51 protein-coding genes (2 of these 51 cut by a window edge) are annotated in these 56,532 nt (G+C 68.0%); 28 read left to right on the top strand and 23 right to left on the bottom strand.

Features of this window, described 5'->3' with window-relative positions; genetic code table 11:
• From alr to ABNQ39_RS29615, 3 genes are all read right to left on the bottom strand, one after another.
• Positions 1-369, bottom strand: the 5' end (the start) of a protein-coding gene (gene alr / locus ABNQ39_RS29625) for an alanine racemase (protein WP_376965645.1). 750 nt of this gene lie to the left of the window's left edge; 369 of the gene's 1,119 nt are visible here — the first part of the coding sequence; it begins with the start codon at positions 367-369; its stop codon lies beyond the left edge, outside the window.
• A 5-nt stretch (positions 370-374) separates the two neighbouring features.
• Positions 375-1,880 carry a replicative DNA helicase gene (locus tag ABNQ39_RS29620; RefSeq protein WP_109049942.1) on the bottom strand — a complete coding sequence of 502 codons (1,506 nt, stop codon included), beginning with the start codon at positions 1,878-1,880 and terminating at the stop codon, positions 375-377.
• Positions 1,881-2,042: 162 nt separating this feature from the next.
• On the bottom strand, positions 2,043-2,627 hold the full coding sequence (locus ABNQ39_RS29615) for a TIGR00730 family Rossman fold protein (RefSeq protein ID WP_376965643.1): 585 nt from the start codon (positions 2,625-2,627) through the stop codon (positions 2,043-2,045).
• A gap of 145 nt (positions 2,628-2,772) precedes the next feature.
• On the opposite strand from ABNQ39_RS29615, the gene ABNQ39_RS29610 reads away from it, so the two are divergent.
• The 3 genes from ABNQ39_RS29610 (at position 2,773) to ABNQ39_RS29600 (ending at position 5,453) form a co-directional block, all read left to right on the top strand.
• Entirely contained in the window at positions 2,773-3,258 is a 486-nt protein-coding gene (locus ABNQ39_RS29610; protein ID WP_109049944.1) for a c-type cytochrome, read from the top strand.
• A 3-nt stretch (positions 3,259-3,261) separates the two neighbouring features.
• Complete coding sequence (locus tag ABNQ39_RS29605) at positions 3,262-4,170, top strand: c-type cytochrome (protein WP_376965641.1); 909 nt, start codon at positions 3,262-3,264, stop codon at positions 4,168-4,170.
• A gap of 260 nt (positions 4,171-4,430) precedes the next feature.
• On the top strand, positions 4,431-5,453 hold the full coding sequence (locus ABNQ39_RS29600; RefSeq protein ID WP_376965639.1) for a LysM peptidoglycan-binding domain-containing protein: 1,023 nt from the start codon (positions 4,431-4,433) through the stop codon (positions 5,451-5,453).
• A 21-nt stretch (positions 5,454-5,474) separates the two neighbouring features.
• Here the strand turns inward: ABNQ39_RS29600 and ABNQ39_RS29595 are convergent, their stop codons facing one another.
• On the bottom strand, positions 5,475-5,882 hold the full coding sequence (locus ABNQ39_RS29595) for a hypothetical protein (protein WP_376965637.1): 408 nt from the start codon (positions 5,880-5,882) through the stop codon (positions 5,475-5,477).
• Between the two features lie 106 nt (positions 5,883-5,988).
• The gene (corA, locus tag ABNQ39_RS29590; protein ID WP_376965635.1) at positions 5,989-7,014 is read right to left on the bottom strand and encodes a magnesium/cobalt transporter CorA; all 1,026 of its coding nucleotides are present in this window, start codon (positions 7,012-7,014) and stop codon (positions 5,989-5,991) included.
• A gap of 150 nt (positions 7,015-7,164) precedes the next feature.
• Here corA and ABNQ39_RS29585 point away from each other — a divergent pair, with 150 nt between their 5' ends.
• Positions 7,165-7,704 (top strand): hypothetical protein, encoded by a 540-nt coding sequence (locus tag ABNQ39_RS29585; protein ID WP_376965633.1) that lies wholly within the window; start codon positions 7,165-7,167, stop codon positions 7,702-7,704.
• Positions 7,705-7,825: 121 nt separating this feature from the next.
• The gene (locus tag ABNQ39_RS29580) at positions 7,826-8,737 is read left to right on the top strand and encodes a ribose-phosphate diphosphokinase (protein ID WP_376965631.1); all 912 of its coding nucleotides are present in this window, start codon (positions 7,826-7,828) and stop codon (positions 8,735-8,737) included.
• A 51-nt stretch (positions 8,738-8,788) separates the two neighbouring features.
• Here ABNQ39_RS29580 and ABNQ39_RS29575 read toward each other — a convergent pair whose 3' ends face one another.
• The gene (locus ABNQ39_RS29575; protein ID WP_376965629.1) at positions 8,789-9,193 is read right to left on the bottom strand and encodes a hypothetical protein; all 405 of its coding nucleotides are present in this window, start codon (positions 9,191-9,193) and stop codon (positions 8,789-8,791) included.
• 443 nt (positions 9,194-9,636) lie between these two features.
• Between ABNQ39_RS29575 and ABNQ39_RS29570 the strand changes: the two genes are divergently transcribed.
• Both ABNQ39_RS29570 and ABNQ39_RS29565 read left to right on the top strand, forming a co-directional pair.
• A complete protein-coding gene (locus ABNQ39_RS29570; protein ID WP_376965627.1) occupies positions 9,637-10,143 on the top strand; it encodes a hypothetical protein in 507 nt (168 codons plus the stop codon).
• Entirely contained in the window at positions 10,143-12,959 is a 2,817-nt protein-coding gene (locus ABNQ39_RS29565) for a bifunctional diguanylate cyclase/phosphodiesterase (protein ID WP_376965625.1), read from the top strand. The genes ABNQ39_RS29570 and ABNQ39_RS29565 overlap by 1 nt, the downstream gene beginning before the upstream one ends.
• A 12-nt stretch (positions 12,960-12,971) precedes the next feature.
• On the opposite strand, the gene ABNQ39_RS29560 is transcribed toward ABNQ39_RS29565, so the two are convergent.
• On the bottom strand, positions 12,972-13,604 hold the full coding sequence (locus ABNQ39_RS29560) for a 3'-5' exonuclease (RefSeq protein ID WP_376965623.1): 633 nt from the start codon (positions 13,602-13,604) through the stop codon (positions 12,972-12,974).
• A gap of 136 nt (positions 13,605-13,740) precedes the next feature.
• Between ABNQ39_RS29560 and ABNQ39_RS29555 the strand changes: the two genes are divergently transcribed.
• Positions 13,741-14,109 carry a DUF427 domain-containing protein gene (locus ABNQ39_RS29555; RefSeq protein ID WP_376965621.1) on the top strand — a complete coding sequence of 123 codons (369 nt, stop codon included), beginning with the start codon at positions 13,741-13,743 and terminating at the stop codon, positions 14,107-14,109.
• A 28-nt stretch (positions 14,110-14,137) separates the two neighbouring features.
• Positions 14,138-14,413, top strand: a complete 276-nt coding sequence (locus ABNQ39_RS29550) for an EAL domain-containing protein (RefSeq protein WP_376965619.1) — start codon at positions 14,138-14,140, stop codon at positions 14,411-14,413.
• A 99-nt stretch (positions 14,414-14,512) separates the two neighbouring features.
• On the opposite strand, the gene ABNQ39_RS29545 is transcribed toward ABNQ39_RS29550, so the two are convergent.
• Together ABNQ39_RS29545 and catB are read right to left on the bottom strand one after the other, a co-directional pair.
• Positions 14,513-15,373, bottom strand: a complete 861-nt coding sequence (locus ABNQ39_RS29545) for a hypothetical protein (RefSeq protein ID WP_376965617.1) — start codon at positions 15,371-15,373, stop codon at positions 14,513-14,515.
• 596 nt (positions 15,374-15,969) lie between these two features.
• Positions 15,970-16,605, bottom strand: coding sequence for a type B chloramphenicol O-acetyltransferase (gene catB, locus ABNQ39_RS29540; protein ID WP_376965741.1), 636 nt, complete (start codon positions 16,603-16,605; stop codon positions 15,970-15,972).
• 425 nt (positions 16,606-17,030) lie between these two features.
• On the opposite strand from catB, the gene ABNQ39_RS29535 reads away from it, so the two are divergent.
• On the top strand, positions 17,031-17,207 hold the full coding sequence (locus ABNQ39_RS29535) for a hypothetical protein (protein WP_376965615.1): 177 nt from the start codon (positions 17,031-17,033) through the stop codon (positions 17,205-17,207).
• A gap of 80 nt (positions 17,208-17,287) precedes the next feature.
• On the opposite strand, the gene ABNQ39_RS29530 is transcribed toward ABNQ39_RS29535, so the two are convergent.
• Positions 17,288-18,616, bottom strand: coding sequence for an acetylornithine deacetylase/succinyl-diaminopimelate desuccinylase family protein (locus ABNQ39_RS29530; protein WP_376965613.1), 1,329 nt, complete (start codon positions 18,614-18,616; stop codon positions 17,288-17,290).
• A gap of 159 nt (positions 18,617-18,775) precedes the next feature.
• Here ABNQ39_RS29530 and ABNQ39_RS29525 point away from each other — a divergent pair, with 159 nt between their 5' ends.
• The 3 genes from ABNQ39_RS29525 (at position 18,776) to ABNQ39_RS29515 (ending at position 21,238) form a co-directional block, all read left to right on the top strand.
• Positions 18,776-19,615, top strand: a complete 840-nt coding sequence (locus ABNQ39_RS29525) for a 2-keto-4-pentenoate hydratase (RefSeq protein ID WP_376965611.1) — start codon at positions 18,776-18,778, stop codon at positions 19,613-19,615.
• Positions 19,616-19,760: 145 nt separating this feature from the next.
• Positions 19,761-20,720, top strand: a complete 960-nt coding sequence (locus tag ABNQ39_RS29520; RefSeq protein WP_376965609.1) for a DMT family transporter — start codon at positions 19,761-19,763, stop codon at positions 20,718-20,720.
• 68 nt (positions 20,721-20,788) lie between these two features.
• Positions 20,789-21,238 carry a DoxX family protein gene (locus tag ABNQ39_RS29515; protein WP_376965607.1) on the top strand — a complete coding sequence of 150 codons (450 nt, stop codon included), beginning with the start codon at positions 20,789-20,791 and terminating at the stop codon, positions 21,236-21,238.
• A 2-nt stretch (positions 21,239-21,240) separates the two neighbouring features.
• Here ABNQ39_RS29515 and ABNQ39_RS29510 read toward each other — a convergent pair whose 3' ends face one another.
• Positions 21,241-21,756: an adenine phosphoribosyltransferase gene (locus ABNQ39_RS29510; RefSeq protein WP_376965605.1), complete on the bottom strand. Its 516-nt coding sequence runs from the start codon at positions 21,754-21,756 to the stop codon at positions 21,241-21,243.
• 265 nt (positions 21,757-22,021) lie between these two features.
• Here ABNQ39_RS29510 and ABNQ39_RS29505 point away from each other — a divergent pair, with 265 nt between their 5' ends.
• From ABNQ39_RS29505 to ABNQ39_RS29460, 10 genes are all read left to right on the top strand, one after another.
• On the top strand, positions 22,022-23,173 hold the full coding sequence (locus tag ABNQ39_RS29505) for an ABC transporter permease (protein WP_376965603.1): 1,152 nt from the start codon (positions 22,022-22,024) through the stop codon (positions 23,171-23,173).
• Positions 23,173-23,994, top strand: coding sequence for an ABC transporter ATP-binding protein (locus ABNQ39_RS29500; protein WP_376965601.1), 822 nt, complete (start codon positions 23,173-23,175; stop codon positions 23,992-23,994). The genes ABNQ39_RS29505 and ABNQ39_RS29500 overlap by 1 nt, the downstream gene beginning before the upstream one ends.
• Positions 23,995-24,003: 9 nt before the next feature.
• Positions 24,004-24,963 (top strand): MlaD family protein, encoded by a 960-nt coding sequence (locus tag ABNQ39_RS29495; protein WP_376965599.1) that lies wholly within the window; start codon positions 24,004-24,006, stop codon positions 24,961-24,963.
• Between the two features lie 41 nt (positions 24,964-25,004).
• On the top strand, positions 25,005-25,616 hold the full coding sequence (locus ABNQ39_RS29490) for an ABC-type transport auxiliary lipoprotein family protein (RefSeq protein ID WP_376965597.1): 612 nt from the start codon (positions 25,005-25,007) through the stop codon (positions 25,614-25,616).
• 114 nt (positions 25,617-25,730) lie between these two features.
• Positions 25,731-26,495 (top strand): DUF6969 family protein, encoded by a 765-nt coding sequence (locus ABNQ39_RS29485; RefSeq protein WP_376965595.1) that lies wholly within the window; start codon positions 25,731-25,733, stop codon positions 26,493-26,495.
• Between the two features lie 162 nt (positions 26,496-26,657).
• Entirely contained in the window at positions 26,658-27,794 is a 1,137-nt protein-coding gene (locus tag ABNQ39_RS29480) for a DUF2336 domain-containing protein (RefSeq protein ID WP_376965593.1), read from the top strand.
• Entirely contained in the window at positions 27,791-29,128 is a 1,338-nt protein-coding gene (locus ABNQ39_RS29475; protein WP_376965591.1) for a PAS domain-containing sensor histidine kinase, read from the top strand. Before ABNQ39_RS29480 ends, ABNQ39_RS29475 begins: the two co-directional genes overlap by 4 nt.
• A 28-nt stretch (positions 29,129-29,156) precedes the next feature.
• Positions 29,157-30,353, top strand: a complete 1,197-nt coding sequence (locus ABNQ39_RS29470; RefSeq protein ID WP_376965589.1) for a GNAT family N-acetyltransferase — start codon at positions 29,157-29,159, stop codon at positions 30,351-30,353.
• A gap of 66 nt (positions 30,354-30,419) precedes the next feature.
• Complete coding sequence (gene ade, locus ABNQ39_RS29465) at positions 30,420-32,129, top strand: adenine deaminase (protein ID WP_376965587.1); 1,710 nt, start codon at positions 30,420-30,422, stop codon at positions 32,127-32,129.
• Between the two features lie 323 nt (positions 32,130-32,452).
• The gene (locus ABNQ39_RS29460; protein ID WP_376965585.1) at positions 32,453-34,108 is read left to right on the top strand and encodes a CocE/NonD family hydrolase; all 1,656 of its coding nucleotides are present in this window, start codon (positions 32,453-32,455) and stop codon (positions 34,106-34,108) included.
• On the opposite strand, the gene ABNQ39_RS29455 is transcribed toward ABNQ39_RS29460, so the two are convergent.
• On the bottom strand, positions 34,105-34,857 hold the full coding sequence (locus tag ABNQ39_RS29455; RefSeq protein WP_376965583.1) for a Fic family protein: 753 nt from the start codon (positions 34,855-34,857) through the stop codon (positions 34,105-34,107). The genes ABNQ39_RS29460 and ABNQ39_RS29455 overlap by 4 nt on opposite strands.
• A 208-nt stretch (positions 34,858-35,065) precedes the next feature.
• Here ABNQ39_RS29455 and ABNQ39_RS29450 point away from each other — a divergent pair, with 208 nt between their 5' ends.
• Positions 35,066-35,470: a bacteriohemerythrin gene (locus tag ABNQ39_RS29450; RefSeq protein WP_376965581.1), complete on the top strand. Its 405-nt coding sequence runs from the start codon at positions 35,066-35,068 to the stop codon at positions 35,468-35,470.
• Positions 35,471-35,511: 41 nt separating this feature from the next.
• On the opposite strand, the gene ABNQ39_RS29445 is transcribed toward ABNQ39_RS29450, so the two are convergent.
• From ABNQ39_RS29445 to ABNQ39_RS29425, 5 genes are all read right to left on the bottom strand, one after another.
• The gene (locus ABNQ39_RS29445) at positions 35,512-37,239 is read right to left on the bottom strand and encodes a tetratricopeptide repeat protein (protein ID WP_376965579.1); all 1,728 of its coding nucleotides are present in this window, start codon (positions 37,237-37,239) and stop codon (positions 35,512-35,514) included.
• A 92-nt stretch (positions 37,240-37,331) separates the two neighbouring features.
• Complete coding sequence (locus ABNQ39_RS29440) at positions 37,332-38,348, bottom strand: aminoglycoside phosphotransferase family protein (protein ID WP_376965577.1); 1,017 nt, start codon at positions 38,346-38,348, stop codon at positions 37,332-37,334.
• Positions 38,345-38,881 carry a molybdenum cofactor biosynthesis protein B gene (gene moaB / locus ABNQ39_RS29435; RefSeq protein WP_376965575.1) on the bottom strand — a complete coding sequence of 179 codons (537 nt, stop codon included), beginning with the start codon at positions 38,879-38,881 and terminating at the stop codon, positions 38,345-38,347. Before moaB ends, ABNQ39_RS29440 begins: the two co-directional genes overlap by 4 nt.
• Before the next feature lie 52 nt (positions 38,882-38,933).
• Positions 38,934-41,204, bottom strand: coding sequence for a transglycosylase SLT domain-containing protein (locus tag ABNQ39_RS29430; protein ID WP_376965573.1), 2,271 nt, complete (start codon positions 41,202-41,204; stop codon positions 38,934-38,936).
• Between the two features lie 228 nt (positions 41,205-41,432).
• The gene (locus tag ABNQ39_RS29425) at positions 41,433-42,323 is read right to left on the bottom strand and encodes a uracil-DNA glycosylase (RefSeq protein ID WP_376965571.1); all 891 of its coding nucleotides are present in this window, start codon (positions 42,321-42,323) and stop codon (positions 41,433-41,435) included.
• Positions 42,324-42,475: 152 nt separating this feature from the next.
• Between ABNQ39_RS29425 and ABNQ39_RS29420 the strand changes: the two genes are divergently transcribed.
• Both ABNQ39_RS29420 and ABNQ39_RS29415 read left to right on the top strand, forming a co-directional pair.
• The gene (locus ABNQ39_RS29420) at positions 42,476-44,125 is read left to right on the top strand and encodes an electron transfer flavoprotein-ubiquinone oxidoreductase (protein ID WP_376965569.1); all 1,650 of its coding nucleotides are present in this window, start codon (positions 42,476-42,478) and stop codon (positions 44,123-44,125) included.
• 169 nt (positions 44,126-44,294) lie between these two features.
• A complete protein-coding gene (locus ABNQ39_RS29415) occupies positions 44,295-45,089 on the top strand; it encodes a zinc-ribbon domain-containing protein (protein WP_376965567.1) in 795 nt (264 codons plus the stop codon).
• Between the two features lie 21 nt (positions 45,090-45,110).
• On the opposite strand, the gene ABNQ39_RS29410 is transcribed toward ABNQ39_RS29415, so the two are convergent.
• Positions 45,111-46,640 carry a sigma 54-interacting transcriptional regulator gene (locus ABNQ39_RS29410; protein WP_376965565.1) on the bottom strand — a complete coding sequence of 510 codons (1,530 nt, stop codon included), beginning with the start codon at positions 46,638-46,640 and terminating at the stop codon, positions 45,111-45,113.
• A gap of 260 nt (positions 46,641-46,900) precedes the next feature.
• Here ABNQ39_RS29410 and ABNQ39_RS29405 point away from each other — a divergent pair, with 260 nt between their 5' ends.
• The gene (locus tag ABNQ39_RS29405) at positions 46,901-48,202 is read left to right on the top strand and encodes a D-amino acid dehydrogenase (RefSeq protein ID WP_376965563.1); all 1,302 of its coding nucleotides are present in this window, start codon (positions 46,901-46,903) and stop codon (positions 48,200-48,202) included.
• Between the two features lie 211 nt (positions 48,203-48,413).
• Here ABNQ39_RS29405 and ABNQ39_RS29400 read toward each other — a convergent pair whose 3' ends face one another.
• The 5 genes from ABNQ39_RS29400 to ABNQ39_RS29380 form a co-directional block, all read right to left on the bottom strand.
• The gene (locus ABNQ39_RS29400; RefSeq protein WP_376965561.1) at positions 48,414-49,076 is read right to left on the bottom strand and encodes a LutC/YkgG family protein; all 663 of its coding nucleotides are present in this window, start codon (positions 49,074-49,076) and stop codon (positions 48,414-48,416) included.
• A complete protein-coding gene (locus ABNQ39_RS29395; RefSeq protein ID WP_376965559.1) occupies positions 49,069-50,493 on the bottom strand; it encodes a LutB/LldF family L-lactate oxidation iron-sulfur protein in 1,425 nt (474 codons plus the stop codon). The genes ABNQ39_RS29400 and ABNQ39_RS29395 overlap by 8 nt, the downstream gene beginning before the upstream one ends.
• Entirely contained in the window at positions 50,483-51,232 is a 750-nt protein-coding gene (locus ABNQ39_RS29390) for a (Fe-S)-binding protein (RefSeq protein ID WP_376965557.1), read from the bottom strand. Before ABNQ39_RS29390 ends, ABNQ39_RS29395 begins: the two co-directional genes overlap by 11 nt.
• Before the next feature lie 40 nt (positions 51,233-51,272).
• Positions 51,273-54,134, bottom strand: a complete 2,862-nt coding sequence (locus ABNQ39_RS29385; protein ID WP_376965555.1) for an FAD-binding and (Fe-S)-binding domain-containing protein — start codon at positions 54,132-54,134, stop codon at positions 51,273-51,275.
• A 79-nt stretch (positions 54,135-54,213) separates the two neighbouring features.
• Entirely contained in the window at positions 54,214-55,890 is a 1,677-nt protein-coding gene (locus ABNQ39_RS29380; RefSeq protein ID WP_376965553.1) for an L-lactate permease, read from the bottom strand.
• 477 nt (positions 55,891-56,367) lie between these two features.
• On the opposite strand from ABNQ39_RS29380, the gene ABNQ39_RS29375 reads away from it, so the two are divergent.
• Positions 56,368-56,532, top strand: the 5' end (the start) of a protein-coding gene (locus ABNQ39_RS29375; protein WP_098735201.1) for an FCD domain-containing protein. Its footprint extends 606 nt past the window's final position; only the first 165 of its 771 coding nucleotides appear in the window; the start codon lies at positions 56,368-56,370; its stop codon lies beyond the right edge, outside the window.

The following is a 56,532-nucleotide window of genomic DNA, read 5'->3' as shown; positions in this document are numbered from 1 at the left end:
GAAGGCCCGCCACGCCGCGATGTCGCCCAGGTGGTTCAGCACCGGCAGGATGCGGTCGGCGAGGAAATCCCCCTCATACCCCGGCGGCAGCCCGCCCAGCGAGAACACCTGCGCCTCGGGGGCGACCGGCTCCAGCGCCTGGCGGACGGCCAGAGCCTCCTCCAGCTGGGCGACGACGAAGGTCCGGCAGCCGGCGGATGCCAGCGCCGGCACCACCTGCGCCACCCCCAGCCCATAGGCGTCGGCCTTGACCACGGCGGAACATTCCGCCGGGGCCACCCGGTCGCGCAACTGCGTCCAGTTGGCGACGACGGCGCCGAGATCCACGGTGAGGATTGCGCAGGCGCGCAGGCTCTGGTCGCTGGTCACTCTGGTCACTCGTCGGTCTGGTGGTGCTGGTCGAGATCGCCGAACTTGGTGAACTGGCCGTCGAAGTAGAGCCGGACGGTGCCGATCGGACCGTGACGCTGCTTGGCGATGATCACCTCGGCGGTGTTGTGCACCTCGCCCAGGCGCTGCTGCCAGCGCTGATAGCGGTCGTTGAACTTGTCGTCGCTCTCGTCGGGCCGGCGCGAAGGCTCGGCGCGCTCAAGATAATACTGTTCGCGGAAGACGAACATCACGACGTCGGCGTCCTGCTCGATGGAGCCCGATTCGCGAAGGTCGGCCAGCTGCGGCCGCTTGTCCTCGCGCAGCTCCACCGCGCGGCTCAGCTGCGACAGCGCCACCACCGGCACGTCCAGCTCCTTGGCGATGGCCTTCAGGCCGCGGGTGATCTCCGAGATTTCCTGCACCCGGTTCTCCGCCCCGCGCGAGGACGAGCCGCGCAGCAGCTGGAGGTAATCGACCACCACCATGCTGAGGCCCGAGGTCCGCTTCAGCCGGCGGCAGCGGGTGCGCACCGCGGCGACCGACAGGGCCGGCGTGTCGTCGACATAGAAGGGGCAGCGCGCCAGATCCTGGCTGGCCTGGACGAACTTGGGGAAGTCGGTGTCGCGGATTTCGCCGCGGCGGATCTTGTCGCCGGGCACCTGCACCTCATCGGCGAGGATACGGGTGGCGAGCTGTTCCGCCGACATTTCCAGCGAGAAGAAGCCGACGACGCCGCCTTCCTGGCCGCTGGAGCGCATGTGCGCCTTGGCGGCGTTGAAGGCGATGTTGGTGGCCAGCGCCGTCTTGCCCATCGAGGGGCGGCCGGCGAGGATGATCAGGTCCGACGGGTGCAGGCCGCCCAGCTTGCGGTCGATGTCGATCAGGCCGGTGGTGACGCCGGTGACGTGGCTGGAGCGGCGGAAGGCCGCCTCCGCCGTCGTGATGGCGTGCTTGACCGACTCGCCGAAGGCGACGAAGCCGCCCTGCACGTCGCCGGTGGAGGCGAGGTCGAACAGCTGCTTCTCCGCCTCGCCGATCTGGTCGAGCGCGGTGATGTCGAGGTCGTGGCGGTAGGCCTCGTTCACCATGTCGGTGCCGACCTCGATCAGCTGCCGGCGGATGAACAGGTCGTGGATGGTCTTGCCGTAGTCGCCGGCATTGACCACCGTCACCACGTTGGCGGCCAGTTCCGCCAGATAGGCGCTGCCGCCTTCGACCGCCAGTTCGGGATCGTTGTCGAACAGGGCCTTCAGCGTGACCGGGTTCGCGATCTGGCCGCGGTCGACCATCTTGGTGATGGCGGCGAAGATGCGCTGGTGGGCCGGATCGTAGAAATGCTCCGGCCGCAGGAACTCGCCGACCTTCTCATAGGCCTTGTTGTTGACCAGGATCGCGCCCAGCAGCGCCTGCTCCGCCTCCTCGTTGTTGGGAGGCGTTCGGTATTCCGCCGTCGGCTTGACCGCGGCGGAGGGGCGGGGATCGAACAGCGATGAGGTCTGGTTGCTCATGGAGGACACAATATCAGAAACAGAACGGGAACGCTCTGCGAAGGGTGGGTGACCCTCCACAAAAGCTGTGCACAGAAGTTATCCACAGCTTGGGAAGTCTGGGGATAACCGCGGGAAGGGCCGGCGGCGCCTGAAAGACCGCGCTTCAGAGCTTCCGGGGCCTCAGAGCTTCCGGGGCTGCGCCGGATGGGCAGGGTCGGGCATCGTCCCCAGCGCCTCGAACACCGCGTCGACATGGTCGGCGACGCGGTAGAGGGCGGAGCGGTCGATGCGGGCGAAGCCCTGGGCGACCATATGGTCGATCAGCCCCAGGAGCGGGCGCCAGTAGCCGTCGACGTCGGCGATGACGATGGGCTTGTCGTGCAGCTGAAGCTGCTTCCAGGTCAGGATCTCGAAGGCTTCGTCCAGCGTGCCCAGCCCGCCCGGCAGGATGACGAAGGCGTCCGACCGCTCCACCATCATGCGCTTGCGGGTGTGCATGCTGTCGACGACATGCAGCTCGGTCAGGCCGGTGTGCTCGATCTCCGCCGACTGGATGTGTTCCGGGATGATGCCGACCACCTCGCCGCCGGCGGCAATCGCGGCGTCGGCGGCGATGCCCATCAGCCCGACCCGGCCGCCGCCATAGACCATGCGGATGCCGCGCCGCGCCAGCCCGTCGCCCAGCGCGTGGGCGGCTTCCTTGTGGACATCGGCGACACGGGACGACGCACCGCAATAGACGCAAACGGACGACAGGCTCTTCATCGCGGGTCAACCTTTCTCGCCGCCGCCCCCATCGGAAGCGCGGCCGGAAAAAAATCTGGCGAATGCCATGGAATATCGGGCGGGGGCGGCGCGTCAACAGCGGCACAAGCACCGTTTAAGCCACGGCATCATCGGGAGGGACCACATGAGCAACCGGGTCGTCAATGTTCTTGCGGCGGCATCCGTCGCCGGTCTGATGTTCACGCTGTTCGGCATGTCGGCCGGCGCCGCCGGCGCCGCCGATCCGGCCGAGCAGGTCAAGGACCGGCAGCAGACCATGAAGAAGCTGGGCGGCGGCATGGGCGCCGTCGCCAAGTTCGTGAAGAACGAGGGCGCCACCGCCGAGGACGCGGCCAAGGGGGCGGAAGCCGTGCTGGCGGTGTCCAAGATGGACCCGAAGAAGATCTTCCCCGAAGGCACCGCCGTCGGCGTGGCCGACAGCGCCGCCAAGCCGGAGCTGTGGAAGAGCTGGGCCGAGACCCAGAAATACTGGAGCGCCGTCCAGCCGGCGGCCGAGAAGCTCGACGCCGCCATCAAGGGCGGCGACCGCGCGCAGATCGCCCAGGCGCTCGGCGCCACCTCCAAGACCTGCGGGAGCTGCCACGAGGACTTCCGCGTCAAGAAGAACTGACCGGTGCGGCGCGTCCTGACCGCCGTTGCGATGCTGCTGCCGCTCGCCTTCGCGGGCGGCAGTGCGCGTGCTGCTGGCGAGGCTCCCCCGAATGGCGCTGCAAACGGCGCGGCGAACGACGCGGTCAGCCGGGGCGCCTACATCTTCAACGCCGCCGGCTGCCTCGGCTGCCACACGGACGAGAAGGGCGGCGGCCAGCCGCTGGCCGGCGGCCGGGCGCTGGCGACCCCCTTCGGCACCTTCTACACCCCGAACATCACGGCGGACCCGGTCAACGGCATCGGCCGCTGGAGCGACGCCGACTTCATCCGCGCCGTGCGCGAGGGCGTGCGGCCGGACGGTGCCGCCCTGTTCCCGGCCTTTCCCTACGCCAGCTACACGCGGATGACCGACCGCGACCTGCTGGATCTGAAGGCCTACCTGCTCAGCCTGCCGGCGGCCCCGGCCGCCAACAAGCCGCACGACCTGTCGCCGCCCTTCTCCTGGCGCTTCCTGGTCCCGGTCTGGCAGTGGATGTACCTGACCCCCGGCCCGGTCGCCGACGACCCGGCCAAGCCGCCGGCCTGGAACCGCGGGCGCTATCTGGTCGATGCGCTCGGCCATTGTGCCGAATGCCACAGCCCGCGCACCCAGCTCGGCGGGCTCGACTCCGACCGCTACCTCGCCGGCAATCCGCAGGGGCCCGACAACGACAAGGTGCCGGGCATCACCGGCTCCAAGGCCAAGGGCAAAGGGATCGGCGACTGGTCGGACGGCGACCTGTCGCTGTTCCTGGAAGCCGGCCTGACCCCCGACGGCGATGTCGCCGGCGGCGCCATGGGCGAGGTCGTGCGCAACACCACCTCCAAGCTGACCGCCGACGACCGCGCCGCCATCGTCGCCTATCTGCGGACGGTGCCGGCGAAGGAGTGAGTCTTCGCGGCAACAGGCGCCGATTTGGTGCGGACTCCTGATCCATTCGGGCAATCGAGCCCGATTGGCGGAGGGTTCCGCTCCAACGGCGCCATTCTTTTGCGCCCTGTCCTTCTGCTATAGTCAGGCATCCTGCCAGTGTGGCGGGCCGCCGGATGGGTGCTCAGGTGAAACGAAACGCGTTGTTCGCAGCTTTGGGCGTGGCTCTGATGGGTGGGGCGGCGGCGATTGCCCTTTGGCCCGCCGGGAAATCCGCGACCGTGCCGGCGACCGGACCAGCGACCCTGGCCTCCGCTCCGGCCCCGGTTCCCCCGGCGGCACCGGCCCAGACGGCGACGCGCACCGACACACAGAAGGCCGCACCCGCGTCGGCCACTCCGGAACTGGCCAAGGAGCAGGCGAAGGAACCGGTCAAACCAGCCGCTCCCAGCTTCGACGTGGTGCGGGTGGCGCCGGACGGGGCGACGGTGATGGCCGGCCGTGCCGCCCCCGGATCGGAGGTGACGGTCACCGATGCCGGCACCCGCGTCGCCTCGGCCAAGGCCGACCAGCGCGGCGAATGGGTGATGCTGCCCGACAAGCCGCTGTCGCCCGGCACCCGCGAACTGAACCTGACCGAGACCCGCCCCGGTGCCGACGCCCCGCTTCCCGCCGACAAGGTGGTCGTGGTGATGGTGCCGGAACCCGCGGCGAAGTCCCGACCCGAGTCGCCCCTTCCGGCGGCTCCGGTCGCGGTGGCGGTGCCGCGCGACGGCTTGGCCGGTGCTGCGCCGGCCATGGGCGGCAGCTCGATCCTGCAGGCCCCGCCGGTTCCCGACAACGGCGCGCCTGCGCCGCCGGGCGGCGTGTCGGTGGAGACGATGGACTACGACCCCGCCGGCCGGGTGGCGCTGGGCGGACGGGCGGCGCCGAACAGCGCGGTGCAGCTCTACCTCGACAACATCCTCGTCGGCAGCGCCCACAGCGACCCCAAGGGCAACTGGCGCCTGACCCCGGAAAAGCTGATCGACCCCGGCCTCTACACCCTGCGCGCCGATCAGGTCACCCTGTCCGGCAAGGTGGTGGCGCGGGCCGAACTGCCGGTCCAGGTCTCCGCCATGCCCGTCGCCACCGACGGGCGGAACGTCGTCGTCCAGCCCGGCAACAGCCTGTGGCGGCTAGCGCGCCGCACCTATGGCGACGGCATGCTCTACACCACCATCTACACCGCCAACCGCGAGCAGATCCGCGACCCGGACATGATCTATCCCGGTCAGATCTTCACCCTGCCGCAGGTGAATTGAGGCGGCGGGTTTCCGGAACCCTCAGCCCGCCGGCATCCGCCCGATGGCGGCCCAGCCGAGCGGGGTGAGGCGCAGCACCTCCGGCCCTTCGCCGGCCGGATTCGGGTCGAGCGTCACCAGTTCGCGGTTCTCGAACCAGGCCCAGCGCGTCACGTCCGCGGTGGTGCCGGTCCAGCCGTCGGCCAGACGCTTCAGAACGTCGAGGTCGGCCGCCGCGATGGGAAAGCGCGGCTTCGCCACCGCCGGCTTGGCGGCCGGCGTGGGCGTTGCGGCCACCGGCTGCGGCGGGGCGTCGGCCCCGGCGCGGGCGCGGATCCAGTCGGTCTGGTAGCCGCGCAGCGCCTGCTCCAGTTCCGTACGCGCGGCCTCCACCGGGCAGCGCAGATAGGCGTCCAGCAGGGCGTGCAGCGTGTTCGTCGCGTCGGTCATGTCCGTCACCAAACTCCAAAACCAACCCAGTCCCAAAACCAACCCAGTCAAAGAGCAGCCATGTCATCCGGCCATGTCGCACCGGGACCGCCCGGCCGGGGCGCCGTCACAGCCATCCGGTCCGCCGGAAGCGGACATACAGCGCGGTGCAGACCACGGCGATCACCGCCAGCACCGCCGGGTAGCCGTAGCGCCAGTGAAGCTCCGGCATATGCTCGAAGTTCATGCCGTACAGGCCGGCGACGGCCGTCGGCACGGCGAGGATGGCGGCCCAGGCGGCCAGCTTGCGCGTCACGTCGTTCTGCCGCGCGGTCGCCAGGATCATACTGGTTTCGAAGGCGAAGGACAGCACCTCGCGCAGCGAGCCGATCTGTTCGTTGACCCGGATCACATGGTCCTGCACGTCGCGGTAATAGGGCCGGATCGCCTGGTCGATCATCGGCAGGTCGAAGCGCTCCAGCCGTGAGCAGACCTCCAGCAGCGGCGAGGCGTTGCGGCGCAGCCGTTCCAGATCGCGGCGCAGCTGGTGGATGCGCTCGATCTCTCCCGTGCTGGGCGGGCGGGCGATCAGCATGGCGTCCAGTTCGTCCACTGTGCTCGCCATCTGGTCGAGCACCGGGAAGTAGCAGTCCACCACATAGTCCATGATGGTGTAGACGATGAAGTCCTCGCCATGCTTCAGCAGGTGCGGCGCGCTTTCCGCCCGTGCCCGCACCGGCGAATAGCTGGTCGAGGCGCCATGCCGCACGGTGACGACATAGCCGCGGCCGGCGAAGACATGGGTCTCGCCCAGCACCAGCTCGCCTTTTTCCAGCCGGGCGGTGCGCAGGACCATGAACAGGCTGTCGCCATAGACGTCCAGCTTCGGCCGCTGGTGGGCGTGCAGGGCGTCCTCGACCGCCAGCTCATGCAGGCCGAACTGCCGCTTCACCTCCATCAGCAGAGCCTCGTCCGGCTCCCACAGGCCGATCCAGACGAAGTGGTTCTCCTTGGCCGCCCAGGCGCCGGCCTCGCCGATGGGCACCTCGGCGATGCGCCGGCCATCGCAATAGGCGGCGCTCGCCACCACGGCGTTTCGGGGCCGGTCGGGCGAAGGATCGGGAGATGGGGACGGGGAGGGCAGTGGCGTCATGGAGTGGAAAACCGGAAGAGGGGCGGCAGGTCGCCGCCACTCTAAAGAGGTTCCCCGGCAGCGTCGACGAATCCGCGGCGGCCATCCGGGCGGACCGGCGGCCTTGCGCGTTCTCATTGCCAAGGACCAGCTTGCGGGAAGGCGAGGGCGATGTTCGAATCGGCGTCACGCGTGATGTATTTTCTGGCGGCGGCGACGCTCGGCCTGTTCGCCCTGATGTTCATCGCCTTGTCGGCCCTGACGGTGGTGGAAGGGGTGGTGGCGCTGGACAGCGCCGTCCTGACCTCGGCCATGCTGGACGGGGTGGGGATGATCGTGCTGGCCATCGCGGTGTTCGAGATCGCCAAATACCTCTACGAGGAGGAGATCGTCCGCGAACGCGAGCTGCGCCGCGCCGACGAGGCCCGCCGCACCCTGACCAAGTTCCTCACCACGATCATCATCGCCGCCAGCCTGGAGGGGCTGGTCCTGGTGTTCGAGGCGCGCACCAGCGAGATTTCCGCCATCATCTATCCGGTGATGCTGCTGGGCGTGGTCACGCTGCTGGTCGTCGGGCTGGGCGCCTTCCAATGGCTGGCGCGCAAGGCGGAGAGTATTCATGTCGATCCCGCGGCGTCCGAAGCGGACGAGGCCGAGGAGGACAAGCGGCCGGCGGGACAGGCCGACGGGACGCAGGCCGATGGCGATTAGGCCGGCACCCCTGGCCTTTCGCCATACCGCCGTCCGCCATGCCGCCTTTTGCCGTGATTGACCCGCCCGTACCGCCTGCGCCAAGCTTGCCGCCGTCCAAGGTGGTAGAGGGAGAAGGGGCATGGCCCGCAATACGGGCAACTACACGGCCGTCTATGGCTTTCCGGAATCGGCGGACGCCGCGCGCCGTCTGGCCCAGGCGCTGGAGATCCCCTGCCACATCGCCGAGCTGCACCGCTTCCCCGACGGCGAAAGCCTGGTCCGGCTGCCGGAGCCGGTGGAACGCGCCATCGTCTACCGCTCGCTCGACCGCCCGAACGACAAGCTGGTCGAGCTGACGCTCGCCGCCTCGGTGCTGCGGCGCCAGGGGGCGACCGACCTCTGTCTGGTGGCGCCCTACATGGCCTACATGCGCCAGGACGCTATCTTCAAGCCGGGCGAGCCGGTCAGCCAGACGGTGGTCGGCGACTGGCTCGGCCGCTGTTTCGACCGCTTCGTCTGCGTCGAGCCGCACCTGCACCGCACCCACACGCTGGACGAGGTCTTCGTCGGCCGCCCGTCCGTCGCGCTGAGCGGAGCCGCCCCCATCGCCGAGCATCTGCGGGCGAACGGCGTGGCGTCGGGCACCGTCATCGTCGGCCCGGACGAGGAATCCGCCCCCCTGGTGGAGGCGGTGGCCGGTCCGCTCGGCCTGACCGGCATTGTCGGCCGCAAGGAGCGGCGCGGCGACCGCGACGTGACGGTGGCGTTGCCCCCCGACGCGCCGATCCATGGCCGGCCGGTGGTGATCGTCGACGACGTCATCAGCTCCGGCGAAACGATCTTCTCCTGCGCCCGCGCCGCGCGGGTCCTGGGGGCGAGCCGGGTGCAGGTCTATGGCGTCCATGCCCTGTTCAGCGACATCGTCGCCGAGCGCTTCACCGCCGAAGGGCTGGGCCGCCCGCTGTCCTGCGACGGCGTGCCACATCCCTCCAACGCCCTGTCGCTGAGCGGCCTTCTCGCCGACGCCGTCAGATCCTTGGGAGGCGACTAGGCCGTCCTGTCCTGACGGGAACTGCCGCGCTTCGGATCCCCTGGAGCGACCTCACAGGGTCGGCCGGGGGACCGGCGTGCCGGCGGGGATCAGCTTGGCTCCCTTGGGTCGCTTGGGGCAGTCGCCGGAAGAGTACCAGCGAGTGATGACGCCCTGTTCGACCAGAAAGCGCTGTTCGCAACTGGCGTAATCGGGAACATAGCCCCACTCTTCCGAGTGCCTGCCGTTCGTCAGCCATGAATACTGGTACCCGATCATCTTCGATCCGTTGTTCAGCACATGGCTGTTCTGCGGCGGGCCCCATGACAGGACCAGATCGTCTTCGGACGCTCCCACCCAGGACGCGGTGACGTCGGACGTGGTCTGATAGCGCTGGCCCGACACCAGATTCGACAGGGGAGAACCGGCACATCCCTGAAGTGCGAGGCAGGCCAGGACAACGGGTACAAATCGCATATCGGATCCTTGCGTCTGATGGGGTCAATCCGGCGCAGCGTGCGCTATCCGAAAGAGGGAATGGAAAATCCTGGGATGCCGGAGAGATACGGCTCAGTAATCGGACAGGAACGCCAATTTATAGTGTGGCCGCTGCCGATTCAACTCGGGCTCCCTCCCTCTGAGAGCCTAACCCGAAAAGAGATGAATTCCGGGTTGACTTGAATTGTTTCTTCGCTCTTCGCTGAAAAGACTGCCCGCCGACGGCAGTATGCAGAGCGTGGAAGCAATACAAGGCTGCGCCATCCCCGTCCGCCGATGGCTGCGGCGCGCGGGCGCCCGGCTTCCCGTCGGTAATACTAACGTTCGTGGTAGGATCTGGTGTAATCTGGCCTCCGGACCGTCGGGAGCGGCGGTCCGGATCAGGCGATGCGCGGGGATGGTCCGTTGAGCGGAGGCGTGTGATGTCGAAGGTGACGGATGTCGTTCTTCGGATGGCCCGCAAATTGACCGAGGACATCGCGGCGCTGGCCCGCCTGCGTGCCGCCGGCAAGCCGAAGACCTTTCCGCGCTTCCGCGAAATCCGGGCGGCCTATCTCGACATCCAGGGCCTGGTTTTCTCGATCCAGGAAAGGCTGGAGATCGCCGGCAAGGAGCTGCCGTCGAATTTCCCGCAATGGGTGCTGCGGCAGAAGCTGAGCGCCATCGCCATCTTCACCGACATCAGCCATTCCTTCGTCAGCGACCCGCCGCTGGCGCTGACCGCCTCGCTGGGCGCCTTCGACGTGCTGGTGGCGGAACAGAAAGCCTTCAACGAGACGCTGCACACCTTCGACACCATGCTGATGGAAGCCGGCATCGACGACAAGACGGCCGACGAGCTGGACGCCACCCGCAGCAAGATCGAACAGATTCTCGGCATGATCGAAAAACTTCTGCTGACCAGCCCGAAGATCCTAGAGGAGTTCTGATGCCGGAACCGGCAGCCGATCCCAAGGCAGATCCGATTGCGGACAGCCCGTCGGCCTCCGATCCGAACCCGACAGCCCGTCGCCTCCTGCGCAATCTCCACGTGCCGGTTGTCGTTCCCCTTCTGGCCCTGATTGTCGGCGCCGGCCTGTCCCTGCTGGCGATGCTCCAGTCCGAGCGCCTGCTGGCCAGCGAGGAGGCGCACCGCTTCTCCGCGCGGGTCGAGGAAATCCACGGCCAGCTCGCCGACCGCATCAAGGTGTACGAGCAGGTGGCGCGCAGCGCCGCCTCGCTGGCGATGACCTTCCCCGACCTGCATTGGACGCAGTGGACCCGCTTCGTCGAGGCGCTGGACATGCCGCAGCGCTATCCCGGCATCATCTCCATCGCCTATGCCCGCGCCGTCGCGGCCGAGCGGTCGGGCGATCTGGTGGCGTCGATGCGGGCCGCCGGCCTGACGGCCTTCCGCATCTGGCCGGAGCATGCCGGGGCGGACCGGGTGGTCAACATCTTCACCGCGCCGGTCAACGAGGCGAATGCGCGGGCCATCGGCTTCGACATGATGTCGGAGGCGGTGCGGCGCTCGGCCATCGAACGGGCGCGCGACAGCGGCGAACCGGCCGCCACCCGCGCGATCACCCTGAAGATCGACGAGGCGGCGGGGGCCAAGCCCGCCTTCATCCTCTATCAGGCGACCTACCGCGGCGATCCCCTGCCGCCGTCGCTGGAGGCGCGCCGGGCCTCCTTCACCGGCGTGGTGCTGACCCCGGTCCGGATCGGCCCGCTGGTCGACGGGCTGATCGACGGCCAGCGGGCCGACACCGGCCTGGAGATCTACGATGTGGCGCCGGCGGAGGCCGAGTTTCCGCTCTACCGCAGCCACCGGCCGTTGCAGACAAAGCCCGCGCTCAGCCTGAGTCGTGAGCTGCCGGTCGGCGGGCGCATCTGGACCGTCCGCTACGACAGCCTTCCCGACGGCGTGATCACCGCGCATGACTGGGTGCCCGGCGCCCTGCTGGCGGTCGGCATCGCCCTCAGCATCGCGCTGTCGCTGGTCCTGCGCATGGTGCTGGTGATCCATTCCCGCGCGGTCGAGCTGGCCGGCGAGATGACCGCCTCGCTGCGCCTGCAGGAGGCGGAACGGCAGCAGCTGTTCACCCAGGCGCCGCTGGGCATTGCGCTGGTCGGCACCGACGGGCTGGTGATGGACTGCAACCCGGCCTTCGCCAGCGCCGCCGGCCTGCCGCGGCGGGATCTGCTCGGCACCGACGCCCGCCTGCGCTTCGGCGACCAGGCGTCGGTCTTCGCGCTGGAGGCGGCGCTGCATGGCGAGAGCGGCAAGCTCGAATCCGACCAGCCCCTGCTGATGGGCGGCCGGCGCAGCCATTTCAGCCTGCATTTCCAGCCGGTCACCGCCGGGGGCGCGCTGAAATTCGTGCTCGCCTTCGCCGAGGACATCGGCGAGAAGCGCCGGGCCGAGCAGCACATCCAGTATCTCGCCCATTTCGATGCGCTGACCGGCCTGCCCAACCGCGTCCTGCTCTACGACCGCATTGCCCAGGCGCTGCGCGAGGGGCGGCGCGACGGCACCAAGGTGGCGGTGCTGTTCATCGACCTCGACCGCTTCAAGGTGATCAACGACAGCCTGGGTCACAGCTTCGGTGACGAGGTGCTGCGCTCGGTGGCGCGCCGGCTCCAGGCGGGCCTGCGGGAATCCGACACGGTCGGCCGGCTGGGCGGCGACGAGTTCCTGATCGTCGTCCGCCAAGTGACGGAGCCGGGCGACGCCGCCCGCGTGGCGGAGAAGGTGGTGGCGCATCTGGCCAGCCCGTTTGCCGTCGGCGGCCAGAATTTCGTGGTGACGCCCAGCGTCGGCATCAGCCTGTACCCGGACGATGCCGACGATCCCGAAGGGCTGATCCGCTGCGCCGACATCGCCATGTACAATGCCAAGGAGCAGGGGCGGAACGGCTTCCGCTTCGTCACCAAGGAGATGGGCGCCAAGTCGCGCGAGCGCATGGATCTGGAGGGCGCGCTGCGTCAGGCGATCCGCGAGGGCGAGCTTTTCCTGGTCTACCAGCCCCAGGTCGACACCCTGACCGGCTGCATGGTCGGACTGGAGGCGCTGGTCCGCTGGCGCCATCCCGAGGAGGGTCTGATCCTGCCCGGCCGTTTCCTGCCGGTGGCGGAGGAGACCGGGCTGGTGCTGGCGATGGGCGACTGGGTGTTGTTCGAGGCCTGCGCCCAGATCCGGCGCTGGCGCCAGCGCTTCGGCCTGTCGATCCCGGTGGCGGTCAACGTCTCCGGCGCCCAGTTCCGCGACGGGCAGCTGCCGGTCAAGGTCGCCCGCGCGCTCGACGCCAACGGTCTCAGCGGCTCGGAGCTGGAAATCGAGGTGACGGAAAGCACGCTGATCGATGACGTCGAATCGGCGGCGGCCACCCTGGCGGCGCTGAAGCAGCGCGGCGTGCTGATCGCGCTGGACGATTTCGGCACCGGCTATTCCAGCCTCAGCTATCTGCACCGTCTGCCCATCGACAAGCTGAAGATCGACCGCTCCTTCATCCACGACCTGTCGACCGGCGCCAGCGACGCCTCCGTCCCGCGCGCCATCGTCGGTCTCGGCCGCAGCCTGGGCCTGTCGGTGATCGCCGAGGGGGTGGAGACGCAGGAGCAGTTGCAACTGCTGCGCGATTTGGCCTGCGAAAGCTACCAGGGCTTCCTGTTCAGCCGCCCCATCCCGGCCGAGGAGATCGAGCGGCTGCTGGAGACGCTGACGGCGGTGCAGCCCCCCGTACAGCCGCTGTCGGCGGAGTGAGGGCGCCGTGCCTCACTCATACACGGCGTCGCGCGGGCCGGTATCTCCCAACGCCATCTTGACGAAGGCGTCGGCCGTCAGGTCTGCGTCGAGCAGCGCACCATGGCGGGCGAAGCGGTCGCTCCGGTCGAGCCACAGCCGGTCGCACAGCGCATCGAGCGAACCGGAAGCGCCGGGGAAGACCTCGTGCGACATCTCCTTGGTACAGATGAACCGGTCGGCCGGGAAGCTGTCGGCACCCCATGCGGCGCGTCCGCAGCGCGCGAACTCGTAGTTCAGGAAGTCCATCTCGTTCTCATAGGCATGGGCCACCAGAGGATCCTCGCCAAGAAAGGCGAGAAGCGCGTCGGCCACCTCGGGAAAGCGGGGCGCCGTCTTCAGGTCGGCGGGCTTGATGCCGTGCACCTTGATGGAGTCGGGATGGAGAGGGGCGTCGGGGTTGACCCGCGTCTCCCAGCTGCGTGCTTTCCTCCAGCCATCGCCCTCGCGGAGGAGTTCGAGACACCCGATCTCGATGACGATGCCGGGCTGACGCAGGCCCTTGGGCGCCTTACGGATGTCCTGGAGGCTCGGCAGGCGCCGTCCGGTCGTCTCGATGTCGATTGCGACCAACCGGTCACGTCCTTCCCATGGCTGCATGCTCATTGAGATCCAATCTTTCTTCGGTGGAGCCACCTGTGGCACGGATGCGAAACGAGGACAACGCTTCGTCACACCGCCCAGAGTAGCATGACGAATGCGCCATGACCGGCGCGACCGCTGGCGAGCAAGGAGTATCGCTGTGAAAATTCCCGGCCCCGAGCATCCCATCACCATCGTCCCCAATCCGAACCGGATCCGTGTCGTCTTCGCCGGCCGGGTCGTCGCCGAAACGGCACGCGCCCTGACGCTGACGGAGGCGAATTTGCCCGCGGTCCACTATATTCCCCGCGCGGATGCCGACATGACGGCCTTCGAGCGCACGGCGCACACGACGCATTGCCCTTACAAGGGCGATGCCACGTATTACAGCCTGCGCGTGGGTGACCGCGTCGCGGTCAACGCCGTCTGGACCTACGAGACTCCCTATCCCGCCATGGCCGCCATCCGCGACCATTTGGCGTTCTATCCGGACCGCGTCGATTGCATCGAAGAGCACGCGGCCCCATAGCGGCAGCCGGCGGAAGACTCGGCCTGCGGTGTGGTTTTCATCGAAATGCCCGGACGCCTCCGTTCCGCGCGCCATCGTCGGTCTCGGCCGCAGCCTGGGCCTGTCGGTGATCGCCGAGGGGGTGGAGACGCAGAAGCAGTTGCAGCTTCTGCGCGATCTAGCCTGCGAAAGCTACCAGGGCTTCCTGTTCAGCCGCCCCATCCCGCCCGAGGAGGTGGAGCGGCTGCTGGAGACGCTGACGGCGGTGCAGCCCCCCGTGCAGCTCCCCATACAGCCCCCCATACAGCCCGTGTCGGCGGAGTGATAGGGACTGCGGCGGTTGCAGCGTCGCGCATTTCGCATTGAGCGCACGCCGCTGCAACCGCCGCGTCTGTTTCCAGGAAAGCCATGGAAACAATAAGAACTACATTCCTTTTGCTGTTTTGAAGCCAAGCTCCGCACCGATATCTCGGAGTTTCTTCGCCAAGCTCTTGAATTTAGATTGCTTCCCTGAACATTTGACACATTGTGGCATTATCTTAAATTTTCGATCTGTAATTCCTGCAAAACTAAGCAACCGTATTACATATGGCGTGTTAAATTCACGAGGTGGTAAATGGTCTGCGGTATATCGTGTATTTGCTGATGTTGTAGATTGTGATCCACAGATATGACATTGGAGAGTCTCTCCACTCCATATTAATCTAGCATGATCTGTTCGTTTCGACGAAGTATTGACGGCGTGATTCGGATTGTAATATCGACCTCCGGTCAGGTATTGCGTGCTTCTATAGAATTCTTTTTCAAAATCCTCTACAGATTTTGTTTTATTTAATTTTGCTACAATAGAAGATTGCCTTCTGCAGCAATCGACGCAGGAAGGCAGCAACTTCCATTTGGGGAGGCCGCTGAAGACATTATGTTTGCTCTCAAAGTCTTTAAACACTTTTCTTTTCATATTAAGGCTATAGGGTGGAATATGGTCCGCCACCCAGCCCGCGGCTCCAGGTGCGCCCATCTTCTTTCCACAAGTCCAGCAACCATGTTTTTGACCTGCCGACTGTAGCTGTCTGCCTACAAAAGACGTTGCGGCAACTGTCCTCAAAGTTAATTTTGGAGCTTGTGATATTTTTCCTAAAGGAACGCCATTGGTATGATAAGCTTTTGACTCCATATCTTTGTATATGGCCAATATTTTTTTCTTGTATTCCTCCTTTGTGTTCTCATCAATCGTTGGTTCTTGTTTGCTTGACCGGAGTTTTGCGAGTACTTCTTTCCGCAGCATGAATTGCTCTCCAACGGATAAACGCAATACACCGATAAAAATGGGTCTTCGTTAAAAATCAGCTAAGCTGGCGGGACTGTGTAGCGATTCGAGTACGGGATTACTGAGTATGTGCGGAGAATTGAATGCATCGAAAAACCGTAGCGCTTCTGGCGCTGTCGTGATTCGCTTGCCCCGAAAGGTTGCTTGGGGGGGCATGGCCGGTCAAGCAGGGCTGTTCGATCTTCAGTATGGTTATGCAGAGTTGAGCAGGAGCGGCGATCCTTCGACAGCCGGGGGTGGGCGGACAGCGCCTACCGTTCGAAGGCCAATGAAAAGCTATCGCGGCGGGCCGCCGCAGCATGGTTCATTTCCGAGAAGCCCAAGGGACGGCCGATGCCGGGGCGCGCACCAGCGCGCCAACCGCGCCCACTCGGCGGTATGGTCCGCCGTCGAGCATGTGTTCGCCGACCGGAAAGGAGCGCATGGCGCTGTTCATCCGCACCATTGGCCTTGGGCGCGCCACGGTGAAGATCGGTATCGCCAACCTCGCCTACAATTTCCGACGCCTGATCTGGCTCGGGTGGCGAACTGCGCCCGTTTAGCGCCCGAGGTGTTCAGCTGCGTTTGACCACGCGTTCCCAGTGACGATGAAGCGCTGCGACGTCGCCGCTGGTCAGGATCGGCATGGCGCTCCGCAACTGGTCGTCGGACCACTCCCACCACGCCATCTCAAGCAGCAACGCAACAAGATGGTCATCGAAGCGCTTCCGGATCGTTCTGGCGGGGGAACCACCCACAATCGCATAGGGCTCGACGTCCCGCGTCACCAGCGACCTTGTGCCGATGACAGCGCCGTCGCCAATCGTGATGCCGGGCATAACGATGGCTTCCGAACCGATCCAGACGTCATTGCCGATCACCGTGTCGCCTGCGGGCTGGTAGCCGTTCTGCGCGCCGGCGAATGCCGGCACGTCGGGCATCCAGAAGAAGGGAAAGGTGCTGATCCAGTCGCTCCGGTGGCCTTGGTTGCCCGCCATGATGAAGGCTGCGCCGGACCCGATGGAGCAGAAGCTGCCAATCACCAGCTTGTCGGCCCCTTCGTCCGGGAGAAGAAACCGGGCGCAGTCATCGAAGCTGTGGCCATGGTAATAGCCGGAATAATAGCTGTACCGTCCAAAGACGATGTTCGGGTTGGTGACCTGCTTTTCCAGGAGGACGCCCTTGAAGGGGCTTTCGAAAAAGTTCTTCATCGGATCGCTCCGCTGCATCTGAGCCGCCAGATAGGCGGTTTCCTGTCCGCGTGGGCGCGCAGACGACCGACGCGAGCCGCCAATCGGGGTGCTCACGTCAAAGCTCTTCGCGTCAAGCGCGCGAGAGCGCGATGCAGGTGGTACTTGGTGCGGCCTTCATGACGAGGATATTTGCAGCGGAACAGTCGGATCGCAAGAGCGAGAGGGGAGGACCTCCGCTGTGCCGATGGAGCAGCCCCCATCTCCATTTTCAAAGAACGTCACCGGAAAGGAAAATTTTCCTGTAACCTCCCCGCAAGCCCCCCACTTGCGGAGTCCCGCCATGCCTCTCGATCCCCGCAGCTTCACCACCGACAACTTCCCCCGCTGGGCCGAAGAGCCGCCGACCCCGTCGGACGGCGCGCTGGTTCCCGGTTCGCAGTTCCATGATCCGCGAGCGCCGCCCGCCCAGCCCGGCGCTGGTCGCCGCCGTCCTGGCCCAGCCGGAAGCCGTCGGGCCGAAGGGCGTCTTCCCCTACACGCTCAACCAGTATGAGGAGTACCCCAACCTCAACCCCGGCCCGGTCAGCCGCCGCGCCGCCGGTGCCTTCGGCCGGCGGTAGATGGCCGGCGGTAGATGGAACATCCGGCGGAAACTGTTCCACGCCGTTCCATCCCTCCCTCGGCCGCAGCGCCGGTGCCGTCAGAAGCGCAGCCCGCCGCCGGCCTCCGCAGCACCCCCCAGCAGTTCCAGCGTCGCCAGCGCCATCACCTGCGCCGATTGCACCATGTCGTCGATGCCGACCCATTCGTCGGGCTGGTGGGCGAGGTCGAGGATGCCGGGACCGTAGGCGATGCAGTCCTTCAACTGGCCGACGCGCACCACATGCTTCTGGTCATAGGTGCCGGGGGACACCACATGCTGCGCCGGGCGGCCCAGCACCGTCTCGATGGCGGCGGCCACCGCCCGCACGACGGGAGCGTCGGCGTCGGTCATCGTCGGCAGGAAGGCCAGCACCTCGCGCAGCTCGTAGTCGAATCCGGGACGGTCGCGGCGCAGATCCTCCAGGATGGCGACGATCTCGCCGCGGACCGCCTCGGGGTCCTCCTCGATCAGATAGCGGCGGTCGATCACCATGCGGCAGCGGTCGGGCACCATCGGGCTGGGCAGACCGTCATGATCCTCGCGCTGGCCGCCATGGATGGCGTTGATGTTGATGGTGGACTGGCGTGCCCCCTCCGGCACCACCGGCATGTCGGTGCGCTTGGCGGCAAGGCGCGGGATCAGCTCGGTCTCGATCCGGTGCAGCACGGCGCCCATGTGGCGAACCGCGCAGTTGCCGAGGAAGGGCATCGAGCCGTGGGCGACGCGGCCCTTGGTCTCGATCTCCGCCCACCAGACGCCGCGGTGGCCGATGCAGACGCGGTCGACGTTCAGCGGCTCCGGGATGATGACGTGATCGACCCTGGGCCGGGAGAAATAGCCGAGCGTCGCCAGATGTCCGACCCCGCCATAGCCGCCGGACTCCTCGTCCACCGTGCCGGAGATCTCCAGGGCGCCGGCCGCCAGCAGCCCCTCCTCCAGCAGCGATTCCACCGCGATGATCGAGGCGGCGATGCCGCCCTTCATGTCGCAGGCGCCGCGGCCATAGACCCGGCCGTCCTTCACCACCCCGCCGAAGGGATCGACGGTCCAGCCCTGGCCAGCCGGCACCACGTCGATGTGGCCGTTGAAATGGACGCAAGCTCCCGGACGCGGCGCCTCGATGCGGGCGACGATGTTGGTGCGCGGATAGCGGTCGCTGTCGCCGGCCGCCCCCTCCGCCCGCACATACTCCACCGCGAATCCGCGCGCCGCCAGCCGCCGGCCGATCAGCTCGGCGCAGTCGGTGTAGACGTCGCCCGGCGGGTTGACGGTGGGGATGCGGATCAGATCCTGGGTCAGCGCGACCAGCTCGTCGCGCCGCGACTCGATCCGCTCGAAAAGCCGGCGAAACAGCAGCTTGGTTGCGGCGTCGGTGTCGGAACGCATGGCCTCTCCCGCGGCAAAGACGCCGTCAGTGTCGCCGCATCCCGATGGTCCGTCCACCCCGCCTTTCGGGAAGCATCCCTGCTGGCGGTCTTGTGCAGCGCACTTTCCCGGATCGTCCGGGGCCGCTACAGTCGCGGCGCCTCTCAGTGGAGATCCTCTATGACCGTCACGCATCCCATCGGGCTGAGCGCCCCGACCCTGGCCGACCCGGTGATCGCCGAGGCCGCGGCCCGCTTCGTCGACGCCCGCCGCAGCGCGACCGGCCTTGCCGATTTCCCCGGCCCGCTGCCGGCCGACCTCGCCACCGCCTACGCCATCCAGGCGACGGCGACCGCCGCCTGGCCCGACGAGGTCGCCGGCTGGAAGGTGGCGCGGGTGCCGCCGGCCCTGGAGGAGACGCTGGGCGCCATGCGCTACATCGGCCCGATCTTCGCCGGCACCGTGGTGACGGGGGCCGGCGGTTCCTTGACCTTCCCGGTCATCCCCGGCGGCTTCGGTGCGGTCGAGGCGGAGTTCGCGGTGCGCATCGCCGCCGATGCCCCCGCCGACAAGCTGGATTACAGCCCGGCGGAGGCCGCGGCCTTCATCGCCGCCGTCCATGCCGCCATCGAGGTGGCGGGCGGTCCGCTGGCCCCGGTCAACACGCTGGGGCCCACCGCCTCCACCGCCGTCTTCGGCAACAACAACGGCCTGATCGTCGGCGAGGAGATCGTCGGCGGCGTCGAGGGCAGCGATGCCCTGCGCGCCGAGGTGCTGATCGACGGGCAGAGCGTCGGCGTCGGCAGCAGCGCCAAGCTGCCGGGCGGCATCGCCGCCGCGGTCGCGGTGGCGCTGAGCATCGCGGTCCGGCTCGGCCGTCCGCTGAAGGCCGGGCAGTGGATCTCCACCGGCGCCCTGACCGGCGTGCACGCCATCGCCATCGGCCAGCAGGCGCGGATTGCCTTCACCGGCCTGGAGCCGATGTCCGGCACCGCCGTCGCCGCCGGTCCCATCAGCTGACGGTTCACTCCCTTCACCATCAGCACCGCGGCCGGTGCAATCCAGGGTACGGCGCCGGTCATGGCCCGACACGGCCTTGACGGAAGCCAAACGGCGGCGGGGATGCTTGAATGGCCTCCCCCCTCCAGTCCCTGGATTTTTCCCCTTGTCCCAGCCCAGCCTGTCTTCCGAAGCGACCGCGCCCGAGGTTTCCGGGGCGCGCCTGCTGCCGCCCGTCCAGATGCTGGCCGGGCTGGGGCTTGCCGTGGCCGGGGTGGTCGCCTTCTCGCTGCGGCCGGTCATCATCAAGCTGGCCTACCGCTACAATGTCGATCCGGTCACCCTGATCATGCTGCGCATGGTCTTCGCTCTGCCCTTCTTCCTCGGCATGGCGCTTTGGGCGGGAGCCAGCAAGGGAGAGCGCGCCCCGATTGCCGGCCGCGACCTCGCTTTGACGGTGGCGCTGGGCGTCACCGGCTATTACGCCGCCAGCTTCTGCGATTTCCTGGGCTTGCGCTATGTCTCGGCCGGGATGGGGCGGCTGCTGCTGTTCCTCTACCCGACCATCGTCGTGCTGCTGTCGGCCCTGTTCCTCGGCAAACGGATCGGCCTGCGCGAGGTGGTGGCGCTGGTCGTCTCCTATGCCGGCGTGGCATTGGTGGTCTGGTCGGAGATCGGGACCGGCCATCCCGACTTCGCGACCGGGGCGGCTCTGGTCTTCATGGGCGCCTTCCTCTACTCGATCTATCTGGTCGGCAGCAGCCGAGTGGTCCAGCGGATCGGCTCCATGCGCTTCACCGCCTATGCGATGACGGCGGCCTGCCTGTGCTGCATCCTGCAATTCCTGGTGCTGCGGCCCTGGTCGGCGCTGGAACTGCCGCTGCCGGTCTATGGGCTGTCGGCGGTGATGGCGGTGGTCTGTACCGTGCTGCCGGTGCTGATGACAGCGGAGGCGCTGCGGCGGGTCGGCCCCAATCTGGTGGCGCTGAGCGGTGCCATCGGCCCGGTCTCCGCCGCGGTCTTCGGCTATCTGGTGCTGGCCGAACCGATGGGCTGGCTGCAGCTTGCTGGTGCCGCCCTGACCGTCGCCGGCGTCATGATCATCAGCCTGTGGAAGACGGCCTGAGGTTTTTGGGGAATAACCGTGCGCTTTCCGTCGTCTCCTCTTCCAACAGAATGAAAGGGATATCCGGGATGACGAACTATGCGACCACATCGGCGGGATACGGCACCGCCACCACCGGGCAGGACGCGCTGCTGCTGGCGGCCCGCGTGCTGCTGGGCGCCATCTTCGTGCAGAGTGGTTTCGGCAAGCTGATGGCGCTCAGCGGCTTCATCGCCGGGATGGAGAGCCAGGGCGTGCCGATGGCCACCATCGTCGCCCCCATCGGCGCCCTGGTGGAGGCGTTCGGCGGGCTGGCCATCGTGCTGGGCGCCTGGACCCGGCTGGCGGCGCTGCTGGTCGCGGTCTTCACCGTCGCCGCGACGCTGATCGCCCACCGCTATTGGGAAGCGGCACCCGACGCCGCGAAGATGCAGCAGATCCAGTTCATGAAGAACCTTGCCATCATCGGCGGCTTCCTCTCGCTGGTCGCCTCGGGCGGCGGGCGCTTCAGCGTCGACGGCTGGCTCAGCCGGCGCTGACCTCAGGAATCGTACGCCATCAGCGAGACGCTGGGCACGTCGATCCGGCCGCGGCCGTTCAGGAAAGTCAGCTCCACCAGGAAGGCGGCGGCGCGGACGTCGGCGCCGACCTGGCGCAGCAGGCTGATGGCGGCGGCCATGGTGCCGCCGGTCGCCAGCAAATCGTCCAGCACCACCACGCGCTGGCCGGGCTTCACCGCGTCGGCTTGCACCTCGATGGTGTCGGTACCGTATTCGAGGTCATAGGAATGGGCGATCTTGTCGCCCGGCAGCTTGCCGTGCTTGCGCACCATAATGAATCCGATGCCCAGCGTCAGCGCCAGCGGGGCGGCGACCAGGAAGCCGCGCGATTCGATCCCGACCAGCAGCTCCGGCTTGTGCGGGCGCACCGCCTCGGCCAGCGTGTCGATGGCGGCCTTCCAGGCGGCGCCGTTCGCCAGCAGCGGCGAGACGTCGTAGAACAGAATGCCGGGCTTCGGGAAATCCGGGATGTCGCGGATATGGTCTTTGAAGTTCATCGGAGGTCTTGTCCGTAAAGAATCGCAAGCCGGCATGCATGGCCCGGTCCGCCTTCCGGCACTCTAGCGGCTGGCTCCCCCCGGCGCAAAGCCGCGATTGGCCGCAGACTAACGTGTCGTCTTGCCCCCGAGGAGCCGGATTTGTCGGATGGGGTTGACCATCCGGCGATGCTCCGCCACGTTCCAGGCGTGCCGGCCAAACGTACCGGTCGATGTGCGGATGCGTGCGGCGGAGCCTGTGGCAGCGACATTAGCGAAGGACGGAGTGGCGAAGGATGGGGCCCGGATCGAAGCCGGGAACGATCCGGGCTTGGCCGACGGCGGGTGGCGGATCGCCGCCGCCGGGCGCTGGACCCTGCAATGGGCCACGGCCGCGTCGGATGCGCTGGACCAGGCGCAGAAGCCGCCGGGCGGTGCCGCGGTGCGGCTCGATCTGGCGCGGGTGGAAGCGCTCGACACCGTCGGCGCTTATCTGCTGAACCGCCTGGCCGAACGGCTGGGGGCCGACGGGCATGCCGTGTCGGTGGCCGGTTTGCGGCCGGAACATTCCGCCCTGTTCGACGCCGTACGCGACGCCGGCAAGGCACCGCCGCACCCGATCGAACGCGAACATCACCCGATCCTCGACATGGTGGTGCGCACCGGCCAGACGACGGTGAACGCCGCCAGGGAAATCCTCGACCTTGTCGGCTTCCTCGGCCTCGTCACCGTCACCTTCGCCCGGCTGATCCTGCGCCCGTCGCGCCTGCGCCTGACCTCCGTCCTGTTCCATATCGAGCAGACCGGGCTGAACGCCCTGCCGATCCTGGGGCTGCTGTCCTTCCTGATCGGCGTGGTGCTGGCCTTCCAGGGGGCGGACCAGTTGAAGCGCTTTGGGGCGGAGCTGTATGTAGTGAACCTGCTGGGCATCTCCGTCCTGCGCGAGATCGGCATCCTGATGACGGCGATCATCGTCGCCGGCCGCTCCGGTTCCGCCTTCACCGCGCAGATCGGCACCATGAAGGTCAACCAGGAGGTCGACGCCATCGGCACCATGGGCCTCGACCCGGTGGAGCTGCTGGTGGTGCCGCGGGCGCTGGCGCTGATGATCACCCTGCCGCTGCTGGCCTTCTATGCCGACGTGATGGGGCTGTTCGGCGGGGCGGTGATGGCCTACGCCACACTGGACATCACCTTCGGGCAGTTCATCCGCCAGCTTCACAGCGCCGTCGGCATCAACACGGTGATCGCCGGGCTGATCAAGGCTCCGGTCTTCGCCCTGGTGATCGCCATGGTCGGCTGCTACGAGGGGCTGAAGGTCTCCGGCAGTGCGGAGAGCGTCGGCATCATGACCACCAAGGCGGTGGTGGAGGGCATCTTCCTGGTCATCGTCATCGACGCAGTGTTCTCCGTCCTCTTCTCCATGCTGGGTGTGTGATGGCAGGATCCCCCGTCATCCGCGTGCGCGGACTGGTCACCCGCTTCGGCCCGCAGACCGTCCATGACGGCCTCGACCTCGATGTCGAGCGGGGGGAGGTCCTGGGCGTCGTCGGCGGTTCCGGCACCGGCAAGTCGGTGCTGCTGAAGGAAATCCTCGGCCTGATCGACCCCGCCGCCGGCCGGATCGAACTGCTGGGCCACGACACCGCCGAACTGGACCGGACGGAGCGCACCGCGTTGCAGGCCCGCACCGGCGTGCTGTTCCAGAACGGCGCCCTGTTCAGCTCGATGACGGTGGCGGAGAATGTGATGCTGCCGCTGAAGGAGCACACCGACCTTTCCCCGGCGCTGATCGCCGAGGTGGCGCGGGTGAAAATCGCCATGGCCGGGCTGCCGCCCGATGCCGGCACCAAGCATCCGGCCCAGCTGTCGGGCGGCATGATCAAGCGCGCCGGTCTCGCCCGTGCCCTGGCGCTCGACCCCGACATCCTGTTCCTGGACGAGCCGACCGCCGGCCTCGACCCCATCGGCGCCGCCGCCTTCGACACGCTGATCCAGGGTTTGCAGCGCAGCCTGGGGCTGACCGTCTTCATGGTCACCCACGATCTGGACAGCCTGACCTCCATCTGCGACCGCATCGCCGTGCTGGTCGACAAGAAGATCCGGGTGGGCACCCTGGCCCAGCATCTGGCCGACCCCCACCCGTGGATCCACGACTATTTCCACGGACCGCGCGGCCGCGCGGCCCTCGACGCCAAAGAGCGCAATCAGGCTCGACGCCACGAAGAAGAAGACGCCAGGCGTCTTGCGAAAGGGTAGGGGCACGTCATGGAAACCCGCGCCAGCTACATTCTGGTCGGCAGCTTCGTGCTGGCTCTGGTCGCCGGCCTGCTGGTCTTCACCGCCTGGATCGCCAAGGTCCAGCTCGATGAAACGCGCGAGACCTATCGCATCTATTTCACCGGCTCCGTCACCGGGTTGCAGCAGGGCAGCCCGGTGCGCTACCGCGGCGTGCCGGTGGGAACCGTGTCGGACATCCGGCTCGACCCCGACAACGTGACGCGGGTGCGGGTGACGATCATGGTGCAGAACGGCACGCCGATCATGTCCGATTCCATCGCTTCGCTGGAACTGCAGGGGATCACCGGCGGCGCCTATGTCCAGATCTCCGGCGGCAATGCGGGGGGCAAGCATCTGACCGCCACCGATGCCGACGGCGTGCTGACCATCCCGTCGCGGCCCAGCTCGCTGACCGCGGTGGTCGACAGCGCGCCGCAACTGGTCAGCCGGTCGCTGGAGGTCATAACCCGGCTGGGCGACCTGTTGAACGGCGACAACCAGAAGGCCATCGGCGACATCCTCGCCAACGCCCGCACCGCCAGCGCCGAACTCGCCCGGACCAGCGCCGGGCTGGAGGAGACGATGGCGCAGGCGAGGCGGACGCTGAGCGGCTTCGAGGCGTCCGGCCCGCAGTTCGACCGCACGATGGAGCAGGCGCGCGACACGCTGACGAGCGTCGACACCGCCGCCAAGAGCGTGACCGGCGAGACGCGCGAGCTGATGCGGTCGCTGAAGCGCACGTCGGACACACTGAATACGCTGGTCGCCGAAAACCGCGAGCCGGTGCGCGACTTTACCGCCACGGGGCTGTATGAATTGACGCTGCTGATCACCCAGTTGCGCGATCTGTCCGGACAGCTGTCGCGGGTGGTCACCCGGATCGAGAACGACCCGTCGAACTTCCTCTTCGGCGGGACGCGGCAGGGCGTGGAGGTGCGTGGGAAATGAGGCGGGTGACGATGGTGCGGAGCGGGTTTGCAGGGGCTGTCGTGCGCGGGATATGCGGGGCGGCCCTGCTGCTGGGGCTGGCCGCCTGTTCGACGCTGAACCCGACGGCGCCGCATCTCTACACCCTGACCCCGCGGGCCAGCGTCGCCGCCGGCCCGAAGGCCGACTGGCAGCTGCTGGTGGAGACGCCGGCGGCGGCGGCGGGGATCGACACGCCGCGCATCGCGCTGGCCCGCACGCCGACCTCGCTCGACTATTTCGCCGACGTGTCCTGGGCCGACCGGGCGCCGAACATGGTGCAGGGGCTGATCGTGCAGACCTTCGAGGACAGCGGCCGCATCGTCTCGGTCGGGCGCGACACGGTGGGGCTGCGCTCCGACTATGTGCTGAAGTCGGAGCTGCGCGATTTCCAGGCGGAATACGCCACGCCGGGCGCGACCATGCCGGACCGGGTGCATGTGCGGCTGTCGGCCAAGCTGGTCGCAATGCCGCGCCGGACCATCGAGGCCGGCGAGACCTTCGAGGCGTCGGCCCCGGTGCGCGGCCGCTCCTTCACCGACGTGATCGCCGCCTTCGACCAAGCGCTGGGGCAGGTCACCGGCGAACTGGTCGGCTGGTCGCTGTCGCAGCGCTTCCGCCCTTCCGGCAGCTGATGGGAGGCAAGCGCAGGCGGGGCCGCAACCGCAGGTGCGATTTCCGAAAAGGCCTTGCCACGCCCGCATAGCCGCGTACGTAATAGGGATGTTCGCGCAGCGCAGGATCGGGCGATGACGGATTTGTCGGACGTGTCCCGGGAAGAGTTGGAGGCGATGGCCGAGGCGGGACGCGAAGTGCGCCTGTGCCAGCGCGTTCTCGCCAAGACCGGCGACACTGTGGTGGGCGAGCTTCTGCGCGGTCACGGCACGCTGTACGAGTGGAAGCATTATCCGCCGGGTGACGTCTACGACGCCGAGTTCCATGCCCAGTATTATTACCACTGCCATCCCGAAGGCGAGCGGCCGCACGGCGAGCATGGCCATTTCCACACCTTCCTGCGCCCGCACGGCATGCCGCCGGGCCTGCGGCCGGCGCCGCTCGCCGATTTCGTGGCGCCTGACAACGACAACGACGCGCTGTCCCACCTGATCGGCATCGCCATGGACGTCGCCGGCCAGCCGGTGCGGCTGTTCACCACCAACCGCTGGGTGACGGGCGAGACCTGGTACAAGGCGGACGACGTGATCGCCATGCTCGACGCCTTCGAGATCGATCACGCCCGGCCGTCCTGGCCGGCCAACCGCTGGATCACGGCGATGCTGCGGCTGTTCCGCCCGACCGTCGTCGCCCTGCTGCGCGAACGCGATGCCGCCATCCGGGGCTGGGCCGACATCCATCCCGATGCCTATGTCTATGAGGACCGCGAGCTGGAGGTCGCCTCGCAGCGCCACATCTCGGTGGAGCATCAGATCGCCGAGGTGGCGCTGCACCTGCGCGGGACACGCCGCCGCGGCTCCATCCTGCCGGAACCGCCCAGCTTCGTCGAAATGTCGTGATTCGCGTCCCGGCGGATGGGCTTATGACCGCAGGGCGTTAAGGAAGGTTCAACCGTTTCGGAAGATCCTGAACGTGTGGACAAGTCTCCGCCCACATCCGCGCGGGTTTTGCGTTCCGCGTCCAATATGGAGACGGACCAGGGCAGGAAGGGTCCGGGACCCATGAGTGACGGTTTCAAGTCGGGTCATCTGACCCAGCAGGACGTGGCACGGCTTCTGGCCGACCCGTCGCCGAACAGCCGGACCGATCTGGCCGCCAAGCTGTCCCAGCAGTTCGACAGTCCCGAGCTGTCGCAGGCGGAGCGCAAGCTGGCGGAGGACATCATCCGCGTCATGGTCAAGGACACGGTCCTGCGTGTCCGCCAGACCCTGGCGGAAAACCTGAAATCCAGCCCTTCCCTGCCGCGGGACGTCGCCCTGACCCTGGCCCGCGACGTGGAGGCTGTGGCGATTCCGGTGCTGAGCGTCTCCACCGTGCTGACTCCGGCCGATCTGGTCGAGATCGTGCGCTCCGGTGCCGACGCCAAGAGCACAGCCATCGCCCAACGCCCGACCGTGCCGGCCGCCGTCGCCGAGGCGCTGATCGAAAGCGGGTCCGAACGCGCGGTCGCAGCATTGGTCGCCAACGAGGGGGCGGAACTGGGCGAGCAGAGCCTGGGCCGTGTCATCGACCGTTTCGGCGCCAGCGAGGCGGTGCAGGACCCGCTGGTCCACCGCTCCAGGCTGCCGATCACCATCGCCGAACGGCTGGTTGCCGTGGTGTCGGAACGGCTGCGCCAGCATCTGGTCTCGCACCATGAACTGCCGTCGAAGGTCGCGTCGGAACTGATCCTGCAGAGCCGCGAGCGGGCGACCGTCGCCCTGTTCACCGGCGAAAGCGACGAAGGGGCGCTGGACCGTCTGGTGACGCAGCTTGCCCGCACCGGCCGCCTGACACCGTCGCTGCTGGTCCGCTCGCTGTGCACCGGCGACATCGCCTTCTTCGAGACGGCGATGTCGCGCATGGCGAATGTGCCGATGACCAATGCCCGGCTGCTGATCCACGATGCCGGCCGGCTGGGGCTGAAGTCCCTGTACGACAAGGCGAAACTGCCGCCCGCTCTGCTGCCGGCCTGCCGCATCGCCATCGACGTGCTGAAGGAGACCCCCTATGACGGCGAGCCGGGCGACCGCGAACGCCACCGCCGCCGCGTCATCGAGCGCATCCTGACCCAGTATGAGGATCTTGCGCCGGAGGATCTGGAATTCCTGCTGGCGAAGCTGGGCGACATGATGCAGCCGGAAAACGCGGCGGCGTGACCAACTCGACCTTTTTCTCCGGTCCCGGCCAGCCGGCAGGCGGCGGTCCGGCCGACACCGTCCGCCGGCTGGAGCGCCGCATCTCCGAACTGGAATCCGCCCTGCGCCAGAGCGAGGCGCAAGCCGGCGAAGCACGATTCCGATCCTTGTTGCGGACGGCGGCCAGCATCATCCTGGTTCTGGGCGACGACGGCCGCATCGTGGAGGCCAACCGCGATGCCGAGCGCGCCTTCGGGCTGGAAGCCGGCAGCGCCATCGGCCGTCTCTGGGCCGAGGCGATGAGGGAACAGCCGACCGGCTCTTTCGCCGCCCAGCTTGCCGTCGCCGCGATGGGCACGGAGGTCCGCAACTTCGAGCAGGTGCTGCGCGAGCAGGACTGCATGAGCGAGCGGGTGCTGCTGTGGAACCTGAACCGCCTGCCGAAGGCCGACGGCGCTTCTGCCGGCATCCTGTGCGTCGGCCAGGACATCACCCGGCGCAAGCGGGCCGAACTGGCAGTGCGGCAGGCCCGTGACGAGCTGGAGATGCGGGTGGCCGAGCGTACCCGCGCGCTGATGCAGGAGGTTCAGGAACGCCGCCGTGCCGAGCAGGCGCTGATCCAGGCCAAGGAGCAGGCCGAACTGGCCAACCGCGCCAAGAGCGAGTTCCTGGCCAACATGAGCCATGAGCTGCGCACGCCGCTGAACGCCATCATCGGCTTTTCCTCGATGATGGAGAGCGAGATCGTCGGGCCGCTCGGCCATCCCAAATATCTCGACTACGCCAAGGTGATCGGCAAGTCGAGCCAGCATCTGCTGGCGGTCATCAGCGACATTCTGGACGTCGCTAAGATCGAGGCCGGCAAGCTGGAAATGCATCCCCAGCCGATGGATGTCCGCGACGCGGTGGAAAGCTCGCTTCTGCTGATCGCCGAGCGGGCGGAGGAGGGTGGACTGGCCCTGTCCCAGGACATTGCCCTCGACACCCCTCACCTGCTGGGCGACCCGGTGCGTGTGAAGCAGATCCTGCTGAACCTGCTGAGCAATGCGGTGAAGTTCACCCCCGTCGGCGGCAGCGTGGCCCTTCGGGTCCGTCCGGAGGGCGACCGCATCCTGATCGAGGTCGCGGACAGCGGGATCGGCATGAGTGCGGAGGGCATCGCCATCGCCCTGCAACCCTTCGGTCAGGTCGACAGCCAACTGTCCCGGCGGTCCGGCGGCACCGGACTGGGCCTGCCGCTGGTGCGGTCCTTCGTCGATCTGCTGAACGGCACGCTGGACATCCGCAGCCGCGAAGGGGAAGGCACGACGGTCAGCGTGCGTCTGCCGGTGGCGCTGCCGTATGACGGGGAATAGCCAGGGCCCGGAACAATCAGGGAATGACATGTCTGTGATACAGGGACCGGCGGCGCAGGACGGCGACCGGAACGATGGACCGTTGCCGGTCGCGATGGTGTTCGGGATTTCCGGGGTCGATCCGCTGGAGTGGGATGTCTGCGCCGCCGGCAAGGGGCCGTTCGTGAGCCATGCCTATCTGAGGGCGCTGGAAGAAAGCGGTTTGGCCGGCCCGGACACCGGCTGGCGTCCTGCCCACATGATCGTCCGGGACATGTCGGGCCGGCTGGTCGGCGCGACTCCCCTCTATCTGCGCGACCGTTCGACGGACGAATTCTGGCCGGATCAGGCCTGGGTCGATGGCTATCAGGCTTCGGGCGGCCGCTATTTCCCGAAGCTGGTCTTGGACGTTCCCTACACGCCGGTGACCGGGCCGCGCATCCTGCTGCGGGATGGAGCGCCGTCCGGGACGGCCGATGCGCTGATCGGCGCCCTGCGGTCGCTGGCCCACAAGCACGGGCTGTCGTCCATCCATGTCGGCTTTCCCGATGAACAGGATCGTGCCCGTTTCGAGGCGGCGGGATGGTTGACCCGCCATGCCGTCGATTACGAGTGGCGGAACGAGGGATATCGCGACTTCGCCGATTTCACCGCCGCCCTGTCGAGCCACCGGCGCAGAGTGATGCTGTGGGAGCGCCGCAAGATCGTGGCGAGCGGGGTGCGGTTCCGCGAGGTGCCGGGCAGCCGGGTCGCAGAGGCCGATGTCGCGATTTTCCTGGACTTGCTGAGCGACCTACATCTCCGCCGGGGGAAGCGTCAGGCACTGACCATGGATTTCGTTCTTCGGCTCTGCACAGCCCTGGGCGATGCCGTGACGCTGACCTTTGCCGAGTCCGGCGGCGTTGCGATCGGCGCCCTGATGTCGGTGGAAGGAGACGACTGCCTCTATGTCCGGACCTGGGGGGCGAGAGAGGAAGCGCGCTTCGTTCATTTCGAAACCTGCTATTACCGCAGCATCGAACGGGCGATTGCTCATGGCCTGAGCCGGGTGAATGGCGGGCGCGGCGGACCGCACAAACTTGAGCGCGGTTTCCTGCCGGTTCTGACCCATGCCTGCCACTGGTTTCTTCACACCAACATGCGCGGCGCGGTCGCGGAAGGGCTGGAGCTGTACAACGCAAAGGCTCTCGCCAAATTCGCGCAGGAGCAGGCCCACTCCCCTTACCGGCAGCGGGATGGCCGATAGGTGCTTGCACGGCATGGTGAGGCGGGCCACCTTGCCTCTTTGAATGGACGAGGGGCGGGGTAGGACATGACGGTAAGCCGCGACGATCTGAAGACGCGAATCGGGCAGGCGCTGGGCGAGACGAAGGCCGATCTGGTCATCAAGAACACGCGCTTCCTCAATGTCGTGACCGGCGAGATCGCGGAAGGCGACATCGCCGTCTGCGGCGAGGTCATCGTCGGCACCTACGAGTCCTATGACGGGCTGGAGGAGATCGACGGGCGCGGGCTGACCGTGGTTCCCGGCTTCATCGACACCCATGTCCATTGCGAGTCCACCTGCGTCACCCCGCAGGAGTTCGACCGCTGCGTCCTGCCGCGCGGCACCACCACCGCCATCTGCGACCCGCACGAGATCTGCAATGTGCTGGGCGAGCAGGGGTTGCGCTATTTCCTCGACAGTGCCGGCGGAACGGCGCTCGACCTGTTCGTGCAGCTGTCCTCCTGCGTGCCGGCGACGGAGCTGGAAACGTCGGGCGCCCGGCTGGAGGCGCCGGACCTGATCCGCCACATGGACCATCCTCGCGTGCTGGGGCTGGCGGAGTTCATGAATTTCCCCGGCGTCTTCCACAAGGTGGACGGGGTGCTGGACAAGCTGGCCGCCTTCGACGGGCGCCACATCGACGGCCACGCCCCGCTGGTGTCGGGGAAGGAGCTGAACGCCTATCTCTCCTGCGGCATCCGCAACTGCCATGAGACGACCAGTGCGGCCGAGGCGATGGAGAAGCTGCGCAAGGGCATGCAGGTGCTGATCCGCGACGGGTCGGTGTCGAAGGACGTCCATGCCCTGGCCGAAGTGATCACGCCGGAGACCTCCCCCTTCCTCGGCTTCTGCACCGATGACCGCAACCCGCTGGACATCGCGGAGGAGGGGCACATGGATCACCTGATCCGCAGTGCCATCCGCCTCGGTGCGCCGGTCGCCCATGTCTATCGTGCCGCCACTTGGTCGGCGGCGCGCGGCTTCCGCCTCTATGACCGCGGGCTGGTGGCACCGGGGCATCGCGCCGACCTCGTCCTGCTCGACGATCTGGAGGACTGTGCGGTCAACCGGGTCATCCGCAACGGAAAAATCGTCGGGCCGCACAGCTTCGACGGCCGGCCGGCGGTGACGCCGGTGGGGCTCGCTTCGGTGAAGCTGGAGCCGGTGGCGGACGAGGATTTCGCCGTGCCGGCCGGCGGGTCGGTCCAATCGGTGATCGGGCTGGAGCCGGGCAAGATCCTGACCGAACACCGCCGGATCGAGGTGCCGGTGGTGGGCGGCCGGATGGTGGCCGATCCGTCGCGCGACCTGCTGAAGATCTGCGTCTTCGCCCGCCATGGCAGCAACCGCAACATTGGCCGCGGTTTCGTCCAGGGCTTCGGCATCGCGGAGGGAGCGCTGGCGTCGTCGGTCGGCCATGACAGCCACAACATCTGCGTGGTCGGTGCCAGCGACGCCGACATGCGCATCGCGGTCAACCGGCTGATCGAGCTTCAGGGCGGCTTCGTCGCCGTGCGCAACGGACAGGTGGTCGGCGAGCTCGCCTTGCCATTGGCCGGACTGATGAGCCTGGAGCCGTTCGAGACAGTGGAGGTGAGACTGCGCTCCCTGCGCGCCGCCGTCCGCGCCATGGGCTGTCCGCTGGCCGAGCCCTTCCTGCAACTGGCCTTCCTGCCGCTGCCGGTCATTCCGCACCTCAAGATCACCGACCGAGGCATGGTCGATGTCGACCGGTTCGAGCTGATTGCCGCTTGAGCGGGCGGTTTGCCCGGAAAAGCGGCAAAGAGCTGAAGGTTGGGCGGAGATGGTTGGTTCGGAGGCCCAGAACCGGCATACCTGACGGCTCCCCTCTCCCCTTTTAGAGAGGCTTAGGATGAGGGGTTGCAAACCCTGGATTTCCGTTGGTCTTCCGGCCGCCGCACCCCTCACCACAACCCCTCTCCCACAAGGGGAGAGGGGCTTTGACAGACGCAAGACCTGGCTCAAAGATTTATACAATTTGGTGCAGGCACTCTGGCACGAGCTTTGCCACGACAACGCATGTTTCGTTGTCTGTCATCGAGCGAGCCCGACCCGCCATGACCCATCTGGCCCCGATGATCCACCCGTTGCACAACCTGCTGCCGGTTCGGCCGCCGGAGACCGTGTCGATGCGGACGCGGGACGGTGTGAGGCTGGATGCCGACCTTTACCGGCCCGATGCCGCCGGGACTTGGCCGGTCCTGCTGCTGCGGGTTCCCTGCGGCCGTCGCGTTGCCTTGACCAGCCATTACGCCCACCCGCGCTGGTACGCGGCGCGCGGCTATGTCGTGGTGGTGCAGGATATGCGCGGCTGCGGCACCTCCGACGGCCGGTTCCGACCCTTCGAGGCGGAACGGGAGGACGGGGCCGACGCCATTGCCTGGGCGGCGTCCCTGCCGGGATCGTCGGGGGCGGTGGCGACGTATGGCTGCGGCTATGCCGGCATGGCGCAGTGGCTTGCACTGGCCGAGGCACCTTCGGCCCTGCGGGCGGTGGCGCCGGCCTTCGCCGGCTGGGACGTCTTTTTCGACTGGGCTTACGAGGGCGGGGCGTTCCGGCTGGCAGATGCCATGGGCTGGGCCCTGCGCACCGCCGCCGACGCGGCAAAGCGGGTCGAGGACGGCACCGGCCACCGCGTCCTTTCCGATGCGGCGCGCAGCCTGCCGATCGACGACGAGATCCCGTCACGGCCGCAGGCCCTGCGCGACTACGCCCGCTACACCCATTACGACGACTGGCTGACCAACCCGGTGCCCGGCCCGGCCTGGGCCGCGCTGTCGCCCAAGGCCATGCAGGACAGCATGCCGGCCGACGTGGCGGTCCTGCAGATTGGCGGCTGGTACGATCCGCGGCTGGCCGGGATGTTGGATGCCCATGACCGCCTCAAGGCACGCTGGCGGGCGCCGGTGCGGCTGGTTGTCGGCCCCTGGGGCGCTGACGGACCGGCCGCGGCGCCGGAGCAGGCGCCGACGCTCGACACGCTGCAGCTTGCCTGGTTCGAACGGGTGCTGAAGGGAGAGGTGGCCGACCGCGGCGGTCCGGTCCGTCTGCATGACGTGGAGGCGGGACGCTGGCACGACCTGTCGGACCTTCCGGCGGCCGAGGCTGTCCTGCATCTGTCCAGCGACGGCCTCGCCAACCGGCAGGGCGGGCGGCTGGAATTGGAGATGCCCGAAATGGAGGCACTCGACGTGGTGGTCCACGATCCGCGCACGCCGGTGCCGACGGTGGGCGGCCATGCGGTGCCTGACGCTTGCGGCCGCCCCGACCGCGCCGCCGTGGACCGCCGCCCGGATGTCGCCACCTACACCACCTTGCCGTTGGACGAACCGTTGACGCTGGCCGGGCGGGTGGCTCTGGAGGTGTGGGTGGAGGCCGACGCTCCGTCCTTCGACGTCAGCGCCGTGCTGTCGGTGGTGCGGCCCGACGGGCGGGTTCTGCCATTGACCCAGGGCCATGCGCGGGTGGAGCCGGGTGATCCCACCCGGCCGCTGACCGTCGCCATGCGGGCGATCTGCGCCACGCTGGCGCCCGGATCGGCCTTGCGACTCAGCCTTGCCGGATCCTGCTTCCCGGCCTATCCGGTCAATCCCGGCACCGGTGCGGAACCGGGCGAGACCCGCCGGGTCGATGCGTTGCCGATCACAGTGCTGATCCACAGCGGTCCCGACCGGCCGTCGCGCCTGCGCCTGCCGGCCGGGCTGTCGGCTTAAGGCGTCTCGTCCCTGTCCGTGCCCTGGCCGGCGGCCTCCAGGCAGAAGTCGAGGCTCTGTGACAGGAAGCGCAGCATCAGGTCGCGGAAGGGCGTCTTGTCGCCGACCGACCAGGCCCGCTCGACAAGGTCGAGATAGAGGCTGCGGTCGTCGGCGCCGATCACCACCGGCGGATAGCCGGCGCGGTTCAGGATCAGGTTGCACAAGAGCAGTGCGGTCGCCCGGTTGCCGGCATCGAAGGGACGGATGGCGCTCAGCCGGTGATGCGCCTCGAAGGCGGTGTCGGGGCCGGCGTCGGACTTGCGCATCCAGGTCGACAGTGCCGACATCGACACGCGCAGCTTGGCTGGATCCGGCGCGGTTTCCGCCGGGTCGTCCTTCGGCGCAGCATTGCGGTATTTGCCGGCGTCGTCGTCGATCCCGCGGTAGAGCACATTGTGGAAGGCGGTGACGGTGCGCTCGGTGACCGCCCCCGACGGATCGAAGGACAGCCGGGCCATCAACTCCAGGGCGGAACGGTGGTTCAGGACAAATCGCTGCTCTTCCACCGCGCGGTGGCGCAGGACGCTGCCGCGCTCCAGTATGGCCTTCACGTCGGCGCGCTTGAGCGGATAATCCTCCAGCGCCGCGGCGGCGGCGGTCAAATCCAACTCGAACCGGTCGGCGATGCCGTGGACGACCTCCTGCGGCAGGGGGCGTGCGGCGTCCAGCGCCCGTTTCTTCTCCGCGATCTCGTCGAGCAGGGCCATCGGTCACTCTGTCGCTTTGGCAGGGGATGGGCTGGCGCGGTGCGCATCTTGCCGCGCCCCCCTGCGGGGATTTGCCGCTTGGACTGGCACGGTTGCCGGTTTTAGGATCCCTGTCAAGATGTCCACAACCCTGCCATGGCCGGCCGCAACCGCTTGATTCTGCGGGATGCACCTGCAATTGCGGGATGCGAGGGGGGAGATCGCTGCGATGAGCTATGTCGTCTGGGACGAATCCATGAGCGTCGGCGTGCCCGTGCTCGACGACGAGCATCGGCGGCTCCTCGACCTGTTCAACGGCCTGCTGGAAAGCGGCATCACCCCCGCCAACCGCGAGGAGCTTTCCAGCCTGCTCGCCAGCCTCCGCGACTATGTCGCCGTCCATTTCGCGCGGGAGGAGGCAATGATGGTGCGCTGCGGCTATCCCGACCTGGACGGCCACCTCGCCGCCCACCGCTATTTCGCCGACGAGGTGGAGAAGCTGGCCCGCGAGTTCGAGGGGGATAACCCCACCATGCTGCGCGTGGACCTGATCCTGCTGCTCAAGGACTGGTTCGTGGAGCACATCCAGCAGACCGACAGCCAGTACAAGCCCTATGTGCGGGAGCACGCATAAGGCGGGACAATTCCCTCTCCCCCGAAGGAAAGAGGGGCTTTTCACTGCTTCGCGGCGGCTTTCTGGTCGGGCAGGCCCTTGTCGAGCTTGGCCTGGATGGCTCCCTTGTCGGTCTCCTCGTCGGCGCTGCGCAGCGCGCGCATCCACTGGAAGCGGGCCTCGTTCCGGCGGCCGGCCCGCCAATAGGCGTCGCCGAGATGGTCGTTGATGGTCGGATCGCCCGGCTTCAACTCGACCGCGCGCTCCAGCTTGGCGACCGCCGCCTCGTAATCGCCAAGCGTGTAGAGCGCCCAGCCCAGGCTGTCGACGATGTAGCCGTCACGCGGGCGCAGTTCCACAGCGCGCTCCACCATTGCCCTGGCCTTGGGCAGATTCTCGCCGCGGTCGATCCAGCTGTAGCCGAGGAAGTTGAGCAGCGACGGCTCGTCCGGGCGCAGCTTCAGCGCGGTTTGCAGGTCGGCTTCGGCCTGCTGCCACTGCTTGGTCTTCTCGAAGCACATCGCGCGGGCGTAGAGCAGCGGCCAATGCCGCTCCTGCGGCGTGCCGATCCGTTCCAGCGCCGTGGTGTAGGCGGGGATCGCCTCGGCGTAGCGCTTGGAGTAGCGGTAGATGTCGCCGAGCCGGGTGATCGCGTCGGTGCGCTCCGGCCGTTCGGCGGAGAGATCCTTGAGGATCGCAATAGCCTCGTCGTTGCGATCCATGCGGGCGAGGCTGTCGGCCTCGCGCATGCGGGCGGTCCAGCCCAGCAGCGGATCCGTCTCGAGCCGCTTGTAGGCGGCCAGCGCCTCCTCGTGATGGTCGCGCGAGGCGGTGATATCACCGATCAGCAGATGGGCCAGGGCCAGATCGTCACGCAGATGCAGGGCGATGCGGCCGAACAGCAGAGCCGGCTCGTCGGCATTCTCGTGGTGCAGCGCGCTGCCCAAATCGAACAGCGCTTCCGCCAGACCGGACCGGGCATCGGGGACCGGGCGGGCTTCCGACGGCGCGTTCGCCATGGCGGCCAGCGCTGGCTCCACCAGCAGCCCGTCGGGGTTGTTGCCCTGGAAGGTCTGATAGAGCGTGCGCGCCTCGTCCTTGCGGCCGGTGCGCGTCATGAAGTTGCCGACGATCTGCACCACCCGCAGCGGCGCGTCGGTGTCCGTCACCTTGGCGTAGCGGGCCGCCGCTTCGTCGTTGCGGCCGGCAAGATCGAGGATCAGCGCGGCATGCAGGTTGTAAAGCGCCTCGAAGCCCTTGACGTCGGCCAGCGGCTGCAGGGCCGCCAGCGCCTCGTCCGTCTTGCCGCGGGCAGTCACCAGCCACGCGCGGGTCAGCGGCGTCAGGAAGCGGCCGAGCCCGTCGGACGGCAGCCGGGCGGCATAGCCGTTGGCCTCGTCCAGCTTGCCCTTGGCCAGCGCATCGGCGGCCAGCAGGGTCAGCGCCATCTGCGGCTCGCCCTGGCCGTTGAGCAGCCGGTTGGCATGGTCGATCGCCGCTTCGATCCGCCCCTCGCCCAGCCGCAGCAGGAAGGTGCGGCCCAGCAGGGCGGGGTCGTCCGGGTCGGCGGCCAGCGCCTGCGCGGTGAAGCGCGCCGCCGCGGTCCAATCGTCCTGGTGCTGGGCATAGCGGCCGGCCAGATAGCTGCCGGTGGCCGATCCACCGTCATCCGCACCCCGGTCTACACCGGGGCCCGCACCGGGACCGGCGGCAAGGGCGGGCGTCAGGGTGGTCCCGGACATCAGGATGGCCAGGGAAACCGGCAGCAACCGGCGTCGGAACCTCGTCATGCTCTCGTCACCTCGTTTTCCGAGTCGGTATCCCATCATCTTCGGCAGGGCGCGGGCAAGAGACTTTCGTACCCTTCCCCTTTTCGCGGCTGCTAACGCCAGTCCCGCCGCACCTGCTCGATCCGCTCCGGCCGCAGAATGTCGGTGGCGTGGGCGTCCATATGGGCTCGCAAGCCCTCCGGCATGCCCGGCGACAGGCTGGCACCCTCCACCGACCAGCGGGCCATCCAGGACAGGGTTCGCAGCCAGGTCAGCCGGCGCAGTGACTTCAGCCAGGGCAGCACCTCGTCGGCGAGGTCGCCCGGCACCGCCATCGCCCAGGCCGCGACGAAGGCGTCGACCTCCTCCGGGGCCAGCTCCGCATTCACCGCCGGGTCCCATCTGGTCGAGGTGTAGAGGCTGGCATGGGCAAGGTCGCTGGCCGGGTGGCCGTATTGCAGCTTCTCCAGGTCGGTGAACCACGCCTTGCCGTGGTCGCCGATCAGGAAGTTGCCGGGATGCACATCCACCCCGACCGCGGTCAGCGGCATCGGCGTTTCGGGTGGCGGCAGGAGGTCGCCGACACGGGCGGCGGCAAGCTCCTCCGCGATCAGGACGCGGGCCTCGGTCGACAGGGGGGCATTGTCGAACCACGCCGCCTGCCGTTCGACCTGGGCCAGCAATGCGGCGACCGGATCGGGCGGGGCGGGCAGCGGTTCGTAGAAGTCCGGCGGCGCCATGCGGTGCAAGGCCGCCAGCGCGCGGGCGATGGCCGGTATGTCGCCGGGCAGGACGGGCGTCCGCCCCTCGACCTCGCCCACCACCAGGGCGCCCAGCGGCAATCCCTCGCCGGGTGGAATCAGGCCGGCGAAGCGCGGGGTGTGGCCCGACATCTCCGCCCGCCGGAAGGCGGCGGCTTGCCGGTCCAGCGCCGTCCAGGCATCGAGTCCAAGCTGGCTCCAGCGTGGGATGCGGGCGACCAGACGCCGGCCGCGCAGGCGGACATGATCATGGGCAACGCCCTTCAACGGCATCGGCTCAAGCGCGTCGGCGGAGAGATCGGCAAGCCGCGGCAGACGGATCAGGGCGGCGTGCAGCGCCGCCATCGAGAAGCCCAAGGGTTCGCTCACGCCATATGCTCGCGCAGGCGGGGCATCAGCTCCACCAGATTGCAGGGGCGATGGCGGTTGTCGAGCTGCCAGACCAGAATGTCGTCCCAGGCGTCGCGGCAGGCGCTGGGCGAGCCGGGCAGGGCGAAGATATAGGTGCCGTTGGCGACGCCGCCGGTCGCCCTGCTCTGGATGGTGGAGGTGCCGACCTTGGCATAGCTGAGATAGCGGAACAGCTCGCCGAAGCCGGGGATCGCCTTCTCATACAGGGCCTCGACCGCCTCGGGTGTCACATCGCGGCCGGTGACACCGGTGCCGCCGGTGGTCAGCACCACGTCGATCTGCGGATCGGCGATGAAGGCCTGCACCTGGGCACGGATCGCGGCGATGTCGTCCCGGACGATGGTGCGGGCGGCGAGCCGGTGGCCGGCCCCGGCGATCCGCTCCGCCAGCGCATCGCCGGAGCGGTCGTCGGCGGCGCTGCGGGTGTCGGACACCGTCACCACGGCGATGTTCACGGGAAGGAAAGGGCGGCTCTCGTCGATCTTCGGCATGGCGGCAGGCGTGTCCTCATGTCGGGCCGGAGCCCGACATGGGCGCCGGCGGTCAGGGTATCGGGCTGGCCTCTCCCCGCTCAGCAACCGTTTCCACCGGCACCGGCCCTGCTGGCGCCGGTCCCATTGGCGCCGCTTCCACCGGTTCCGGTGCCGCCGCGACAGGCAGATCGGCGGCCGGTGCAGCCGCCTTCGCCGCGGGCTGCGGATCGGGACGGGCCGCAACCTGGGGCGGACGGCCGTCCATGGGAACATAGGCCGGCCATTTCCCGTCGGCGACGGCGGTGAGCGAGGCGGTCTCCTGGCCCAGCCGAAGCTGGTAGATCCAGAAGTTCGCCATCACCTTCTCCACATAGTCGCGAGTCTCGCCGAAAGAAAGGCTTTCGATGAACAGCAGCGGATCGGTGATGTCGCTCAGATCCCGTCGCCAGCGCGCCAGCGTGCCCGGCCCGGCATTGTAGGCGGCCGTCGCCAGGAACATGTTGCCGTCGATCTCCGGCATGCCCAGCAGTTCCGACAGGTAGCGCTGGCCAAGCTCCATGTTGCGGGACGGGTCGAACAGGGCGTCGCGGTTGGCGTCGTCGCTGCCGATGTCGGCATTGCGCTCCCGCACATGCTGGGCGGTGCTGGGCAGGATCTGCATCAGCCCTGTCGCACCGGCGGAGCTGACCAGCCGCGGGTCGAAGCGCGATTCCTGCCGCATGACCGCAAAGACCAGCGCGCGGTCGACCGCGAAGCCGTCGCGCGGCGTCCAGTGGGGCAGCGGGTAGAGTGCGGCGGCATAGGGGGCGCCGTCCGGACCGGCCACCGCATTGCCGAGCCGCAGCGCCAGCGAGGCCACCCCGGCGCGGTCGGTCAGCGCGACCATCGCCTGTTCGATCAGCGGCTCGCCCTGCGGGTCGATGCGTTGCAGCTCCAGCCCCGCCAGTTCGCGCTGACCGGCCTGGAGCAGGGCGATGGCACGGGATCCTGCCGGCTTGGCCGCCACCGCCGCCAGCTGCCGCCCGGTCAGATCCGGTGCCTGCCAGCGCACGTCGCCCAGGCTGCCCAGCGTCTGCAGGGCGATCAGACCATAGAAGGTGTGGGGATAGCGGGCGGCGGCGGCCAGATGCTCCGCCGCCTCTTTCTCCTTGCCGGGCTTGCGGGCCAGCGCGCGGGCCGCCCAGTAATCGGCCGCGGCGGCCTTCCAGGGATTGCGTGGGCCGGCGGCGGCCATGCCGGTGAAATGGCGGGCGGCGCGGTCGGTCTGCTTCAGCCGCCAGGCGGCCAGACCGGCGATCCAATGAGCCTCCGGCAGCATGTCGCCCGACCGCGCGGCGCTGGCCGAGGCGAGCGTCAATGCCTGGGCCGTCTCGCCAGCATAATAGAGGGATGTCGCGATGCGGGCGCGGGCGGCATCGTACTGCACGGTGTCGAGCTTGCCGCCGAACTCGTCCTGGCCCAGCAGGCTTAGCGCGCTGTTGGTGCGGCCGGAGCGCAGCAGCTCTTCCACCCGCGCCACCGCCGCACGGTCGCTGCGGGCCCGGGACACGGTGCGGCTGCGTGGGGCGACGGTGACGCTGTCGTCATCGTCCTCCTCGTTGCTGGCGACGGTGCGCAGGCCGCCCAGCCGTTCCAGCGACCCGACGAGGCGGACACGCTCCTCGCCGCGCGGCGGCTTCGGCGCCCGCTGGCCTGCGGGCTGGCGCTTCTGGGCCAGAGCGTAGACCCGTTCCGCCCCGGCGAGGTCGCCGTAATCCTGCATCCAGCGGGCGAGTTCCTCGTAGCCGGCGCGGCGGTCGGGGTGGAGATAGCGCTGGCGCAGGACATAGCCGGTCAGCCGGCGGTCCTTCAGCTTCGCCATCTCGGCATCTGCGGCGTCCCACTCGGCCCGTTCCTGGGCTGCGAAGATGCGGCGGTAGCGGGCGGCATCCTCCTCGTCCAGCTGGACGGCGCGGGCTGTCTCATCGACAGCCAGCAGCAGCGGCGCGCCGGCGGAGGCGGGAGAGTCGTCCACGACGGCGGACGGCGCCGTCCCGGCGGTTGAGGAATCGGGGGTTGCGGTTTCGGGGAGCCCCATCGCTGGATCGACCGGCGCAGGATCGATTGGCGCGTCGGCGAAAACGGGGCTAGCGGGGTCAGGCACGGAATCCCCGCCGGGCGGGACGACGGCGTGACCGTCCGGCGCGTGGATGATGAGGGCGGCGCAAGCGGGCCGGGACCCGACCGCACCGTCGGGTCCCAGGGTGTAAGCCACCGTGAGACCCAGCACCCCCAGAAGGTTCCGCCGCAGCGGGGCCGCGCTCGCGACCCGGTATGCTGCACTGCAAAATATCCGGAGCATGGCTTCGGGATACCTCACGTCGGCGCGAACCGCAAGCAACGGATTCGCACGGAATGTGTCGGTCCGGGTATTCGCCAGATGTTACAACGCTTTAACAGGGATGGGAAAAAGGCTCTAGCCCGTTGGGAAAATGCCTTTCGGCATGGTCTGGCCACATTTGTGCTGCGCGGCGATCGCAATCATACGAACGATTTCGGCAGCCCTGTGACATCCCATTTTCTCTTTCGATTACTTGATCCCTTCTTCAGCGATCTTTTGCTGCAACGCAAGCATGTCCCGCCACGCTTCCCGTTTTGCGATAGGGTTGCGCAGGAGATATGCCGGATGGAGCATCGGCATCAGCGGAACGGGGGTTCCCGCGACCTCGTAGGTCCGCCACTGCCCGCGCAGGCGGGTGATTCCTTCCGCCCGGTTCAGCAGGGTCTTGGCCGAAACCCCGCCCAGCGCCACCAGCAGCTTCGGTTGCACCAGCTCCACATGCCGTTCCAGGAAAGGCAGGCAGGCGGCGATCTCCGCCTGGGTCGGGCTACGGTTGCCGGGCGGGCGCCAGGGCAGGATGTTGGAGATGTAGACGGCGCTGCGGTCGAGCCCGATCTGGGCCAGCATGCGGTCCAGCAGCTTGCCGCTGACGCCGACGAAAGGCTTGCCCTGCCGGTCCTCGTCCTCGCCCGGCGCCTCGCCGATTAGCATCACCCGCGCCTGCGGGTTGCCGTCGGCGAAGACGGTGTTCATCGCCGTCGCCTTCAGCGGGCAGCCGTCGAAGCTGCGCAGGGCCGCCTCCAGCGCCTCCAGCGTCTGCGCGTCTCCGGCGCGGGCGCGGGCCTGGATGCCGGCCTCGCTGGCGCCCAGCGGCTGGTCGGGTGAGGCAAAGAGGGTGGTTGCCGGACGCGCCGCCGCCGGGGTCGGCGCCCGAGTCGGGGCGGAACTGCGCGCCGCGTTGGGTCCCGGAACGGAGCCGGAAGTGGCGCCACCGGCCGCGGCTGCGCCGACGGCCGGTGCGCGCGCCACCGTCCGGGCGGTGAGGGCGGCCCAGTCGGTCGGCTCGTCGCCGATGGCCTCGTCGCAGCCGATATCGGCATGCCAGCGCAGCGCGTCGAGGATGTCGCATACGTCAATCATCGTTTGACCTTACCACAGATCGTGTGGTCTTACATGTCCAGATACCCAATTTGGGTGCGGCGCAATCCGTGCTACAAGCACGCGCCCGCAAAAAGACCATAGGGCGTCCCGAGGGAAACAGTACCAAAACAAGACGGTGGGGGAGTGTGGTGATGGAACGCGAACCGCGCGAGGTCATGGAATACGATGTTCTGATCGTCGGCGCCGGCCCGTCGGGCCTGAGCGCCGCGATCCGTCTGCGGCAGCGCGCGGCCGAGACCGGGCAGGAACTCAGCGTCTGCGTGATCGAGAAGGGGTCGGAGGTGGGCGCCCACCTGCTGTCCGGCGCCGTCTTCGAACCGCATGCGCTGGACGAGCTGATCCCGGACTGGAAGGAAAAGGGCGCCCCCCTCACCACCAAGGCGCGCGAAGACCATTTCCTGTTCCTGACGGAAACGAAGGCCTATAAGTCGCCCTTCGCCCCTCCGCAGATGAACAACCACGGCAACTACATCATCAGCTTGGGCAATCTGGCCCGCTGGATGGCAACGCAGGCGGAAGAGCTTGGGGTCGAGATCTACCCCGGCTTCGCCGCGGCGGAAGTGCTGTATGACGACAAGGGTGCGGTGAAGGGTGTCGCCACCGGCGACATGGGCATCGGTAAGGACGGCGAGAAGACCGGCAACTACACGCCCGGCATGGAGCTGCACGCCAAGCAGACCATCTTCGCCGAGGGCTGTCGCGGGTCGCTGACCAAGACCCTGTTCGAGAAGTTCGACCTGCGCCGCGACTGCCAGCCGCAGACCTACGGCATCGGCATCAAGGAGCTGTGGGAGGTCGATCCCTCCCAGTCGAAGCCGGGCCTGATCGTCCACACCATCGGCTGGCCGATGGACCCCAAGACCTATGGCGGGTCGTGGCTGTATCACATGGAAGGGAATCTGGTGTCGGTCGGCTTCGTCGTCGGCCTCGACTACTGGAACCCCCATATGAGCCCGTTCGAGGAGTTCCAGCGCTACAAGACCCACCCGGCGATCCGCCCGACCTTCGAAGGCGGCCGGCGTCTGTCCTATGGCGCCCGCGCGCTGTCGGAAGGCGGTTACCAGTCGATCCCGAAGCTGACCTTCCCCGGCGGCCTCCTCATCGGCGATGGCGCCGGCTTCCTGAACGTGCCGAAGATCAAGGGCAACCACACCGCCATGAAGTCGGGCATGGTCGCGGCCGAGGCGGTGTTCGACCACCTGACCGGCGGTGCCGACAACGGTCCGGAGGTCATCGCTTATCCGGAGCGCCTGAAGCAGTCCTGGGTCTGGCCGGAGCTGTATGCCGTCCGCAACATCCGCCCGGGCTTCCAGAAGGGCCTGTGGGCCGGTCTGGCGAACGCCGCCTACGAGACGGGGTTGAAGGGCAAATCGCCCTGGACGCTGAAGCACCATGCCGACCACACCACCCTCGTGAAGGCCAGCGAGGCGCCGAAGATCGCCTACCCCAAACCGGACGGCAAGGTCAGCTTCGACCGCCTGTCCTCGGTCTACCTCTCCAACACCAACCATGAGGAAGACCAGCCGCCGCACCTGACGCTGAAGGACAAGTCGGTTCCGATCAGCGTCAATCTGGCGCTCTACGATGCGCCGGAGCAGCGCTACTGCCCGGCCGGCGTGTACGAGATCGTCCGCAACGACGACGGCAGCGATCCGCGGTTGCAGATCAACGCGCAGAACTGCGTGCACTGCAAGACCTGCGACATCAAGGACCCCACCCAGAACATCAACTGGGTCGTGCCGGAAGGCGGCGGGGGGCCGAACTATCCGGGCGGCATGTAAGACGCTTTTGTCCCCCTCCGACCCACTGCTTCGCCACGGGTCGGAGGGGGACAGGCGCATGCGCCGAAGCCACATGCAGATGGATGACCGGCACCACCCCGCGGGTGCCGGTTGCGCCGCGCGCCACTCCTATCTATAAGGCAAGTGGTAACCTCTCTGCGACGGCGCGATGATCGTTTCCTGTCCGACCTGTTCGACGCGCTATACCCTGTCCGACGAATCGCTCGGGCAGGATGGCCGAAAGGTTCGCTGCGCCCGCTGCGGTCACACCTGGTGGCAGATGCCCGACCGGGCGGAGCTTGAGCCGGTCGTTCCCGATGCCCTGACCGAACTGCGGCCCGCAAAGCCCGCAGCGAAGGCCGCCGGGAAATCCGCAGAAAAATCCAAAAGCAAATCACCGAAGGCCCCGCGCGCCAAGCCGGCCCGCAGCACGGTGATCGGCTTCGCGGTGTTGGGGCTGCTGGTCGCCGGGTCCGCCGCCGGCGCCTATTTCGCCCGCGACGCCATCGTCCGCAACTGGCCGCCCGCGGCATTGCTCTATGACGCCATTGGCATGCCGGCCGAGCCGCCGGGTTTTGGGCTGGAACTGCGCAACATCCGCTCGGAACAGAAGCTCGAAGGTGGGAAGACCGTCCTGCTGCTGGAGGGGGAGGTCGCCAACACGACCGACACTGAGCGCACGCTGCCGCCGCTACGCGTCAACACCTTCGGCCCGGAGCACAAGCTGCTGCAAAGCTGGGCCATCGAGCAGTCGGCCGAAACGCTCGGCCCCGGCGCCGCGGCGGGATTCCACCACAGCCAGTCCGATCCCGGCCCGGTGACCGAAATGACGATCACCTTTGGCGGTCCGCCCCCCGGTCTGGAGCCGCCCGCTGCCGAGAAGCCTGCCGAGAAAGCCCCGGAAAAGCCGGCTGCTGCGAAACCCGCCGCCGAAAAGCACGCTGCCCCGGCCAAGGGCCACTGATCCGGATCGGGGCGGCGCTCTTCACCGCTCCGGGATGCCGTATTTCCGCAGCTTGTTGGCGATCATGGTGTGCGAGGTGTTGAGCCGCACCGCCAACTTGCGGCTGGACGGAAAGCGTGGGTAGAGCCGGCGCAGCAGCGTCCGCTCGAACCCGTCCACCGCATCCTCCCAACTGCCGGCATCCTCCGCCGGCACTTCGGCCGCCTGCATGCCGGCGCCGGCCAGTTCCAGGTCGGCGGCATCGAGCGTGCCGCCGTCGCTCATCGTCACAGCACGGAAGATGACATTCTCCAACTGCCGCACATTGCCGGGCCAGCGGTTGGCGAGCAGCGCCGCCGCCGCCGCCGGGGTCAGCCGGCCCGGCGGGCGGCGGGCCTGCGCCGCGGCGCGCGCGATGAAGTGGCGGGCGAGCAGCAGGATGTCCTGCCCGCGTTCGCGCAGAGGCGGCACGTCCAGAGTCAGCACGTTGAGGCGGTAGAACAGATCCTCGCGGAAGCTGTGGTCGGCGACCATCGCCTCCAGCGAGCGGTGGGTGGCGCTGATGACGCGGACATCCACCTTCTGCTCGCGCTCGCCGCCCACCCGGCGGAAGCTGCCGTCATTGAGGAAGCGCAGCAGCTTGGCCTGGAGATAGGCCGACATCTCGCCGATCTCGTCGAGGAAGACGGTGCCGCCATGAGCCAGTTCCAGCAGGCCGGGCTTGCCGCCGCGCTGCGCCCCGGTGAAGGAGCCAGGGGCGTAGCCGAACAGCTCGCTCTCCGCCAGATTCTCCGGCACGGCGGCGCAGTTCAGCGCCAGGAAGGGCTTGTCGCGGCGCGGGCTGGCGCGGTGGCAGGCGTGGGCGATCAGCTCCTTGCCGGTGCCGGTCTCGCCCAGGATCAGCAGCGGCGCCTCCATCGCGGCGACGCGTGCGGCGCGTGCCTTCAGCGCCCGGATTGGCGGGGATTCCCCGAGGATGCGGTCGAAGCCGCCCTCATCGAAATTCTGGATGGCGTCCAGCCGCTCGCCGAGGCGCGACGGGGTGAACAGGGTGATGACGGCGCCCGCCGCCTCGACATCGACGATGGGGGTGACCTCCAGCAGGAAGGGCTGGCCGTTCAACGTCACCTCGCGCCCCGACATGCGGAAACCGCCCGCGGTCAGTTCATCTGTCAGGCCCGGTTCGCCGAACAGCTCGCCGAGGTCGAGGCCGGCGAGGCGCGCCTCCGGCAGTCCGGCGACCTGGGCGGCGGCGGCGCTCGCCACCACGACGCGGGCCGCACGGTCGACCGCCAGCACCGGGTCGGGCAGGGCGGCGAGCAGCGCATCCAGATGCAGCCGCCGCCGCGTGCCCGGCAGCATGTCGATGGCCGCCACCGACCGCACCCCGGCAATGCCCCGCAGCGCATCGGAAAGGGCAGGCAGGGTCGCCGGATCGAGGCCGGGGGCGTCGATGTGAATCAGCGGCGGGTCGACCTCGACACCGACCACATTGAGCCGGCGCAACGCCAGCACGGCGAGGATCTCATGGGCGATGCCGACGCGGTCGGTGAAGGTGACTTCGATGCGCATGTGTCTGGCGTTGGCAGTGAGGACGACCGGGAATCACTGTACACATATCGTTACACCGTATCAAAATCTTTACACCCCCTCAAGCCATTGATCCTCAACACTCCAGTCCAGAAAGGTCGCCTCCCTGTAAACATACGCATACACCGGATTACCCTCCGCTCTGCCTGTATTGCAGCAAATCCGCCATTTCGTGGACTGGCACGGTGTTTGCGAAACACCCACCCAAGCGAAGTCATCCATCCCTAGGGGGAGCCAGTCTCATGCGCGTGATTGTTCTGGGCAGCGGCGTCATCGGTGTCACCACCGCCTATTATCTGGCGCGCGCCGGGCATGAGGTGACCGTGATCGACCGTCAGACCGGTCCGGCGCTGGAGACCAGCTACGCCAACGCGGGCGAGGTGTCCCCGGGCTATTCCGCTCCCTGGGCGGCGCCGGGGCTGATGCTGAAGGCCATCAAGTGGATGACGATGAAGCATTCGCCGCTGGTGATCCGGCCGAAGCTGGATCCGGCGATGTGGTCCTGGTGCCTGAAGCTGCTGGCCAACGCCAACGAGGCGAGCTACCAGCTGAACAAGAGCCGCATGGTCCGCGTCGCCGAATACAGCCGCGACTGCCTGAAGGCCCTGCGCGCCGAGACCGGCATCACCTATGACGAGCGCACCCAGGGCACGCTCCAGGTCTTCCGCACCCAGAAGCAGATGGACGCCGCCGGCTACGATATGGCGGTGCTAGAGCGCTACGGCGTTCCCTACAGCCTGTTCGACCGCGACGGCCTGACCTCGGTCGAGCCGGCTTTGGCCCATGTGAAGGACAAGCTGGTCGGCGCGCTGCACCTGCCGGGCGACGAGACCGGCGACTGCTTCCAGTTCACCAACAAGCTGGCCGACTATGCCGCCAAGCGCGGGGTGGAGTTCCGCTACGGCGTCTCCATCCGCGGGCTGGAGAGCGACGGTCGCAAGATCACCGGCGTGCTGACCGATCAGGGCACGCTGACCGCCGACAGCTACATCGTCGCCATGGGCAGCTATTCGCCCAAGCTGGTGAAGCCGCTGGGCATCGACCTGCCGGTCTATCCGGTGAAGGGCTATTCGCTGACCCTGCCGATCACAGACGCCGCCCACGCGCCGGAATCGACGGTGATGGACGAGACGCACAAGATCGCCGTCACCCGGCTGGGCGACCGCATCCGCGTTGGCGGCACGGCGGAACTGTCGGGATTCGACCTCAGCCTGCGCGAGAGCCGCCGCGGCCCGCTGGACCATGTGGTCAGCGACCTGTTCCCGAAGGGCGGCGACCTGTCGAAGGCGGAGTTCTGGACCGGCCTGCGCCCGAACACCCCGGACGGCACGCCGATCCTGGGGGCGACCCATGTCCGCAACCTCTACCTCAACACCGGCCACGGCACGCTGGGCTGGACGATGTCCGCCGGTTCCGCCCGCGTGCTGGCCGACGTGGTCAGCGGCCGTCAGACCGAGATCGACATGGAAGGCCTCAGCGTCGACCGCTACGGCCGCAAACCGTCGGTGGCGGTGTCGCGCCCGGCGGCCGTCCGTCCCGCCTGACCTGGGCCGGCCTGACCTGAATATGTGACCCGCGCCGTACGGCGGACGCGGGTCATCGCCAGCTCAAGAAGGGCGGCGTCGGTGATCTCGGCTCCATCCAGCCGATGTCGCCCGCGCCGCCCTTCGCATTTCTCCACGCGGTGGCCGAGGCGCCTGAGATGCAGGATCGCCTCGTAGAGCCGGGTTGGCGGTTCCGCTGTGGGACGGGCCGTCACGGATGGACCACCAGAACGACCAGCCGCTTCGGCCCGTGAACGCCATAGGCCAGCGTCTGCTCGATGTCTGCGGTCTTGCTGGGACCCGACACCAGAAGCACGTTGGTCGGCATCGCCTGCGCCCATCCCTGCTCGCGCATGGCTTGCAGGAATGTGTCGTAGAGGGCGTCCGCACGCAGCAGCGCGATGTGGATGTGCGGGACCAGAGAGAGGGTGCGCGGCTCCGCGGCCGTCGGCCAGAGGATCAGGCTACCCGTCTCGGCGATGGCGCCGCGGGTGGTGGTCAGGCCGGCGTCGATGGAGTCGAACATCTGGGGCCTGATGTCTTCGAAGGGCCGGTCGTAGGGGATGAGGGCGGTGGACCCTGCGCCCCACCCCTCGACCAGCCGCTTCCCCGCCTCAGTCTCCGGCGCGTAGACCAGCGACCCCACCCCCTCGCGCGTCAGGAACTCGCGCAGCACCGCCGGCCAATCGGCCTCGGCAGCGTCGAGAAACTCGGTATGCACCGCCTCCATCAGGCGGCGGATGCGGGGCAGCCGCTCCTCCTCCGCCCACTGTTTCGCTTCGATCGGCGCGAAATCCGAGGCCGGCGGGGTCAGCGGGTGGGCGTCGCGCGTCTTGCGCAGCTTCGTCAGGATCGAATTGCGGGCGTCAGACATCGGGAACCCCCTTGGCGCGGGCGAGGTCGTGCAGGGTGCGGCCGGCGAAGCGCGGCTTGGTGCGGACATTCGTCCACTCCTTCAGCATGGGCAGCGACGACGGCGCCGCATTGCCGAGTTTGCTCATCGCCAGCGTGGCGACGCGGTAGGCGGTGGGGGAGGCGTTCATCGCCGCCCAGCCGCTCCACACCATCGCTTCCGTCCGGCTGGCCTTGGCGCCCCCGTCCTTCACCGCACCGCTGGGCTTCACCGCCTCGACCCGCAGGCGCCCCATGATCTCGACGATGGGGATCTTCACCGGGCAGATCTCGACGCAGGCGTTGCACATGGTGCAGGCGTGGGGCATGGCGCCGCGCTTGGCCAACCCCTCGATCTGCGGCACCAGGATCTTGCCGATGGGGCCGGGATAGGGCGCCTCATAGGCATGGCCGCCGACCTTGGTGTAGACCGGGCAATGGTTCATGCAGGCGCCGCAGCGGATGCAGCGCAGCGTGTCGCGCAGTTCCGGGTCGGCGTAGATGCTGGAGCGGCCATTGTCGAGGATGACCAGATGCACCTCGCGCGGGCCGTCCTTCTCACCCGGCTTGCGGGGGCCGGAGATCATGTTGACGTAGGTGGTGATCGGCTGGCCGGTGGCCGAGCGTGGCAGCAGGCTGATGACCGGCGGCACGTCCTCCAGCTTTTCCACCACCTTCTCCAGCCCCATGAAGGCGATGTGGACCGGCGGCACCGTGGTGCACATGCGGCCGTTGCCCTCATTCTCGATCAGGCAGAGGGTGCCGGTCTCCGCCACCGCGGCGTTGACGCCGGACATGCCGACATCGGCGGCCTGGAACTTGGCGCGCAGAACCCGGCGGGCAAGGTCGGTCAGATAGGCGGCATCCTCGCGGCTCTCGGCGTCCTTGATCTTGCGCTTGAACAGATGGGCGATCTGCTTGGTGTTCAGGTGGATCGCCGGCATAATGATGTGCGACGGCATGGTGCCGTCCAGCTGCACGATGTATTCGCCGAGGTCGCTTTCGAGAACCTCAATGCCGTCCTTTTCCAGAACGGCATTCAAATGCATCTCCTCCGTCACCATCGACTTGCCCTTGACCACCAGCTTGGCGTTCGCCTTGTGCAGGATGTCGAGGGCGATGGCGTTGGCCTCATCCGTCGTGGCGGCCCAATGGACGGTGATGCCGTTGCGGGTGCAGTTTTCCTCCAGCTTTTCCAGCAGTTCCGGCAGCTTCGACAGGGCGCGCAGCCGGACCGAGGCGGCCAGCGCCCGCACGCCATGCCATTCGCCGGCATCGGCAAATTGGGCGGCGCGCTTGCTCATCAGCCCGTCCATCGCGCGGCGGAAATTGCCGCGCAACTGCGGGTCGGCCAGCGCCGCGTGCGAGGCGGCGGCGAAATCCGGTGCGTTACCGTCCATGGATGCGCTCCTTCAGGAACTGGGCGATGTGCTGGCCGCGTGCAGCCTTGGCCCCGGCTTCCAGCGCGCCGGTGATGTTCAGCAGGCAGCCGCAGTCACCCGACACCACGCGGGCGGCGCCGGTGCCCTCGATGTCCGCCACCTTGTCGCCGACCATCGCGGCGGAGATCTCCGGATGGCGCACGGCGAAGGTGCCGCCGAAGCCGCAGCATTCCTTCTCCCGCTTCAACTCCACCAGCTCGACATTGGCAAGCTGGCGTAGCAGCGCCTTCGGCTCTTCGACCACGCCCATCTCGCGCTGGGCATGGCAGGAGGCGTGCCAGGTGACGCGCACAGGCTCCCCCCTGTCGGTGAGCTGGACGTCGAGGACATGGACCAGAAACTGCGTCAGCTCCCAGACGCGGGCCGCAACCTGCACCGCCTTGGCTTCGTCCGGCTCGCCGTGGAACAGGTCGGGCCAATGCTTCTTCATCATGCCGGCGCAGGAGCCCGACGGCACCACGATGGGATCGTCGCCGGGGAACAGGTCCAGCTGGGCGCGGGCGACCTTCAGCGCGTCGGCGCGGTAGCCGGAATTGTAGGCGGGCTGACCGCAGCAGCTTTGCCCCTGCGGAAAGACCACGGTCAGTCCCTGCGACTGCAACAGCTCGATCCCCGCCATCCCGGCATCGGGAAAGAACAGGTCGACGAGGCAGGTGCCGAAGTAATAGACGCGGGAGGGTTTGGGGATCGCGGACATCGGGCGCTTCCTCAGGAATAATCTTGTCGGCGGGCGTCGTTCAGAAGGCCGGTTCGGCCACCCGTGCCCTCTCCTCCACCTTCGCCGTCGCACAGGCGTCGACCAGATAGACGATGGACCGGTAGGGAACGCCCGCCTTGTCGGACAGGCCGATCTCGCAGGTGCGGCTGGTGGAGTAGCCCGACGCGCAGCCCTCCGGCACCGTGGCCGGCAGGTGGCGGAGCGCATGGGCGTTCAGTTCCGGCGTGGTGAAGCCCTTGTCGCCGGCGAAGCCGCAGCAGCCGACGTCGGGCGGCACCACCACCGTCTCGGCGCAGGCCTTTGCCACCGCGGTCAGCGCGCCGTCCAGACCCATCCGTCGGGTGGAGCAGGTCAGGTGCAGCATCACCGGCTCCGCCGTCTTCGCGATGTCCAGGCGGGGCAGGGCGAACTCGCCGAGGAACTCCGCCACGTCGAGGATGCGCAGCCCCGCGTCGGTCAACCGCTTCTTCAGCCGCAGGGCGCAGGGGCTGGTGTCCATCACCACGGGATACCGGCCGCCCCGGCTTGCCTTCGACAGGGCGGCCAGCATGGCGTCGGCCTTCGCGTCCGCGGCCTCGATCAGCCCCTTGCTTTCCAGCGGCATGCCGCAGCATTGGCCGTCCGCCGCTTCCGGATAGAGGATGCGGAAGCCGGCCTTGCGCATCACCGATTCGACGACCTCGGGCAGCGGGCGCTGCTGCGGATCGCCGGCGGCCGGACCCATGGTGCGGCTGACGCAGCTGGGGGCGTAGACCACCGTCGGCACATCGTCGTCGGTGACGACGGTCTCAGCCTTCGGCGAGAAGGTCGCGGCGGTCGGCAGGCTGCGCGGCAGCGAGGGCAGGGCGCCGCCGGTCAGCACGCGCGCCGCGGCTTCGGCGACGCCATGTCCGACCGTGCGGCGGGCGAAATCGGCCAGACGCAGGCCGGTGCGGGCAAGGCCCAGCGTCCCTTCCATATGGTCGGCGACCAGAGCCCCAGCCTTGCGGGCCACGGCGCCGCGCCGCTCGCCGCGCATGGATTTGATCAGCAGCCCGGTCTCGATCCCCACCGGACAGGCGGTGGCGCACAGGCCGCAGGCGGCGCAGGTGTCGATGCCTTGGTAGTCGTAGGCGGCGGCGATCTCGGCCAGGCGCCCGGCATCGTCACCGGTGGCTTCCAGCCGCGCCAGTTCGCGCCGGCCGACGATGCGCTGGCGCGGCGACAGGGTGAAGCGGTGCGACGGGCAAGTCGGCTCGCAGAACCCGCACTCGATGCAGGTGTCGACCAGCGGGTCGGCCGGCGGCAGCGGTTTCAGATTCTTCAGGTGGGCCTGCGGGTCGCCGTTCAGGATGACGCCCGGATTCAGCAGCCCGTCGGGGTCGAAGAGATCCTTGATCTCCTTCATCAGCCCGTAGGCCTGCGGACCCCACTCCATCTCGACGAAGGGGGCCATGTTGCGGCCGGTGCCGTGCTCCGCCTTCAGCGAGCCGTCGTAGCGGGTGACCACCAGCTCCGCGACATCGTCCATGAAGCGGCGGTAGCGGTCGATCTCCGCCTGGGTGTCGAAGGCCTGGGTGAAGACGAAGTGCAGGTTCCCTTCCAGCGCGTGGCCGAAGATGATCGCTTCGCGGTAGCCGTGTCGCTCGAACAGCGCCTGCAATTCGCGCGTCGCGTCGGCCAGCCGGGGCAGCGGGAAGGCGACGTCCTCGATGATGACGGTGGTACCGGTCTGGCGGATGGCGCCGACCGCCGGGAACAGGCCCTTGCGGATCTTCCAGAAGCCTTCGCAGGCCTTGGTGTCGGTGGTGAAGCCCGTATCGCCGATGGTGACGCAGCCGGCCAGCACCGCGGCGATCTCCGCCACGTTGGAGTCCAGCGCCGCGGCGTTTTCGGCGCGGGTTTCCACCAGCACGGCCGCCACCTCGGGACCGAAGCCGCGGATCTGCGGCGGCATGCCCGGCTTGTCCTGGATGGAGCGGAGCGAGGCGCGGTCCATTAGCTCGGCGGCATCGACCGGGGCGGCCTTCAGCAGGGCCACCGCGCGGCAGGCCTCGGCGATGTCGGGGAAGAACAGGAGCGCGCTGGCCTTGTGCGGATGCTCCGGCACGGTGCGCAGCGTGATGGTGGAGATGAATCCCAGCGTGCCTTCCGACCCGATCATCAGGTGCTGGATGATGTCGACCGGATCCTCGTAATCCACCAAGGCGTTCAGGCTGTAGCCGGTGGTGTTCTTGATGCGGAACTTGTCGCGGATTCGGGTCGCCAGCGCCTCGTCGGCGCGGGTGCGGGAACCCAGCGCCGCCAGCCGGTCGAGCAACGGGCCATGGCTGTCGCGGAAGCGGCTGCGGCTGGCCGGGTCGGCGCTGTCCAGCACCGTGCCGTCGGCCAGCACCAGCCGCATCGACTCCAGCGTGCGGTAACTGTTCTGCGCGGTGCCGCAGCACATGCCGCTGGCGTTGTTGGCGGCGATGCCGCCGATCTTCGCCGTGGCGATGGAGGCCGGATCGGGGCCGATCTTGCGGCCCAGCGGGGCGAGGCGGCGGTTGGCTTCCGCCCCGATCACACCGGGTTGCAGGGTGACGGTGGCCGCGGCCGGGCCGATGGTGCAGCCCCGCCAGCCGTCCCCCAGCACCACCAGCACGCTGTCGCTGACCGCTTGGCCCGACAGGCTGGTGCCGGCGGCGCGGAAGGTCACCGGCACGCCGTGCCCGCGGGTGATGCGCAGCAGCCGCACCACCTCCTCCTCCGTTTCCACCAGCGCCACGATCTTCGGGATCAGCCGATAGAAGCTGGCGTCGGTGCCGTAGGCCAGCGTGCGCAGCGGGTCGGTGACCAGCCTCGCCTGCGGGATGACGGACTGAAGCTCGGCCAGCACACGGTCGTAAGGGGCGGGCAGCATTGGCGGCGGCTCCTGCTTGGGGGAGGAGGACGTGGAGGTGTAGGGATCGGCTGCTGAGCGGCCGATCACCACAGGCCGCTTAGCGGCCGATGACCATGGCGGTGAAGGGCCAGAGATAGGCCTGCGCCATCACCAGCAGGCCGACCAGCGCGGTCAGCGCCAGAGAGTGCCAGATGACGAAGCGCAGGATCTTGCCCTCATGTCCATGCCACTTGGTGGCGACGGCGGCGACGACGATGCTCTGGGCGTCGATCATCTTGCCCATCACGCCGCCCGAGCTGTTGGCGGCGGCCATCAGCGTCGGCGGCAGGCCGAGCTGTTCCGACGACACCTTCTGCAGGCTGCCGAACAGCACGTTGGACGCCGTGTCCGACCCGGTCAGCGCCACGCCGAGCCAGCCCAGGAAGGTGCCGAAGAACGGGTAGAGGAAGCCTGAGTTGGCGAAGGCGAGGCCCAGCGTGGTGTCGAGGCCCGAGTAGCGGGTGGTGTAGCCGAGCGCCAGCATCGCCGAGATGGTCAGCAGCGAGTTGCGGATGGCGTAAAGGGTGCGACCATAGGTCTTCACCATCTCGACCGGCGAATAGCCCATCAGGAAGCCGGAGATGACGGCGGCGATGAAGATGCCGGTGCCGGTGGCCGACAGCCAGTTCAGGGTGTAGACGGCCGCCTCCGGATGGGCCTTGGCAACCACCGGGGGAACGCGCATCACCATGTTGTGCAGGCCATCGATCGGGAATTTGAAGATCGACACGCCGTCGAGGAAGGCCTTGACCTCGGGGATGCCCCACAGGAAGACCAGCACGCTGAGGATCGCCCAGGGCATCCAGGCGCGGCGGACTTCCGCGGCGCTGTAGCCATGGTCGCGGCGGGCCTCGCCCTGGACCACGGCGGCACCGGCGGACTGCGTCATGGCGGACGCCCCGCCCGCGGTGTGCCAGATCGCCTTCGGGTGCCAGACCTTCAGGAACAGGGTGACCGAGACCAGCGAGACGATGGCGGCGGCGACGTCGACCAGCCAGGGTCCGTGATAGTTCGACACCAGGAACTGCGGCACTGCGAAGGACACGCCGGCGACCAGGATGGCCGGCCAGATCTGGATCATGCCGCGCCAGCCAGCGAAGGCGACGATCAGCCAGAACGGCACCAGCACCGAGAAGAAGGGCAACTGCCGGCCGATCATCGCCGACAGGTCCAGCAGCGGCAGGCCGGTGACCGCCGCCAGCGCCAGCACCGGCGTGCCGAGCGCGCCATAGGCGACCGGGGCGGTGTTGGCGATCAGCGACAGGCCCGAGGCGGCCAGCGGGGTGAAGCCCAGCCCGATCAGCATGGCGCCGGTGACGGCGACCGGCGTGCCGAAACCGGCCGCTCCTTCGAAGAAGGCACCGAAGCAGAAGGCGATCAGCAGGAGCTGGAGCCGGCGGTCGTTGGTGATGCCGGTGATGCTTTCCTGCAGGATCTTGAACTGCCCGCGCTGCTCGGTCAGGTGATAGAGGAAGATGATGTTGACGACGATCCAGCCGATCGGCAGCAGACCGTAAGCCGCACCCAGCAGCGCGGTCTTTCCCGCCATCGCCACCGGCATGCCGAACACGGCGACGGCCACCGCCAGCGCCGTCGCCAGACCCAGCAGGGCGGCGCGGTGAGCCTTCATATGGAAGATGCCGAGACCGCCCAGCATCACCAGGACCGGCAGCGACGCGAACAGCGTCGACAGCCAGATGTTGTTCATCGGGTCGTAGACTTGCGACCAGCTCATCGTCAGGGGGCTCCTTCTCGGGGAGTGATGTCGGTCCGAACGGTGTCCCGGGAGAAGGAGGGCCGATTTTGCACGCATCCGGCCTGCCCGCGCCTGGAGGACGGCGCGGGAGGAAGGCCGGATGTCGGCAAAGCGGAGGCGTTCACCGCCGCCGGGGTCTTGCGGCCCCGATGCTCGCGGTGCGGATGCGCCCTTGCGGGTGCTGGTCCGTCCTGTCCCGGTACGTTATGGATGCACTTTCCGCCCCGGCCGGTTTGGGGAAGACCCCTTGCCAGTCCGGCGGCGATGGACATCTCTTATCCATACGGTGAGCGTTGGATAAAATATTTTACCAGACTGTGCAATGGCTGAATCGTTTGTCAGCCGACCAACTTTGGTAGGGGGGTGCGGCCTTGCCGGCCGCCGCCGCTCTGGACGCCTGTTCCGTCCATCGCTATTGAAGAGGATCGCGACGCACAGGGAGAGGCCGCCCACCCAATGCAGGGGACGATCAAACCGGCCAAGCTGGCCGACGCCATTGCCGAGCATCTGGAACGGCTGATTCTGGAAGGTGCGCTGCGTCCGGGGGAGAAGCTGCTGGCCGAGCGCGAACTGGCGGTGAAGCTGGACGTGTCGCGCCCGTCGCTGCGCGACGCCATCGCC

The sequence above is a fragment of the Azospirillum sp. A26 genome, assembly GCF_042604635.1.
In the GTDB taxonomy this organism is placed as follows: Bacteria; Pseudomonadota; Alphaproteobacteria; order Azospirillales; family Azospirillaceae; genus Azospirillum; species Azospirillum palustre.
This window is presented reverse-complemented; position numbering and strand designations above follow the sequence as displayed.

Bases quoted from the DNA above. Each gene is read 5' to 3' on its own strand.
- ABNQ39_RS29620 (WP_109049942.1), bottom strand. From the start codon at position 1,880: ATGAGCAACCAGACCTCATCGCTGTTCGATCCCCGCCCCTCCGCCGCG.
- ABNQ39_RS29615 (WP_376965643.1), bottom strand. From the start codon at position 2,627: ATGAAGAGCCTGTCGTCCGTTTGCGTCTATTGCGGTGCGTCGTCCCGT.
- ABNQ39_RS29610 (WP_109049944.1), top strand. From the start codon at position 2,773: ATGAGCAACCGGGTCGTCAATGTTCTTGCGGCGGCATCCGTCGCCGGT.
- ABNQ39_RS29595 (WP_376965637.1), bottom strand. From the start codon at position 5,882: ATGACCGACGCGACGAACACGCTGCACGCCCTGCTGGACGCCTATCTG.
- corA (WP_376965635.1), bottom strand. From the start codon at position 7,014: ATGACGCCACTGCCCTCCCCGTCCCCATCTCCCGATCCTTCGCCCGAC.
- ABNQ39_RS29585 (WP_376965633.1), top strand. From the start codon at position 7,165: ATGTTCGAATCGGCGTCACGCGTGATGTATTTTCTGGCGGCGGCGACG.
- ABNQ39_RS29580 (WP_376965631.1), top strand. From the start codon at position 7,826: ATGGCCCGCAATACGGGCAACTACACGGCCGTCTATGGCTTTCCGGAA.
- ABNQ39_RS29575 (WP_376965629.1), bottom strand. From the start codon at position 9,193: ATGCGATTTGTACCCGTTGTCCTGGCCTGCCTCGCACTTCAGGGATGT.
- ABNQ39_RS29570 (WP_376965627.1), top strand. From the start codon at position 9,637: ATGTCGAAGGTGACGGATGTCGTTCTTCGGATGGCCCGCAAATTGACC.
- ABNQ39_RS29565 (WP_376965625.1), top strand. From the start codon at position 10,143: ATGCCGGAACCGGCAGCCGATCCCAAGGCAGATCCGATTGCGGACAGC.
- ABNQ39_RS29560 (WP_376965623.1), bottom strand. From the start codon at position 13,604: ATGAGCATGCAGCCATGGGAAGGACGTGACCGGTTGGTCGCAATCGAC.
- ABNQ39_RS29545 (WP_376965617.1), bottom strand. From the start codon at position 15,373: ATGCTGCGGAAAGAAGTACTCGCAAAACTCCGGTCAAGCAAACAAGAA.
- catB (WP_376965741.1), bottom strand. From the start codon at position 16,605: ATGAAGAACTTTTTCGAAAGCCCCTTCAAGGGCGTCCTCCTGGAAAAG.
- ABNQ39_RS29535 (WP_376965615.1), top strand. From the start codon at position 17,031: ATGATCCGCGAGCGCCGCCCGCCCAGCCCGGCGCTGGTCGCCGCCGTC.
- ABNQ39_RS29530 (WP_376965613.1), bottom strand. From the start codon at position 18,616: ATGCGTTCCGACACCGACGCCGCAACCAAGCTGCTGTTTCGCCGGCTT.
- ABNQ39_RS29525 (WP_376965611.1), top strand. From the start codon at position 18,776: ATGACCGTCACGCATCCCATCGGGCTGAGCGCCCCGACCCTGGCCGAC.
- ABNQ39_RS29515 (WP_376965607.1), top strand. From the start codon at position 20,789: ATGACGAACTATGCGACCACATCGGCGGGATACGGCACCGCCACCACC.
- ABNQ39_RS29510 (WP_376965605.1), bottom strand. From the start codon at position 21,756: ATGAACTTCAAAGACCATATCCGCGACATCCCGGATTTCCCGAAGCCC.
- ABNQ39_RS29500 (WP_376965601.1), top strand. From the start codon at position 23,173: ATGGCAGGATCCCCCGTCATCCGCGTGCGCGGACTGGTCACCCGCTTC.
- ABNQ39_RS29495 (WP_376965599.1), top strand. From the start codon at position 24,004: ATGGAAACCCGCGCCAGCTACATTCTGGTCGGCAGCTTCGTGCTGGCT.
- ABNQ39_RS29485 (WP_376965595.1), top strand. From the start codon at position 25,731: ATGACGGATTTGTCGGACGTGTCCCGGGAAGAGTTGGAGGCGATGGCC.
- ABNQ39_RS29480 (WP_376965593.1), top strand. From the start codon at position 26,658: ATGAGTGACGGTTTCAAGTCGGGTCATCTGACCCAGCAGGACGTGGCA.
- ABNQ39_RS29470 (WP_376965589.1), top strand. From the start codon at position 29,157: ATGTCTGTGATACAGGGACCGGCGGCGCAGGACGGCGACCGGAACGAT.
- ade (WP_376965587.1), top strand. From the start codon at position 30,420: ATGACGGTAAGCCGCGACGATCTGAAGACGCGAATCGGGCAGGCGCTG.
- ABNQ39_RS29460 (WP_376965585.1), top strand. From the start codon at position 32,453: ATGACCCATCTGGCCCCGATGATCCACCCGTTGCACAACCTGCTGCCG.
- ABNQ39_RS29455 (WP_376965583.1), bottom strand. From the start codon at position 34,857: ATGGCCCTGCTCGACGAGATCGCGGAGAAGAAACGGGCGCTGGACGCC.
- ABNQ39_RS29450 (WP_376965581.1), top strand. From the start codon at position 35,066: ATGAGCTATGTCGTCTGGGACGAATCCATGAGCGTCGGCGTGCCCGTG.
- ABNQ39_RS29445 (WP_376965579.1), bottom strand. From the start codon at position 37,239: ATGACGAGGTTCCGACGCCGGTTGCTGCCGGTTTCCCTGGCCATCCTG.
- moaB (WP_376965575.1), bottom strand. From the start codon at position 38,881: ATGCCGAAGATCGACGAGAGCCGCCCTTTCCTTCCCGTGAACATCGCC.
- ABNQ39_RS29430 (WP_376965573.1), bottom strand. From the start codon at position 41,204: ATGCTCCGGATATTTTGCAGTGCAGCATACCGGGTCGCGAGCGCGGCC.
- ABNQ39_RS29425 (WP_376965571.1), bottom strand. From the start codon at position 42,323: ATGATTGACGTATGCGACATCCTCGACGCGCTGCGCTGGCATGCCGAT.
- ABNQ39_RS29420 (WP_376965569.1), top strand. From the start codon at position 42,476: ATGGAACGCGAACCGCGCGAGGTCATGGAATACGATGTTCTGATCGTC.
- ABNQ39_RS29415 (WP_376965567.1), top strand. From the start codon at position 44,295: ATGATCGTTTCCTGTCCGACCTGTTCGACGCGCTATACCCTGTCCGAC.
- ABNQ39_RS29410 (WP_376965565.1), bottom strand. From the start codon at position 46,640: ATGCGCATCGAAGTCACCTTCACCGACCGCGTCGGCATCGCCCATGAG.
- ABNQ39_RS29405 (WP_376965563.1), top strand. From the start codon at position 46,901: ATGCGCGTGATTGTTCTGGGCAGCGGCGTCATCGGTGTCACCACCGCC.
- ABNQ39_RS29400 (WP_376965561.1), bottom strand. From the start codon at position 49,076: ATGTCTGACGCCCGCAATTCGATCCTGACGAAGCTGCGCAAGACGCGC.
- ABNQ39_RS29395 (WP_376965559.1), bottom strand. From the start codon at position 50,493: ATGGACGGTAACGCACCGGATTTCGCCGCCGCCTCGCACGCGGCGCTG.
- ABNQ39_RS29390 (WP_376965557.1), bottom strand. From the start codon at position 51,232: ATGTCCGCGATCCCCAAACCCTCCCGCGTCTATTACTTCGGCACCTGC.
- ABNQ39_RS29385 (WP_376965555.1), bottom strand. From the start codon at position 54,134: ATGCTGCCCGCCCCTTACGACCGTGTGCTGGCCGAGCTTCAGTCCGTC.
- ABNQ39_RS29380 (WP_376965553.1), bottom strand. From the start codon at position 55,890: ATGAGCTGGTCGCAAGTCTACGACCCGATGAACAACATCTGGCTGTCG.